46 protein-coding genes and 2 pseudogenes (1 of these 48 running past the window's edge) are annotated in these 57,671 nt (G+C 71.1%); 26 read left to right on the top strand and 22 right to left on the bottom strand.

Annotation, left to right across the window (positions count from 1 at the left end; genetic code table 11):
• The 5 genes and pseudogenes from ABZ386_RS22845 to ABZ386_RS22865 all read left to right on the top strand — a co-directional run.
• Nucleotides 1–1,128 (top strand): annotated as a pseudogene (locus ABZ386_RS22845) (alpha-1,4-glucan--maltose-1-phosphate maltosyltransferase); the annotation flags it as partial.
• The gene (gene treS, locus ABZ386_RS22850) at nt 1,125–2,825 is read left to right on the top strand and encodes a maltose alpha-D-glucosyltransferase (RefSeq protein WP_351342597.1); all 1,701 of its coding nucleotides are present in this window, start codon (nt 1,125–1,127) and stop codon (nt 2,823–2,825) included. The pseudogene ABZ386_RS22845 and the gene treS, both read left to right, overlap by 4 nt.
• A gap of 190 nt (nt 2,826–3,015) precedes the next feature.
• Complete coding sequence (locus ABZ386_RS22855) at nt 3,016–4,458, top strand: maltokinase (protein WP_351342595.1); 1,443 nt, start codon at nt 3,016–3,018, stop codon at nt 4,456–4,458.
• A 32-nt stretch (nt 4,459–4,490) separates the two neighbouring features.
• Nucleotides 4,491–7,325, top strand: a complete 2,835-nt coding sequence (gene glgB / locus ABZ386_RS22860; RefSeq protein WP_358965687.1) for a 1,4-alpha-glucan branching enzyme — start codon at nt 4,491–4,493, stop codon at nt 7,323–7,325.
• 125 nt (nt 7,326–7,450) lie between these two features.
• A complete protein-coding gene (locus tag ABZ386_RS22865; RefSeq protein WP_358965689.1) occupies nt 7,451–7,954 on the top strand; it encodes a hypothetical protein in 504 nt (167 codons plus the stop codon).
• On the opposite strand, the gene ABZ386_RS22870 is transcribed toward ABZ386_RS22865, so the two are convergent.
• The 5 genes and pseudogenes from ABZ386_RS22870 to ABZ386_RS22890 all read right to left on the bottom strand — a co-directional run bounded on the left by ABZ386_RS22870 (nt 7,923) and on the right by ABZ386_RS22890 (nt 13,010).
• The gene (locus ABZ386_RS22870) at nt 7,923–9,308 is read right to left on the bottom strand and encodes a cytochrome (RefSeq protein WP_351342589.1); all 1,386 of its coding nucleotides are present in this window, start codon (nt 9,306–9,308) and stop codon (nt 7,923–7,925) included. The two genes, ABZ386_RS22865 and ABZ386_RS22870, sit on opposite strands and share 32 nt — an antisense overlap.
• Before the next feature lie 63 nt (nt 9,309–9,371).
• Nucleotides 9,372–11,603: an ATP-dependent DNA helicase gene (locus tag ABZ386_RS22875; protein WP_351342587.1), complete on the bottom strand. Its 2,232-nt coding sequence runs from the start codon at nt 11,601–11,603 to the stop codon at nt 9,372–9,374.
• A gap of 171 nt (nt 11,604–11,774) precedes the next feature.
• Nucleotides 11,775–12,089 (bottom strand): thioredoxin family protein, encoded by a 315-nt coding sequence (locus ABZ386_RS22880; RefSeq protein ID WP_355722857.1) that lies wholly within the window; start codon nt 12,087–12,089, stop codon nt 11,775–11,777.
• A pseudogene (locus tag ABZ386_RS22885) lies at nt 12,086–12,537 on the bottom strand (MerR family transcriptional regulator). Before ABZ386_RS22885 ends, ABZ386_RS22880 begins: the two are co-directional and overlap by 4 nt.
• 29 nt (nt 12,538–12,566) lie before the next feature.
• Nucleotides 12,567–13,010, bottom strand: coding sequence for an Lrp/AsnC family transcriptional regulator (locus tag ABZ386_RS22890; RefSeq protein WP_351342583.1), 444 nt, complete (start codon nt 13,008–13,010; stop codon nt 12,567–12,569).
• Between the two features lie 105 nt (nt 13,011–13,115).
• Between ABZ386_RS22890 and ABZ386_RS22895 the strand changes: the two genes are divergently transcribed.
• Both ABZ386_RS22895 and ABZ386_RS22900 read left to right on the top strand, forming a co-directional pair.
• Entirely contained in the window at nt 13,116–14,033 is a 918-nt protein-coding gene (locus tag ABZ386_RS22895; protein WP_358965691.1) for an NAD-dependent epimerase/dehydratase family protein, read from the top strand.
• A gap of 1 nt (nt 14,034) precedes the next feature.
• Nucleotides 14,035–14,934, top strand: coding sequence for an aldo/keto reductase (locus ABZ386_RS22900; RefSeq protein WP_358965693.1), 900 nt, complete (start codon nt 14,035–14,037; stop codon nt 14,932–14,934).
• A gap of 160 nt (nt 14,935–15,094) precedes the next feature.
• Here ABZ386_RS22900 and ABZ386_RS22905 read toward each other — a convergent pair whose 3' ends face one another.
• Nucleotides 15,095–16,765: a DHA2 family efflux MFS transporter permease subunit gene (locus ABZ386_RS22905; protein WP_351342577.1), complete on the bottom strand. Its 1,671-nt coding sequence runs from the start codon at nt 16,763–16,765 to the stop codon at nt 15,095–15,097.
• Nucleotides 16,766–16,874: 109 nt separating this feature from the next.
• Here ABZ386_RS22905 and ABZ386_RS22910 point away from each other — a divergent pair, with 109 nt between their 5' ends.
• Complete coding sequence (locus tag ABZ386_RS22910) at nt 16,875–17,492, top strand: TetR/AcrR family transcriptional regulator (RefSeq protein WP_355723008.1); 618 nt, start codon at nt 16,875–16,877, stop codon at nt 17,490–17,492.
• Between the two features lie 131 nt (nt 17,493–17,623).
• On the opposite strand, the gene ABZ386_RS22915 is transcribed toward ABZ386_RS22910, so the two are convergent.
• Nucleotides 17,624–19,018, bottom strand: coding sequence for a cation:dicarboxylase symporter family transporter (locus tag ABZ386_RS22915; protein ID WP_351342573.1), 1,395 nt, complete (start codon nt 19,016–19,018; stop codon nt 17,624–17,626).
• Nucleotides 19,019–19,195: 177 nt separating this feature from the next.
• Here ABZ386_RS22915 and ABZ386_RS22920 point away from each other — a divergent pair, with 177 nt between their 5' ends.
• The 6 genes from ABZ386_RS22920 to ABZ386_RS22945 all read left to right on the top strand — a co-directional run bounded on the left by ABZ386_RS22920 (nt 19,196) and on the right by ABZ386_RS22945 (nt 25,908).
• On the top strand, nt 19,196–20,968 hold the full coding sequence (locus tag ABZ386_RS22920) for a sensor histidine kinase (RefSeq protein ID WP_355723012.1): 1,773 nt from the start codon (nt 19,196–19,198) through the stop codon (nt 20,966–20,968).
• Nucleotides 20,965–21,663 carry a response regulator gene (locus ABZ386_RS22925; RefSeq protein WP_114255372.1) on the top strand — a complete coding sequence of 233 codons (699 nt, stop codon included), beginning with the start codon at nt 20,965–20,967 and terminating at the stop codon, nt 21,661–21,663. The genes ABZ386_RS22920 and ABZ386_RS22925 overlap by 4 nt, the downstream gene beginning before the upstream one ends.
• A gap of 121 nt (nt 21,664–21,784) precedes the next feature.
• Nucleotides 21,785–23,152, top strand: a complete 1,368-nt coding sequence (locus ABZ386_RS22930; RefSeq protein WP_358965696.1) for an extracellular solute-binding protein — start codon at nt 21,785–21,787, stop codon at nt 23,150–23,152.
• A 7-nt stretch (nt 23,153–23,159) separates the two neighbouring features.
• Nucleotides 23,160–24,080 (top strand): sugar ABC transporter permease, encoded by a 921-nt coding sequence (locus ABZ386_RS22935; RefSeq protein ID WP_355723019.1) that lies wholly within the window; start codon nt 23,160–23,162, stop codon nt 24,078–24,080.
• Nucleotides 24,081–24,086: 6 nt separating this feature from the next.
• Complete coding sequence (locus ABZ386_RS22940; RefSeq protein ID WP_351342564.1) at nt 24,087–24,926, top strand: carbohydrate ABC transporter permease; 840 nt, start codon at nt 24,087–24,089, stop codon at nt 24,924–24,926.
• 61 nt (nt 24,927–24,987) lie between these two features.
• Nucleotides 24,988–25,908, top strand: coding sequence for a zinc-binding dehydrogenase (locus ABZ386_RS22945; protein WP_351342562.1), 921 nt, complete (start codon nt 24,988–24,990; stop codon nt 25,906–25,908).
• A gap of 119 nt (nt 25,909–26,027) precedes the next feature.
• On the opposite strand, the gene ABZ386_RS22950 is transcribed toward ABZ386_RS22945, so the two are convergent.
• Complete coding sequence (locus ABZ386_RS22950; protein WP_356506350.1) at nt 26,028–27,365, bottom strand: enolase C-terminal domain-like protein; 1,338 nt, start codon at nt 27,363–27,365, stop codon at nt 26,028–26,030.
• 26 nt (nt 27,366–27,391) lie between these two features.
• Nucleotides 27,392–28,729: a gluconate:H+ symporter gene (locus ABZ386_RS22955; protein ID WP_351342558.1), complete on the bottom strand. Its 1,338-nt coding sequence runs from the start codon at nt 28,727–28,729 to the stop codon at nt 27,392–27,394.
• A gap of 157 nt (nt 28,730–28,886) precedes the next feature.
• Between ABZ386_RS22955 and ABZ386_RS22960 the strand changes: the two genes are divergently transcribed.
• On the top strand, nt 28,887–29,675 hold the full coding sequence (locus tag ABZ386_RS22960) for an IclR family transcriptional regulator (RefSeq protein WP_351342556.1): 789 nt from the start codon (nt 28,887–28,889) through the stop codon (nt 29,673–29,675).
• Between the two features lie 246 nt (nt 29,676–29,921).
• On the opposite strand, the gene ABZ386_RS22965 is transcribed toward ABZ386_RS22960, so the two are convergent.
• Nucleotides 29,922–30,347 (bottom strand): PPOX class F420-dependent oxidoreductase, encoded by a 426-nt coding sequence (locus tag ABZ386_RS22965; RefSeq protein ID WP_351342622.1) that lies wholly within the window; start codon nt 30,345–30,347, stop codon nt 29,922–29,924.
• 201 nt (nt 30,348–30,548) lie between these two features.
• On the opposite strand from ABZ386_RS22965, the gene ABZ386_RS22970 reads away from it, so the two are divergent.
• Entirely contained in the window at nt 30,549–31,292 is a 744-nt protein-coding gene (locus tag ABZ386_RS22970) for a helix-turn-helix transcriptional regulator (protein WP_358965699.1), read from the top strand.
• On the opposite strand, the gene ABZ386_RS22975 is transcribed toward ABZ386_RS22970, so the two are convergent.
• Entirely contained in the window at nt 31,289–32,314 is a 1,026-nt protein-coding gene (locus ABZ386_RS22975; protein WP_351342552.1) for an ATP-dependent 6-phosphofructokinase, read from the bottom strand. The two genes, ABZ386_RS22970 and ABZ386_RS22975, sit on opposite strands and share 4 nt — an antisense overlap.
• Nucleotides 32,315–32,548: 234 nt before the next feature.
• Here ABZ386_RS22975 and pta point away from each other — a divergent pair, with 234 nt between their 5' ends.
• The 5 genes from pta (at nt 32,549) to ABZ386_RS23000 (ending at nt 41,815) form a co-directional block, all read left to right on the top strand.
• Complete coding sequence (pta, locus tag ABZ386_RS22980; protein ID WP_351342550.1) at nt 32,549–34,645, top strand: phosphate acetyltransferase; 2,097 nt, start codon at nt 32,549–32,551, stop codon at nt 34,643–34,645.
• Nucleotides 34,642–35,859 (top strand): acetate kinase, encoded by a 1,218-nt coding sequence (locus tag ABZ386_RS22985; RefSeq protein WP_351342548.1) that lies wholly within the window; start codon nt 34,642–34,644, stop codon nt 35,857–35,859. Before pta ends, ABZ386_RS22985 begins: the two co-directional genes overlap by 4 nt.
• A 74-nt stretch (nt 35,860–35,933) precedes the next feature.
• Entirely contained in the window at nt 35,934–37,361 is a 1,428-nt protein-coding gene (gene pyk / locus ABZ386_RS22990) for a pyruvate kinase (RefSeq protein WP_351342546.1), read from the top strand.
• Nucleotides 37,362–37,713: 352 nt separating this feature from the next.
• Entirely contained in the window at nt 37,714–41,457 is a 3,744-nt protein-coding gene (locus ABZ386_RS22995) for a hypothetical protein (protein ID WP_358965700.1), read from the top strand.
• Nucleotides 41,447–41,815 carry a hypothetical protein gene (locus ABZ386_RS23000; RefSeq protein WP_351342542.1) on the top strand — a complete coding sequence of 123 codons (369 nt, stop codon included), beginning with the start codon at nt 41,447–41,449 and terminating at the stop codon, nt 41,813–41,815. Before ABZ386_RS22995 ends, ABZ386_RS23000 begins: the two co-directional genes overlap by 11 nt.
• A gap of 96 nt (nt 41,816–41,911) precedes the next feature.
• On the opposite strand, the gene ABZ386_RS23005 is transcribed toward ABZ386_RS23000, so the two are convergent.
• The 4 genes from ABZ386_RS23005 to ABZ386_RS23020 form a co-directional block, all read right to left on the bottom strand.
• Complete coding sequence (locus tag ABZ386_RS23005; RefSeq protein WP_358965701.1) at nt 41,912–43,258, bottom strand: hypothetical protein; 1,347 nt, start codon at nt 43,256–43,258, stop codon at nt 41,912–41,914.
• Nucleotides 43,248–43,808, bottom strand: coding sequence for a DUF6114 domain-containing protein (locus ABZ386_RS23010; RefSeq protein WP_351342538.1), 561 nt, complete (start codon nt 43,806–43,808; stop codon nt 43,248–43,250). Before ABZ386_RS23010 ends, ABZ386_RS23005 begins: the two co-directional genes overlap by 11 nt.
• Before the next feature lie 132 nt (nt 43,809–43,940).
• Nucleotides 43,941–44,600, bottom strand: coding sequence for a DUF6230 family protein (locus tag ABZ386_RS23015; RefSeq protein WP_351342536.1), 660 nt, complete (start codon nt 44,598–44,600; stop codon nt 43,941–43,943).
• A gap of 622 nt (nt 44,601–45,222) precedes the next feature.
• Nucleotides 45,223–46,200 carry a tetratricopeptide repeat protein gene (locus ABZ386_RS23020; RefSeq protein ID WP_351342534.1) on the bottom strand — a complete coding sequence of 326 codons (978 nt, stop codon included), beginning with the start codon at nt 46,198–46,200 and terminating at the stop codon, nt 45,223–45,225.
• A 233-nt stretch (nt 46,201–46,433) separates the two neighbouring features.
• Between ABZ386_RS23020 and ABZ386_RS23025 the strand changes: the two genes are divergently transcribed.
• On the top strand, nt 46,434–47,042 hold the full coding sequence (locus ABZ386_RS23025) for a TetR/AcrR family transcriptional regulator (RefSeq protein WP_351342532.1): 609 nt from the start codon (nt 46,434–46,436) through the stop codon (nt 47,040–47,042).
• A gap of 25 nt (nt 47,043–47,067) precedes the next feature.
• Here the strand turns inward: ABZ386_RS23025 and ABZ386_RS23030 are convergent, their stop codons facing one another.
• The 3 genes from ABZ386_RS23030 to ABZ386_RS23040 all read right to left on the bottom strand — a co-directional run bounded on the left by ABZ386_RS23030 (nt 47,068) and on the right by ABZ386_RS23040 (nt 49,735).
• A complete protein-coding gene (locus ABZ386_RS23030; RefSeq protein ID WP_358965703.1) occupies nt 47,068–48,768 on the bottom strand; it encodes a methylmalonyl-CoA mutase family protein in 1,701 nt (566 codons plus the stop codon).
• A 75-nt stretch (nt 48,769–48,843) separates the two neighbouring features.
• On the bottom strand, nt 48,844–49,182 hold the full coding sequence (locus ABZ386_RS23035) for a DUF3817 domain-containing protein (RefSeq protein ID WP_355713962.1): 339 nt from the start codon (nt 49,180–49,182) through the stop codon (nt 48,844–48,846).
• Between the two features lie 43 nt (nt 49,183–49,225).
• Nucleotides 49,226–49,735 (bottom strand): MarR family transcriptional regulator, encoded by a 510-nt coding sequence (locus ABZ386_RS23040; protein ID WP_114255356.1) that lies wholly within the window; start codon nt 49,733–49,735, stop codon nt 49,226–49,228.
• 181 nt (nt 49,736–49,916) lie between these two features.
• Between ABZ386_RS23040 and ABZ386_RS23045 the strand changes: the two genes are divergently transcribed.
• Nucleotides 49,917–50,912 carry a glycoside hydrolase family 6 protein gene (locus ABZ386_RS23045; RefSeq protein WP_355713965.1) on the top strand — a complete coding sequence of 332 codons (996 nt, stop codon included), beginning with the start codon at nt 49,917–49,919 and terminating at the stop codon, nt 50,910–50,912.
• 30 nt (nt 50,913–50,942) lie between these two features.
• On the opposite strand, the gene ABZ386_RS23050 is transcribed toward ABZ386_RS23045, so the two are convergent.
• From ABZ386_RS23050 to ABZ386_RS23065, 4 genes are all read right to left on the bottom strand, one after another.
• Nucleotides 50,943–52,898, bottom strand: coding sequence for a kelch motif-containing protein (locus tag ABZ386_RS23050; RefSeq protein ID WP_351342523.1), 1,956 nt, complete (start codon nt 52,896–52,898; stop codon nt 50,943–50,945).
• A 3-nt stretch (nt 52,899–52,901) separates the two neighbouring features.
• Entirely contained in the window at nt 52,902–54,734 is a 1,833-nt protein-coding gene (locus ABZ386_RS23055; protein WP_351342521.1) for a cellulose synthase catalytic subunit, read from the bottom strand.
• Between the two features lie 154 nt (nt 54,735–54,888).
• Entirely contained in the window at nt 54,889–55,182 is a 294-nt protein-coding gene (locus ABZ386_RS23060) for an MTH1187 family thiamine-binding protein (protein ID WP_356669045.1), read from the bottom strand.
• Nucleotides 55,179–55,529, bottom strand: a complete 351-nt coding sequence (locus tag ABZ386_RS23065; RefSeq protein WP_114255351.1) for a DUF3817 domain-containing protein — start codon at nt 55,527–55,529, stop codon at nt 55,179–55,181. The genes ABZ386_RS23060 and ABZ386_RS23065 overlap by 4 nt, the downstream gene beginning before the upstream one ends.
• Nucleotides 55,530–55,744: 215 nt before the next feature.
• Between ABZ386_RS23065 and ABZ386_RS23070 the strand changes: the two genes are divergently transcribed.
• The 3 genes in view from ABZ386_RS23070 to ABZ386_RS23080 are tightly spaced (each overlapping or abutting the next) and all read left to right on the top strand, a layout consistent with a single transcriptional unit that may run on beyond the window.
• Nucleotides 55,745–56,377, top strand: a complete 633-nt coding sequence (locus tag ABZ386_RS23070; protein ID WP_031116419.1) for an AIM24 family protein — start codon at nt 55,745–55,747, stop codon at nt 56,375–56,377.
• Nucleotides 56,377–57,027, top strand: coding sequence for an AIM24 family protein (locus ABZ386_RS23075; RefSeq protein ID WP_351342516.1), 651 nt, complete (start codon nt 56,377–56,379; stop codon nt 57,025–57,027). Before ABZ386_RS23070 ends, ABZ386_RS23075 begins: the two co-directional genes overlap by 1 nt.
• Nucleotides 57,024–57,671 carry the 5' portion of an AIM24 family protein gene (locus tag ABZ386_RS23080; RefSeq protein WP_114255349.1) on the top strand. Its footprint extends 153 nt past the window's final position, so 648 of the gene's 801 nt are visible here — the first part of the coding sequence; the start codon lies at nt 57,024–57,026; the stop codon falls past the right edge of the window. Before ABZ386_RS23075 ends, ABZ386_RS23080 begins: the two co-directional genes overlap by 4 nt.

Consider the following 57,671-nt stretch of genomic DNA (forward strand, 5'->3'; position numbering starts at 1 on the left):
GAGGACTTCACCTGGTTCGTTCACCAGGCCCGCGAGCTGGGCATGGAGATCGCCCTGGACTTCGCCCTGCAGTGCTCCCCCGACCACCCCTGGGTGCAAAAGCACCCCGAGTGGTTCCACCACCGCCCCGACGGCACCATCGCCTACGCCGAGAACCCGCCGAAGAAGTACCAGGACATCTACCCCATCGCCTTCGACGCGGACATGGACGGCCTGGTCGCCGAAACGCTGCGGGTGCTGCGGCACTGGATGGATGCCGGGGTGCGGATCTTCCGCGTGGACAACCCGCACACCAAGCCGGTCGTCTTCTGGGAGCGGGTCATCGCGGACATCAACCGCACCGACCCCGATGTGATCTTCCTGGCCGAGGCGTTCACCCGCCCGGCGATGATGCACACCCTGGCCCAGATCGGCTTCCAGCAGTCCTACACGTACTTCACCTGGCGCAACACCAAGGAAGAACTCACCGAGTACCTCACGGAGCTGTCGGGCGAGGCGGCCTCCTACATGCGGCCGAACTTCTTCCCCAACACCCCCGACATCCTGCACGCCTACCTCCAGCACGGCGGCCGGCCCGCCTTCGAGGTCCGTGCCGTCCTCGCCGCCACGCTCTCGCCGACCTGGGGCATCTACTCCGGCTACGAACTGTGCGAGAACACCCCGCTCCGGGAAGGCAGCGAGGAGTACCTCGACTCGGAGAAGTACCAGCTCAGGCCCCGCGACTGGGCGGCCGCCGCACGCGAGGGCCGCACCATCGCCCCGCTGCTGACCCGGCTCAACACCATCCGGCGCGAGAACCCGGCCCTCCAGCAGCTGCGCGACCTCCACTTCCACCACGCGGACAAGGAAGCGGTGATCGCCTATTCGAAGCGGAAGGGTTCGAACACGGTTCTGGTCATTGCCAACCTCGACCCCCACCACACCCAGGAGGCCACGGTCTCGTTGGACATGCCGCAACTCGGCCTGGACTGGCACGAGTCGGTGCTGGTGCGCGACGAGCTCACCGGCGAGACCTATCACTGGGGCAGGGCCAACTACGTGCGCCTCGAACCGGGCCATAGGCCCGCGCATGTCTTCTCGGTTCTGCGACCGTCCACCCCGCAGATCGGAGGGTCACCCACAACATGATCGTCAACGAACCCGTTCCGGACACCTTCGAGGACACACCCGCCAGGGACCGCGACCCGGAGTGGTTCAAGCGCGCCGTCTTCTACGAGGTGCTCGTCCGCTCGTTCCAGGACAGCAACGGCGACGGCGTCGGTGACCTGAAGGGCCTGACCGCCAAGCTCGACTACCTCCAGTGGCTGGGCGTCGACTGCCTGTGGCTGCCGCCCTTCTTCAAGTCGCCGCTGCGCGACGGCGGCTACGACGTCTCCGACTACACCGCCGTACTGCCGGAGTTCGGCGACCTCGCCGACTTCGTGGAGTTCGTCGACGCCGCCCACCAGCGCGGCATGCGCGTGATCATCGACTTCGTCATGAACCACACCAGCGACCAGCACCCGTGGTTCCAGGAATCGCGCAAGGACCCGGACGGGCCCTACGGCGACTACTACGTGTGGGCGGACGACGACAAGCAGTTCCCGGACGCGCGCATCATCTTCGTCGACACCGAGGCCTCCAATTGGACCTTCGACCCGGTCCGCAAGCAGTACTACTGGCATCGCTTCTTCTCCCACCAGCCGGACCTCAACTACGAGAACCCGGCCGTGCAGGAGGAGATGATCTCCGCGCTGAAGTTCTGGCTGGACCTGGGCATCGACGGGTTCCGGCTGGACGCGGTGCCGTACCTGTACCAGGAGGAGGGCACCAACTGCGAGAACCTCCCGGCCACCCACGCCTTCCTGAAGCGGGTGCGCAAGGAGATCGACGCGCAGTACCCGGACACCGTGCTGCTCGCCGAGGCCAACCAGTGGCCCGAGGACGTCGTCGACTACTTCGGCGACTACCCGAGCGGCGGCGACGAGTGCCACATGGCCTTCCACTTCCCGGTCATGCCGCGCATCTTCATGGCCGTCCGGCGGGAATCCCGCTACCCGGTCTCCGAGATCCTGGCCAAGACCCCCGCCATTCCCTCGGGCTGCCAGTGGGGCATCTTCCTGCGCAACCACGACGAGCTCACGCTCGAGATGGTCACCGACGAAGAGCGCGACTACATGTGGGCCGAGTACGCCAAGGACCCGCGGATGCGCGCCAACATCGGCATCCGGCGCCGTCTCGCCCCGCTGCTGGACAACGACCGCAACCAGATCGAGCTGTTCACGGCCCTGCTGCTGTCGCTGCCCGGCTCGCCGATCCTGTACTACGGCGACGAGATCGGCATGGGCGACAACATCTGGCTCGGCGACCGGGACGCCGTCCGGACCCCGATGCAGTGGACCCCGGACCGCAACGCCGGCTTCTCCTCGTCCGACCCGGGCCGGCTGTTCCTGCCCACGATCATGGACCCGGTCTACGGCTACCAGGTCACGAACGTCGAGGCGTCCATGGCCTCGCCGTCGTCGCTGCTGCACTGGACCCGCCGCATGATCGAGATCCGCAAGCAGAACCCGGCCTTCGGGCTCGGCTCCTACACCGAGCTGCCGTCGACGAACCCGGCGGTGCTGGCGTTCCTGCGGGAGTACGAGGACGACCTGGTGCTGTGCGTGAACAACTTCTCGCGTTTCGCGCAGCCCACGGAGCTGGATCTCAGCGCCTTCGAGGGCCGGCACCCGGTGGAGCTGTTCGGCGGGGTCCGGTTCCCGGCCATCGGCGAGCTGCCGTACCTGCTGACGCTGGGGGGCCACGGCTTCTACTGGTTCCGGCTCCGCAAGGACACCGTATGAGGTCTGAAACGGCCCTGTGAGGCCAGATACGCGGGGCAGGCCGCAAACCCCCGTGGCGGGGCGTTTCCCCTGCCCCGCCCGGGGCACGCATCAGTAACACCCCGCCCACCCGCGTGAGCCGGAGGGGCGCCCGCCGGCACCGGCTGAAGGCGCCGAGGCGCACCAAGAATGGGTGAAAGGACGCGACGCCATGTCGGAAGCCGTCACACGCACCGTCACCACCCCGCCCGGCCTTCTCGCATCCCTGGATCCGCTGCTGCGGGAGTGGCTGCCGCGGCAGCGCTGGTTCGCGGGCAAGGGACGACCGGTCACCGGGTTCACGCTGGTCGAGGCCACCGAGCTGCTGCCGCCCTCGGCGAAGCTCGGCCTGTACCACCTGCTCGTCCGCGCCCACCAGCCGCTCGTGCCGTCCCACGGGGCGCCCGGCCACCCCGGCGACTGCTACCAGCTGCTGATAGGCGTGCGCGAGGCGCTGCCGCCTCGGCTGGCGCCCGCGCTCATCGGACACGTGCCGTCGGGCCCGCTCGCCGGCCTGACGGTCTACGACGCCCTGCACGACACCAGGCCCGCCGAGCTGCTCCTGGAGGCGCTGCGCACCCGGGCCCGTATCGGCGCGCTCAGCTTCGACCGGGACCCCGACCAGGACATCCGGTCCGGGCTGGTACCGCGCGTGGTGACCGCGGAACAGTCCAACTCGTCGATCGTCTACGGAGATACGTTCATCCTGAAGCTGTTGCGCCGGATCGTCCCCGGGGTCAATCCGGACCTGGAGCTGCCGCTGGCGCTGGCCCGCGAGGACTGCCCCCGGGTGCCCGCGCCGACGGCCTGGATGGTCGCCGACGTCCCGACCGCCGCGGACCCGGTCCTCTCCGCGGGCCCGGCGGACCACGCCGGCCAGCCGTACGTGCTGGGGGTGCTCCAGCCGTTCGTGCAGGGCGCCTCGGACGGCTGGGAGCTGGCGCTGCGCGAACTGGCCAAGGGCGAGGACTTCGGCGCCGAGGCGCGGGCCCTGGGGCGGGCGACCGCCGAGGTGCACACCGCGCTGGCCCGGGCGTTGCCGACGGTCACGCTCGGTCACGCGCAGCTGCGGCTCATGGTCGACGGCATGACCGAGCGGCTGGAGGCGGCCGTCCACGCGGTGCCCGCGCTGCGGCCGTACGCGAGCGGGCTGCGGTCGGCGTTCACGGCCCTCGCCGACCTGGCCGCCGAGGGCCGCACCTGGACCGCGCAGCGCGTGCACGGCGATCTGCACCTCGGTCAGTGCCTGCGCTCGCCGGCCGGCGAGTGGAAGCTGATCGACTTCGAGGGCGAACCGGCCCGGCCGCTGGCCGAGCGGCGCATGCCGCAGCCCGCGGTGCGGGACGTCGCCGGCATGCTGCGGTCCTTCGACTACGCGGCACGCTCGGCCGATCCGCCCCAGCCGGACTGGGCCGAGACCTGCCGCTCCGCGTACTGTTCCGGCTACGCGGAGGCCTCCGGCCGCGATCCGCGCACCGACCCGGTGCTGCTGCGCGCCTACGAGACGGACAAGGCGATCTACGAGGTGGTGTACGAGGCCCGGCACCGCCCCGACTGGCTGCCGGTGCCCCTGGCCGCCATAGACCGGCTCGCCTCGTCCGGCCACCTGACCTGACCTGACCCACCTTCGCCCAGGAGGCTCCGCCCGTGACCCCCCGCCCTGAGTCCAGCGGTTCGCGTCCCCAGGGGACGGCCGGGGAGAAGATCCCCGAGCAGCCCACGGCCGCCCAGAAGAAGAGCGCCGCGAAGAAGACGGCGGTGCCGAAACAGGCAGCGGCGAAGAAGACGGCCCCCGCGAAGACGACCGCCGCCAAGAAGGCCGCCGCCAAGAAGACGCCGGCCGGGCAGTCACCCGCGTCCAAGGCCACCGCGAAGAAGGCGGCGCCGGCGAAGACGACCGCGAAGAAGGCGGTCGCCAAGAAGACGGCACCCGAGAAGGCGGTCGCGAAGAAGGCGGCACCCGCCAAGGCCGCCGCGAAGAAGACCGCTGCCAAGGAGACCACTGCCAAGAAGGCCGTCACGAAGAAGGCTGCCGCGGCGAAACCCACGACGGCGAAGCCCACGACGGCGAAGCCCACGACCGCGAAGTCCACCGCGGCCAAGTCCACGACCACGACGGCGGCTGCCAAGAAGACCGCTGCCAAGAAGACGACGGCCAAGAAGGCCACGGCCACCAAGGCGCCCGCCAAGAAGGCCGCTGCGAAGAAGGCCGCTGTCAGGAAAGCCCCGGCGAAGAAGGCGGTGGCGGGGAAGGCCGCTGCCGCCCAGGTCGTCCCCCCGGAGATGGAGGTCGCCGTCTCGCCCGCGGTGGACGCGGTGGACCGGGAGCGGCTGCTCGCCGGTACACACCACGACCCGCACTCCGTGCTCGGCGCGCACCCCGTGCCCGGCGGCATCGCCTTCCGGGCGTTCCGGCCGTACGCCCGGTCGGTGACCGTGATCGCCGGGGAGCTGCGGGCGGAGCTGCACGCCGACGGCGAGGGGTTCTTCTCCGGGCTGCTGCCGCTGCCGGAGGTCCCGGAGTACCGGCTGCTCGTCGCGTACGAGGGCACGGTCCTGGAGACCGAGGACGCCTACCGTTTCCTGCCCACGCTGGGCGACCTCGACCTGCACCTGATCGGCGAGGGCCGGCACGAGGAGCTGTGGACGGCGCTGGGCGCGCACCCGATGACCCACCAGGGCGTGACCGGCACCCGCTTCGCGGTGTGGGCGCCGAACGCGCGGGGCGTGCGCGTGGCCGGCACCTTCAACTTCTGGGACGGCACCGGCCACGCCATGCGCTCGCTGGGCTCGTCGGGGGTGTGGGAGCTGTTCCTGCCGGACATCGGCGAGGGTGAGCTGTACAAGTACGAGATCACCCGGCCCGACGGTTCGAAGACGATGCGTGCCGACCCGCTGGCCCGCCGCACGGAGGTGCCGCCCGCGACCTCGTCGGTCATCACGTCCTCGGAGTACGAGTGGGGCGACGCCGACTGGCTGTCCCGCCGTGCCGAGGGCCCGGCGCACGAGGCGCCGTTCTCGGTGTACGAGGTGCACCTGCCGTCCTGGCGCCCGGGGCTGACCTACCGTCAGCTCGCCGAGCAGCTCCCCGGCTATGTGAAGGGCCTGGGCTTCACGCACGTCGAGCTGATGCCGGTCGCGGAGCATCCGTTCGGCGGCTCCTGGGGCTACCAGGTCACCGGCTTCTACGCGCCGACGGCCCGGCTGGGCACGCCGGACGACTTCCGGTACCTGGTCGACAAGCTGCACCAGGCCGGCATCGGCGTGATCATGGACTGGGTGCCGGCGCACTTCCCGCGCGACGACTGGGCGCTGGCCGAGTTCGACGGCCGGCCCCTGTACGAGCACGCGGATCCGCTGCGGGCCGCGCACCCCGACTGGGGCACGCTGGAGTTCGACTACGGGCGCAACGAGGTGCGCAACTTCCTCGTCGCGAACGCCGTGTACTGGTGCGAGGAGTTCCACATCGACGGGCTGCGCGTGGACGCGGTCGCCTCGATGCTCTACCTCGACTACTCGCGCGAGCCGGGCCAGTGGACGCCCAACGAGCACGGCGGCCGGGAGAACCTGGACGCGGTGGCGTTCCTGCAGGAGATGAACGCGACGGTGTACCGCAGGGTGCCCGGAGTGGTCACGATCGCCGAGGAGTCCACCGCCTGGGACGGCGTCACCCGCGCCACCCACCACAAGGGCCCGAGCGGTTTCGGCGGGCTCGGGTTCGGGCTGAAGTGGAACATGGGCTGGATGCACGACTCGCTGCAGTACATGAGCCACGAGCCGGTGTACCGCAAGTACCACCACCACGAGATGACGTTCTCGATGGTGTACGCGTACAGCGAGAACTACGTCCTGCCCATCTCCCACGACGAGGTGGTGCACGGCAAGGGCTCCCTGGTGTCGAAGATGCCGGGCGACTGGTGGCAGCAGCGCGCCGGGGTCCGGGCCTACCTCGGCTTCATGTGGGCCCACCCGGGCAAGCAACTGCTGTTCATGGGGCAGGAGTTCGCGCAGGGCGCCGAGTGGTCCGAGGCGCACGGCCCCGACTGGTGGCTGCTGGACCCGGGCTACGGGGCGGAGGCCGACCACCGGGGCGTGCGTGACCTGGTCCGCGACCTCAACACCGTCTACCGCGCCACCCCGGCGCTGTGGCGGCTCGACACCGACCCGGACGGCTTCGAGTGGATCGTCGGGGACGCCGCCGACGACAACGTGCTCGCGTTTCTGAGGCTGGACCCGGAGGGCAACCCGCTGCTCGCGGTGTCCAACTTCGCGCCGGTCGTGCGCCAGGACTACCGCCTGGGCGTGCCCGAGGACGTGCCCGCCTGGCACGAGGCGGTCAACACCGACGCCGCCCGCTACGGCGGCAGCGACGTCACGCGGGCCGACCCGGTCAAGCCCGAGGCGCAGCCCTGGCACGGCCGTCCGGCGAGCATCCGCCTGACCCTGCCGCCGCTGGCCACGGTGTGGCTGCGTCCGGCGTAGGCGGCCTGTGACAGCGCTGTGACGGGAGGAGTGGCTTCCGTCACAGCCCGTCGGGTCCGGGCCTGGTGGGGTGGCCGCATGCGTGCCACCCCGCTCATCCGCCGGCCCGGAAGGGACTGAGGCCCGTGCTGGTGGGTCTCGGTATCTCGGCGGCCTGCGCCCTCGCCGCGATCATCGCCGCCGCCGGGACCGCCGCGATGGCGTTCCCCGGGCGGCCCGAGCCGTGGCCGGTGCATCTGATGCGCCGGGCGGCGGCGATGGCCGCGTGGGCGGCCGCGGCCGTGTACTCCCTGGGCCTCTTCGCCGTGCTGACGTCGGAGTCGGACTTCAACGACGGGGCGAACTCGGTCCCGGCGCCGGCCTGCCGCGACGGCTTCGACCCGGCCACGGTCCACGGCCTGAGCCACCACCGGTCCTCGTACCTGCCGTTGCGCTTCGACTGTGTCCGCGACGACGGCTCCGTCTACTCCAGCGACCCCGGCTACGCGTGGATGAACGGGGCGACGGCGGTCCTCGCCCTCTCCGCCGCGCTGCTCGCCATCGGCGCGGGCTACGCGGTCGAACTGCGCGCCCGGAAGGCCGCCGCGGTGCGCCCGTTCAGCCCTGGCCGCGGAACATCAGCCTTCTGAGCCCGGCCAGCAGGCCCCTGGTCCGGTGGTCCGGCTCCTCGGTAGGCGGCACGCCGCCGCGGTGCTGGGAGGGGGGCCGGCGCATCTCGTAGCGCACCGGCAACAGGCGCAGGCCCCGCACCACCGGGCCCGTCCGCCAGGGCAACTGGTCGGGCGGGAGGGTGAGTTCCACGGTGGTGAGGTGGTCGAGGATGCGGCCCACCGCCTGCGCCACCAGCGCACCGGCGAGTTCCCGCGCGGCCGCGGGGCACTGGTGCTGGCCTGCGCCCCAGCCCAGGTGGGAGCGGGTGCTGAGGGCCGGGTCGACCAGACGCGAGGTGCCGATCGCGAGGAGGTCCTGGTGGGCGGCGGCGGCCGACGGCGATACCGCGTCCCCGGCCCGGATCCAGTAGTTGCCGAGCGGGGTGTCCCGCGCGGCGAAGCGGAAGCACATGTTGGCGACCGGCGGGTTGGCGAGGGCCGCCCGGTTGACCGTCTCGCCCGGTTGCCCCGCCGCCAGGCTGCGGCGGACGGTGGCGTTGCCGCGGATGACCTCCAGCAGGGTGTTGAGCACCATGTTGCCCGTGATGTCGTTCAGGTAGACCGCGTTCATGAACAGCTCCCGGCCGAGCTGTTCGTCGGACAGCTGCGGGTCGGCCAGCAGCAGGTACGAGGTGAGGTCGTCGCCGGGGCGGGCCCGGCGGTGGGCGGCGAGCCGCGTGAAGGCCGCCAGGGCCCGGGCGGTGGCGGGTTCGGCGCCCGGGCCGCCGTCGAGCATCCGCCACAGGTCCATGACGAGTTCGTCGCCGAGGTCCACCGGACAGCCGAACAGCTTCGTGGTGACCATGAGCAGCAGCGGCCGGGTGTACTGGGCGCCCAGGTCGGCGAAGCCGGCCGAGCCGGACTCGGCGGCCAGCAGCGCGACGAGACCGTCCGCGTACCGGGAGACGGCCGCCCGCAGCTCCCAGCCCTGCGGGCCGCGCGCCTCCTGGAAGGGCCGCAGCGCGGTGTGCAGGGTCTGGCGGGCGGCGCGGTGTTCCTCGTCGTCCATGAACATCGTCTGCCGCACCTCGTACCCGGCCAGCAGCGGCCAGCCGGACGGCAGTTCGCCCTGGGCGCGGGCCCGCCAGTAGCGGATGTCGCGCCGCCAGAGGGACTCGTTGCGCAGCACGTCGAGGACCTCGCGGTAGCCGAGGACGAGCCACACGGGCACGCCCATCAGCCCGACCGGTGCCACCGGGCCGTGGCGGCCGCGCAGCCGCCGGTAGACGGCCGCGGGGTCGGCGTCGAACTCCGAGGTGAGCAGCGGCTCGACGGGCAGCGATCCGATCACCGGGCTGTCGTCCGGCGCGGCCGCGTAGGGCTGGGCTTCCATACGGCAACGCTTACCGCACCGGACGTGCACGGGCAGTGACTACGCCACGAACTGTTACCGCTCCTACACGAAGGCGTCCGCCAGCGCCTTCGGCAGCTCCCCGGTGTGCAGCACGCCGAGCCGCTGGGTGGCCCGGGTCAGGGCCACGTACAGGTCGCTGGTGCCGTACCGGCCGGGCTCGACCACGAGGACGGAGTCGAACTCCAGGCCCTTGGCCTGGCGAGGGTCGAGGAGCACGACCGTCTGGGTGAGGTCGGGTTCGGCGCCCGCCGTGACGCCGTCCAGCCGGGCCGCGATGCCCCGGTGGAGGTCGCGCGGCGCGATCACCGCGAGCCGTCCCTCGGCCGGGGTGAGTTCCCCGACGGCCTTGGCGACGGCGCCGGGCAGGTCGTCGGTGGCCCGGGCCCAGGGGCGTACGCCGGTGGAGCGGACCGAGCTGGGCGGCTCGAACTCCGGGTTCTCGGCGCGGACCACGGCCGCCGCGACGTCCATGATCTCGGCGGGGGTGCGGTAGTTGACGCCCAGGCGGGTGTGCTCCCAGCGGTCCTCGACGTACGGGGCGAGGATGCCCGACCAGGAGCCGACGCCGGCCGCCTCCGCGGTCTGGGCGGGGTCGCCGACCAGGGTCATCGAGCGGGTCGGGCTGCGCCGCATCAGCAGCCGCCACGCCATCGGCGACAGCTCCTGCGCCTCGTCGACGATGATGTGCCCGAACGCCCAGGTGCGGTCGGCGGCGGCGCGCTCGGCGGCGCTGCGGTGGTCGTCCTCCTCGTGCCGTTCGGCGAACCGCTCGGCGTCGATGATGTCGTGCGCGGACAGCACCTCGGAGCTTTCGGGGTCGTCCTCCTCCTTGTCCTCGAACTCGTAGGTCCGGGAGGCGTACGACACGTCGAGCACGCCCTGCGCGTAGGCGATCTGCCGCTCCCGCTCGCGCTCGGCGCGCTCGCGGGCCAGCCGGTCGTCCTCGCCGAGGAGTTCGGCGGCCTCGTCGAGCAGCGGCACGTCCGCGACGGTCCAGCGCCGGGTCACCGGGCGGCGTACGGCGTCGGCGTCCTCGGCGGGCAGGAACTCCTCGGGCGCGGCGAGGAAGTCCGCGACGAGCCGCTGCGGGGTCAGCACCGGCCACAACTGGTCGATGGCGGACCACACTTCGGGGTTCTCGGCGAGGTCGTCGCGGATCTGGGTGATGTCGCTGGGGTCGAGCAGGCTGGAGCCGTCGAAGGGGTCGGTGCCGATCCGCTCGGCGTACAGGTCGGTGAGCGCGTTGAGGATGTGGCCCTCGAAGTGCTCGCGGGCGGCGTTGTGCGGCAGCTTGGCGGCGCGGGTGCGCTCGCGGGCGACGTTGACCAGGCCGTCGTCGAGCATGAGGACCTCGCGGTCGTGCTCGATGGCGATGACCGGGTCGGGCAGCGCCTGCCGGCTGCGGACGACCTCGGCGAGCACGTCGGCCATGCCGGCGCGGCCCTTCACGGCGGCCGCCTCGGGCGTGTCCGTGGCGGTCGCCTTCACGCCCGGGTACAGCTCGCCGACGGTCGCGAGGAGCACGCCGGTCTCGCCGAGGGAGGGCAGCACCTCGCCGATGTAGCCGAGGAACGCCGGGTTGGGCCCGACGATCAGCACCGCCCGCTTGGCGAGCAGTTCGCGGTGCTCGTAGAGCAGGTAGGCGGCGCGGTGCAGGGCGACGGCCGTCTTGCCGGTGCCCGGGCCGCCCTCCACCACCAGGACGCCGCGGTGCGGGGCGCGGATGATGCGGTCCTGGTCTGCCTGGATGGTCTGCACGATGTCGCTCATGCGGCCGGTGCGGGCCGAGTTGAGCGCGGCGAGCAGCACGGCGTCGCCCGAGGGGTCCTCGTGGCCGGTGCGGGTCTCGTCGCCGAGGTCGAGGATCTCGTCGTGCAGGTGGGTGACCCTGCGGCCGTCGGTGGCGATGTGCCGCCGGCGCCTGAGGCCCATCGGGGTGTGGCCGGTGGCCAGGTAGAAGGGCCGGGCGACGTCGGCGCGCCAGTCGATCAGGACGGGCGTGCGCTCGGCGTCGTCGGTGCGCAGGCCGATACGGCCGATGTGGTGGGTGGTGCCGGAGGTGAGGTCGATGCGGCCGAAGCACAGGGAGCCGTCCACCGCGTTCAGCGCGGCGAGCAGCCCGGAGCGCTCGGCCACGAGGATGTCCCGCTCCAGTCTGGCCTGCATGGGGGTGTTGCCCTGCGCGAGCGCGTCCGTGACGGAGGTCTCGGCGTCGCCGCGCAGCGCGTCCACGCGCGCGTACAACCCGTCGATGAATTCCTGTTCCTGTCGCAATTCATCGTCCGGAAATTCGGTGTTTGACAATTCCGCTCCCGCCCGGATATACTGTGCTCACTAAGCTTCTCCGTGGCTCCAATCGACTTGAAGTCACGAACAGACAAATATACGCAAGGAAATCCCCCGGGCGCAATTGCCCGGGGGATTTCCTCGTGTCGGGGCGGCTCTCTACAGCACGTCGGACAGCTCCTCCAGCAGCTTCCGCTTGGCCCGCGCGCCCACCATGGCCTTCACGGGCTCGCCGTCGCGGAACACCATGAACGTCGGCATGGAGAGCACCTTGCAGGCGTTGGTGGTCAGCGGGTTGTGGTCCACGTTCAGTTGCACCACCTTCAGCCGGTCGCCCTCCTCGAAGGCGAGGGCCTTGAGCACCGGCGCCATCTGCCGGCAGGGCGGGCACCAGTCGGCGGTGAACTCCACCAGGACCGGCGGCTCCGCGCCGATCACCTCGGCCTCGAAGTCCGCGTCCGTCACGTCGGTCACCATGGGTGCCTCCCCAGCTCGCAACTCGGCTCCGGACCTCCCGGAGCCTCGGCCTCGGCGGCCAGCTCGGCCCGCGCCAGCTGCCGCGCGACCGTCTCCCGGACGGTGCTCAGCTGGTCGATGAGCAAGTCGAGTTCGTCCAGCTTGCGCCGGTAGACCGCGAGGGACGCCGGGCAGGAGTCGCCCTCGGGGTGCCCGGCACGCAGGCACTCCACGAAGGGCCGCGTCTCCTCCAGGTCGAACCCGAAGTCCTGCAGCGTCCGGATCTGCCGCGGCAGCCGCAGATCGCTCTCGTCGTAGGTCCGGTATCCTCCCCCAAGCTCTCGGCTCCGCTCGAGCAGGGGGGACCCCCATCCGTGCGCCGCGCGGGCAGCAGGCCCCGCGCCTCGTAGTACCGCAGCGTCCGCGTCGTGGTCCCGGCGCGGGCGGCCAGCTCGCCGATTCGCATGCGCACGAACGTAATCCTTGACCCCGACGTCAAGGCAACAGCGGTTTCCGCTCCACCGGTGAGGTCAGCACGATCGAGGTCGTGGTGCGGCCCAGCGCGGAGATCTCCTCCAGGACCTCCTCCAGGTGGACGGTGTCCCGGACGGCGACCTTGAGGAACCAGCAGTCCTCCCCGACCACGTGGTGCACCTCGGTGATCTCGGGGCGCTCGATCAGCTCCAGGGTCCTGGGGTGCTTCAGGGTGTAGCCGCCGTGCGGATCGACCCGTACGAACGCCTGGATGCCGTAGCCGAGCCGGGCCGGCACGACGTGGGCGCCGTAGCCGCTGATGACGCCCGCCGACTCCAGTCGCCGCACCCGCTCGGTGACCGCCGCGGGGCTGAGCCGGACCCGGCGGCCCAGCTCGCTGAGCTTGATCCGGCCGTCGGTCTGGAGCAGTTCGAGGATCTGCCGGTCCAGCGCGTCGAACCCCACCGATGTTTCGTTGGCGGCGGCCCGAAGATGCCGTGGTTCTTTCGGCGTGGCGGCCGTAGCTCCCATGGTTCCCCCTTCAGCACGTGGATGTGCGCCGGGAGAATTATGGTCATGGAAAAGGCCCGGGAAGTACTGGTCATCGGCGGGAACCGCTACGTCGGAAAGCGTCTGATCGCACGGCTGCTCGCCGAGGGGCACCGCGTCACGGTGCTGAACCGGGGGTCCGCCCCGCCGCCCGCCGGGGTGGAGCACCTGGTCGCCGACCGGGACGACGAACGGTCGCTGACCGGCGCGCTCGGCTCCCGCGTCTTCGACGCCGTCGTCGACCAGGTCTGCTACACACCGCGCCAGGCGGCGATCGCCCGCCGCGTCTTCACCGGCCGAACCCGCCGCTATGTGCTGACCTCGACGGTCGAGGTGTACGAGTACGAGGACTCCCCCGTCCTCGTGCGCGAGGAGGCCGTCGACCCGTCCACCGTCACCGTCGACCTGGACCTGCCGTGGGACGACCCCGCGTTCCGGGAGTCCCACTACGGGGAGGGCAAGCGGCAGGCCGAGGCGGTGCTCGCCGCGGGCCCGGGGTTTCCGTCCACCAGCGTGCGGGTCGCCCATGTGCTGGGCGGGGACGACGACTTCACCGGGCGGCTGGCCCACTACGCCGACCGCATGCGCGCCGGCGAGCCGATCGCCGTCCCGGCCGTGAACCGTCCGGCCACCTATGTGTACGTCGAGGAGATCGCCCGCTTCCTGGCCTGGGCGGCGGGCCAGGACTTCACCGGGCCGGTGAACGCCGCCTCCCACGGGACGCTGACCACCGAGGAGTTGTGCGCGGCGGTGGCCGCGCGGGTCCCGGGCGGCAGGGCCGTGTTCCGGCCGGTCGAGGTCGGCGAGGTCTCGCCGTTCTCCTTCCGCCGCTCCTACGGCATGGACAACACCCGGGCCGCCCGGCTCGGCTTCGCCTTCACCGACGCCCGGCAGTGGCTGCCGACGGCCGTCGCCGAGACGCTCGGGAAGGGCGACTGACATGCGGTACCGCATGCTGGGCGGGGTGCGGGTGAGCGCGGTCGGGCTCGGCGCGATGCCGCTGTCCATCGAGGGCCGGCCGGACGAGGAGCGCGCCCTGGCGACCGTGCACGCCGCGCTCGACGCGGGCGTGACCCTCCTGGACACCGCCGACTCCTACCATCTGCCGGGTGCGGAGCCCGGCCACAACGAGCGTCTGGTGGCCCGCGCGCTGGCCGCCTACGGCGGTGACACCTCGGACGTGCTGGTGGCCACGAAGGGCGGCCGGGGCCGTCCGGCCGGCGGCGACTGGACGGTGGACGGCTCCCCCCGCCACCTCAAGGCCGCCGCCGAGGCATCGCTGAAGCGGCTGGGGGTCGAGGCGATCGGCCTGTACCAGCTGCACAAGCCGGACCCTTCCGTGCCGTTCGAGGAGTCGGTCGGCGCGCTGCGCGAGCTGCTCGACGCGGGCACGATCCGGCTGGCCGGGGTGTCCAACACGGACGCGGACCAGATCCGCCGGGCCCGGGCGATCCTCGGCGACCGGCTGGTGTCGGTGCAGAACCGGTACTCCCCCGCCGTCCGGGACAGCGAGCCCGAGTTGCGGCTCTGCGCCGGACTCGGGCTGGCGTTCCTGCCGTGGAGCCCGCTGGGCGGGCTGGCCCGCAGCTCCCTGGACGGGCCCTCGCGCACGGAGGGAGCGGCCCGCTTCGCCGCCTTCCACGAGGTCGCGGCGGAACGCGGCGTCAGCCCCCAACGGGTCGGACTGGCCTGGCTGCTGACCCGGTCCCCGGCCGTCGTCCCGATCCCCGGGGCGAGCCGGCCGGAGACGGCCCGGGACTCGGCCGCCGCGGCGGACCTGCGGCTCAGTGCGGAGGAACGGGCCCGACTGGACAGGGCCGCCGCGCCAGTCCGCGCCTAGGGGGTGTCCGCAAAGTCGCGTCGTTCGCCCGGAGGGCGGGCCCTGCGGCGCCATGGGGGTCCCCCTGCTCGAAGAGCTTGGGGGAGCGTGCCAGGCGTCGCGGGGCAGGCGTGACTTTGCGGACACCCCCTAGAGCCTTCGTGTGCCTTCGCCGGCACCCTTATCGGGTCCCCGCGGACTCCAGTTCCCTGTCCTCGGCGGGCTCGTCCGCGGCCTGCTGCTTGCCGGGCAGCAGCAGCGCCACCACCACCGTGCCGACGCCCAGGACCACCGCGCCGATCAGGCTGGTGTGCGCGACCGCGTCGGAGAAGGACGCCCCCACCGCGTCGGCCATCTGCCTGGCCCCGTCGGCCAGTTGACCGGCCTGCGCCTTGAGCCGCTCCGCCTGCTGCGGGTCACTCGTGTGCGCCGCCTGCTCGGCCAGCTGCCGTGCCTTGTCGCCGATGCCCTGCGCCACGGCGTACCCGGCGCCGACGGAGTCCTGGGCCGTCTCCAGGGACGACGCGGGCAGCTTGCCGCCGGCCGTGGCGTCCGAGAGGTGGCCGGAGTACGACGTCGCCAGCAGCGAGCCGAGAATGGCGATGCCGAGCGAGCCGCCCAGCTCCAGCGAGGTGTCGTTGACCGCACCGCCGACCCCCAGCTCGGACTCCGGGAACGCCCCCATGATCGCGTCCGTGCAGGGCGACAGCGCGAGCCCGATCGCGAGCCCGAGGACGATCAGGGGCGCGACGAAGTCGCCGTACGACGACCCGGAGTCGATCCGGGCGAGCAGCGCCAGGGCGGCCGTACCGCCGACCATCCCGGCCGTCACGGTCCACTTCATGCCGACCCGGGGCGTGAGGTACCCGGTGAGTGCCGCGCCCACGAACACGGCGCCCGCCAGCGGCAGCATCCGCACCCCGGTGTCCAGGGCGTCGTAGCCGAGGACGAACTGCAGGTGCTGGGTGAGGTAGTAGAAGGCGCCGAAGACCGCCAGGAAGAACAGGGCGACGGCGAGGTTGGAGCCCGCGAACCCGCGGTCGGCGAAGCGGCGGACGTCCAGGACCGGGCGCGGGTGGCGCAGCTCCCAGAGCACGAAGGCCACGAGGCCGGCGCCCGCGACGACCGCCGCCGTGACGGCCTTGGCGCCCCAGCCGAAGTGCGGACCCTCGATGATCATGTAGACCAGTGCGCCGATCCACACCACGGACAGCAGGCCGCCGCCGTAGTCGATGCGCCCGTGGTGCCCCGCCCTGGACGGCGGCACGAGGACGAACGCGCCGACGATGGCCAGGGCGGCGACGGGGACGTTGATGAGGAACGTGGAGGACCAGCCGTGGTGCTCCAGCAGCGCCCCGGCGACGAGCGGCCCGGCCGCGATGGCGAGCCCGGCCGTGGCGGTCCACAGGGTGATGGCCTTGGCGCGTTCGGCGCGCGGGAAGGTCGCGGCGAGCAGGGACAGCGTGGCGGGCATGATCATCGCGGCGCCGGCGCCCATCACGGCACGGGCGGCGATGACCGCCGTGGCGCTGTCGGCGAGGTACCCGGAGACCGCGCCGCCCCCGAACACGACGAGACCGAGGACGAGCGCGCCCCGGCGGCTGTACTTGTCGCCGATCGCGCCGAGCAGCAGCATCAGCGCGGCGTACGGGACGGTGTAGCCGTCGATGACCCACTGCAGGTCGGCGCTGGACAGGCCGAGGTCTTCGGTCATGTCGGGCGCGGCGACGGTGAGGGCGGTGTTCGCCATCACGATGATCAGCAGGCTCAGGCAGAGCACGAGGAGCGCCCACCAGCGGCGGGCGTAGGGGCGGTCCATCCTCTCGGCCGGTTCGGTCATGACGAGTCGCATGGCAGGGGGTGCCTTCCTCGCTGATTTGCACATGGGTGTGCATTTACACAACGCTGTGCAATCTACGCCGTTGCACAGCGCTGTGCAAGTCACTGCGAGGAGGGGCACAATGGCGTCCATGACCACGGGCAACATCAGCCGCGCCGACGCCAACCGGCGCCGCATCCTCGACGTCGCCCTCGCGGAGCTGCTGCGGGACCCCGACGCCTCCATGGACCAGATCGCCCGCGCCGCGGGCGTCGTACGGCGGACCGTCTACGGGCACTTCCCGAACCGCGAGGCGCTGATCAGCACGCTCGTCGACGAGGCGGTCGCGGCGCTGGCGGCCGCGCACACGGCGGGCCGCGAGGGAGTGGAGGACCCGGCGGAGGCCGTGGCGCGCTCGGTGCTGGCGGTGTGGGAGATCGCCGACCGCTACCGGCTGCTGGTCGCGCTCGCCCAGCGCACGGTCACCATGCAGGGCATCCGGGAGCGGCTCGCGCCCGTCCGGGAGGAGAGCGTCGGTCTGTTGCGGCGCGGCCTGGACCAGGGCGTCTTCAGTTCACCGCTGCCCGCGCCGGCCCTGGCCTATGTGCACGAGCAGACGCTGATCGCCGTGCTGGAGGCGGTCAACGACGGCTTGCTGGCAGCACGAGAGGCGGGCAGCTGCGCCGCGGTCACGGTACTGACCGCGGCGGGCGTGCCCGCCTCGAAGGCCACCGAACTGGTGGCGAAGCTGAACGATTGATCCTCGCGAGACATCAATCTTCGCGAGAGATTGATCTTCGAGAGAGACTGATCTTCGCGAGACATGGACCGGGCGGCTGGGCGACGGGGGGACACCCAGCCGCCCGGAGTCTCGCGGGGGCGGCGCGGCGCTCAGGCCTTCGCCAGCTCCTTCTCGCCGCCCGGCTCGGGCACCTCGACCTGGTCGTCGGCGGCCGGGCCGCCGTGGCCGTCGTCCAGCAGCGTCTTCTCGTCGAAGGGCAGCTGCCCGGCGAGGACCTGGTTGACCCGGTCCTTGTCGATCTCCTTGGTCCAGGTGCCGATCAGCACGGTCGCCACGGCGTTGCCGGCGAAGTTGGTCAGGGCGCGGGCCTCGCTCATGAAGCGGTCGATGCCGACGATGAGGCCGATGCCGTCCACCAGGGCGGGCTTGTGCGACTGCAGACCACCGGCCAGGGTCGCGAGACCGGCGCCGGTGACACCGGCGGCGCCCTTGGAGGCGACCAGCAGGAAGAGCAGCAGCGGGATCTGCTCGCCGACGGACATCGGGGTGCCCATGGCGTCGGCGATGAACAGGGACGCCATGGTCATGTAGATCATGGTGCCGTCGAGGTTGAAGGAGTAGCCGGTCGGGACGGTGATGCCGACCACCGGCTTGCTGACGCCCAGGTGCTCCATCTTCGCGATGAGCCGCGGCAGCGCGGACTCGGAGGAGGAGGTGGACAGGATCAGCAGGAACTCACGGCCGAGGTACTTGAACAGCGTGAAGATGTTCAGGCCGGAGATCACCCGCAGCAGCGCGCCGAGCACGATGAAGACGAAGAGGAAGCAGGTCACGTAGAAGCCGAGCATCAGCACGGCGAGGCTCTTGAGCGCTTCCAGGCCGGCGGAGCCGGTGACGGCGGCGATGGCGCCGAAGGCACCGATCGGGGCGGCCCACATCACCATGGCGAGGATGCGGAAGACGAGCCGCTGGATGTGCTCGATGCCGCGCAGGATGGGCTGGCCCGCCGAGCCCATGCCCTGCAGCGCGAAGCCGGCGAGCAGCGCGATCAGCAGGGTCTGCAGGACCGACTCGTTGGTGAAGGCGGAGACGATCGTGGTCGGGATGATGCCCAGCAGGAACTCGGTGGTGCCCTTGGCCTCGGCGTCGACCTGCGCGTGGCCCGCGTCCTTGACGGCGTCGGTCACCGCCAGGCCCGTGCCCGGCTCCAGGATGTTGCCGACGACCAGGCCGATGCCCAGCGCGACCAGCGACATCACCGTGAAGTAGCCGAGGGCGATACCGCCGACGGCACCGACCTTGGCGGCCTTCCGCACCGAGCCGATGCCCAGCACGATCGTGCAGAAGATGATCGGGGAGATCATCATCTTGATCAGGTTCACGAAGCCGGTGCCGATGGGCTTCAGCTCGACAGCGAAGTCGGGTGCGGCCAGACCCACCGCGATACCGGCGGCGACCGCGATGATCACCGCGATGTAGAGATAGTGCGTGCGGTCCCGCTTGGCTTTGGGTGCGGCAGGTGCCGTATCGGCTGCGCTGGTCACGGCGGCCCTCCTTGACGACGTCGTCGGCATCACCGGCGTGCGGCTCACGTCCGGGAAGAGGGAGCGGGGGCTCCCGGAGATGCGTATTGGGGAATGCCGTGACTATGTCCTGCTCTGTGAGCGCGGTCACCCTTCCGTTCATTTAGTTCACAATCAGCCACGAGGCAGACTGACGGCATGCGCTTCTCCGTCCCCGGTCCCCGCAGCCTGGCGGGCCAGCTCTTCGCCATGCAGGCCGTCCTGATAGCGGTCGTCGTGGCCGGATACGCGCTGTTCACTTATGTCAGCGACCGCAGCCAGGCCGAGGAGGCCGCGAGGCGCCAGGCCAGGGCGGTGGCGCGGTCCGTCGCCGACTCCCCGTCGGTGCTGGCGGCGACGCGCACCCCCGACCCGACCGCGGAGCTGCAGCCGTACGCGCTGAAGGTCATGCGGGACACCGAGGTCGACTTCATCACGATCATGGATCCGCGGGGCATCCGCTGGACGCATCCCGACCCGGACCAGATCGGCCAGAAGTTCCAGGGGCACACCGCCAAGGCCCTCAGGGGCGAGACCTTCACCGAGACCTACACCGGCACGCTCGGCCCCTCGGTCCGCGCGGTCACCCCGATCCAGGACGGCCGGAAGGTGGTCGGCCTGGTCAGCGCGGGCATCCGGGTCGAGGAGATCACCCAGCGGGTGCAGGACCAGCTGACGGCCCTGCTCGGTGTCGCGGCCGGCGCGCTGGCGCTGGGCGCCGTCGGCACGTACGTCATCAACGCCCGGCTGCGCCGCCACACCCACGGCATGAACGCCGCCGAGCTGAGCCGCATGCACGACTACCACCAGGCCGCCCTGCACGCGGTACGCGAAGGGCTGCTGATGCTGGACGGGCAGTACCGTGTGGCGTTGATCAACGACGGAGGGCGGGAGTTGCTCGGCGTGGCCGGGGACGTGGTGGGCAGGTCGGTGGCGGAGCTGGGACTGCCCGCCCCGCTGACCGGTGCGCTGCTGGCGTCGGAGCCGCGGGTGGACGAGGTGCACCTCACGACCTCCCGGGTCCTGGTGATCAACACCTCGCCGGTGTCGGGTGGCGAGCGGCGCGGTACGGTCGTCACCCTGCGCGATGTGACCGAACTGCAGTCGCTGATGGGCGAGTTGGACTCCGAGCGGGGCTTCACGCAGGCACTGCGCTCGCAGGCGCACGAGGCGGCGAACCGGTTGCACACGGTCGTCTCGCTGATCGAGCTGGGCCGGGCGGAGGAGGCGGTGGAGTTCGCGACGGCCGAGCTGGAGCTGGCGCAGGCGCTGACCGACCAGGTCGTGGCGGCGGTGAGCGAGCCGGTGCTGGCGGCACTGCTGCTGGGCAAGACGGCCCAGGCGAACGAGCGGGGCGTGGAGCTGATGGTGTCGGAGGACAGCCGACTGGACGACGGGCTGCTGCCGGATTCCCTGCCGGCCCGGGACCTGGTGACCATTCTCGGCAACCTGATCGACAACGCCGTGGACGCGGCACAGGGCAGCACGCGGGCGCGGGTGACGGTGGCGGCGTACACGGAGGATGCTGAGGCCGTGGGGGACGCCGAGGCCGCGGAGGGCGCCGCCCCGGAGCTGGTGATGCGGGTCTCCGACACGGGCCCGGGCGTGGACCCGGCGCATGCCGAGGCCGTGTTCCAGCGGGGCTTCTCGACGAAGCCGGCGGGCCCGGGCGGCCGGGGGCTGGGGCTGGCGCTGGTCCGTCAGGCGGTGCACCGGCACGGCGGGACGCTGTCGGTGACGGGGGCCGACGGGGGCGGCGCACAGTTCGAGGTACGGCTGCCGCTGGGCAGGGCGGCCGGCGGCACGTCCGGCGCCCCCGCCCGGGAGGGCTCGGCACCGGCGGACCCGGCCGCCGCGCTCCCGCTGTCGGCGGGACCCGTGTCGCGGACCTCCGGGGGCTCGACGTCCAAGGCCTCAGGAGGCGACGCATGACGAGCGACCCCACGAGAGAGAAGGCCATCCGCGTCCTGGTCGTGGAGGACGACCCGGTCGCCGCCGACGCCCACGTCCTGTACGTCGGCCGGGTCCCCGGCTTCGTCGCCGTGGGCAAGGCGCACACGGGCGCGGAGGCCCGCCGGGCCCTGGAGCGCACCCCCGTCGACCTGCTCCTGCTCGATCTGCACCTGCCCGACGTACACGGCCTGCAACTGGCCCGCTCCCTCCGCGCGGCCGGTCACCACGCCGACGTGATAGCGGTGACGTCGGCCCGCGATCTGGCGGTGGTCCGCGAGGGCGTCTCGCTCGGGGTCGTGCAGTACGTCCTGAAGCCGTTCACCTTCGCGACCCTGCGCGACCGGCTCGTGCGGTACGCGGAGTTCCACGCGGCGGTCGGCGAGGCGAGCGGCCAGGACGAGGTGGACCGGGCGCTCGCGGCCCTGCGCGCCCCCGGCCCGGCCGCCCTGCCCAAGGGCCTGAGCGCGCCCACGCTGGAGCGGGTGACCATCGCCCTGCGCGACAGTGCGGAGGGCCTCACGGCGGCCGGCGTGGCGGAGTCCGTGGGCATCTCCCGCATCACGGCCCGCCGTTACCTGGAGCACCTGGTGGAGGCGGGCCGCGCGGCGCGCCGGCCGCAGTACGGCACGGTGGGGCGGCCGGAGCTCCAGTACCGCTGGGTCACGGGCCAGTGACGGCCCATCAGCCTTCCGACTGAACCGCCGCACACGCATTGACCTGACTAGACCACTCAACTTAGGTTCACGACGCAGCCATCCCGGCCACAACGAAGTGCGCCCGTAGGAGGTCGTGCCCGTGCGCCCCACCGCCGCCCTCACCCCCCTCGTCGCCCTGGTCCTCGCCGCCACGACCCTCACCGCATGCGGTGGGGGCTCCGGCAGCGACCCGGACACCGTGAAGGTCTCCTTCAAGCAGTCCACGGACAACTCCGTCAAGGTGATGGACACCTATCTCGCGGACATCAAGAAGCAGTTCGAGAAGGCCCACCCCGGCAAGAAGGTCGAGCTGGTCCCGATCAAGGCCCCGGACTCGGAGTACTACACCAAGCTCCAGCAGATGCTCCGCTCCCCCAAGACCGCCCCCGACCTGGTCTACGAGGACACGTTCCTCATCAACTCCGACATCACCAGCGGCTACTTGAAGCCCCTCGACCCCTACCTCGCCAAGTGGCCCGACTGGAACCGGTTCATCGACACGGCGAAGGCGGCGGCCAAGGGCGAGGACGGCAGGACGTACGGCGTCCCGGACGGCACGGACACGCGCGGCCTGTGGTTCAGCAAGGACATCTTCGCCAAGGCCGGCCTGCCCGCCGACTGGCAGCCGAAGACCTGGAACGACGTCCTGGACGCCGCCCGCACCATCAAGAAGAAGGTCCCCGGCGTCATCCCCCTCAACGTCTACACGGGCAAGCCCGTCGGCGAGGCGGCCACCATGCAGACCTTCGAGATGCTGCTGTACGGCACGACCGACGGCGGCACGGACCCCCTCTACGACAAGGCGAGCAAGAAGTGGATCGCCGGCGGGCAGGGTTTCGAGGACGCCCTCTCCTTCGTCGAGACGGTCTACAAGGAGAAGCTCGGCCCGGATGTCTCCGACGCCCTCGACCCCAACGTCATGACCCGGGTCCGCGGCGAGTGGCTCCCGCAGGGCGAGCTCGGCATCGCCCTCGACGGCTCCTGGCTCCCGCAGGACTGGCTGCCCGGCAGCGGCCACGAGTGGCCCGAGTGGTCGAAGGAACTGGGCCTGGCGGCCATGCCGACCCAGCACGGCCAGGCGCTTGGCAAGGTGAGCATGTCCGGCGGCTGGACCTGGTCGATCCCGGCCAAGGCGGCCAACCCGGACCTGGCCTTCGACTTCATCAGGACGATGCAGACCAAGGCCAACGCGCAGAAGTGGTACATCGCCAACTCGGGCATCGCGGTCCGCGAGGACGTCGCCGAGGACCCCGCGTACGCCGGGGCCCAGCCCGGCATCAAGTTCTTCACCGACCTGGTGGCGGCGACGCACTACCGCCCCGCCTACCCGGCGTACCCCAAGGTCTCCACGGCCATCCAGGAGGCGATGGAGAGCGTGACCACGGGCGACGCGTCGGTGGAGGAGGCGACGAACGCCTACACGGACGCGTTGAAGGACGCCACGGACAACCAGGTGGTCGAACGGTGAGCGGCCGATGACCGCCACCGCACCCCATCCCCGGCTCACGAAAGCCCCCACGGATCCGCACCGGACACGCGGCCCCCGCCTGCCGGTGCGGCTCCTCCCCCTGGCCCCCGCCGTCGTCCTCCTGCTCCTGTTCCTGGCCGGCCCGATCGCCTACTGCGGGTACATCGCCTTCACGGACCTCCAGCTCACCGGCCAGGCCCGGGAGTCGTTCGTCGGCCTCGACAACTTCACCCGGGCCTTCGGGGACGAGGAGTTCCTCAACGCCGTATGGCTGACGCTGGTGTTCACGGTCCTGTCGTCACTGATCGGCCAGAACACCCTCGGCCTGGCGCTGGCCGCGCTGATGCAGCGCGCGTCGAAGCCGGTCCGCACCCTCACCGGCGGCATCGTCGTCACGGCGTGGGTGCTGCCGGAGGTGGTGGCGGGCTTCCTGCTCTACGCCTTCTTCCGCCGTGAGGGGACCCTGAACGCCATCCTGGACTGGCTGCACCTGCCCGCCCAGAACTGGCTGTTCACGCTGCCCATCCTGGCGGTGTCGTTCGCCAACGTCTGGCGCGGTACGGCGTTCTCGATGCTGGTCTACTCGGCGGCGCTCAACGAGATCCCCAAGGAGATCACCGAGGCGGCGGAGGTCGACGGGGCGGGCGGCTGGCGCCGCATGTGGCACATCACCCTGCCCATGATCCGCCGCTCCATCGGCACGAACCTGATGCTCAACACGCTCCAGACCCTCTCGGTCTTCGGCCTGATCTGGGTGATGACGCGGGGCGGCCCCGGCGGCAGGAGCCAGACGCTGCCCCTCTTCATGTACGAACAGGCCTTCCAGAACAGCCTGATCGGCTACGGCACGGCGGTGGCCCTGCTCCTGCTGCTGGTCGGCTCCCTCTTCTCCCTCGTCTACCTGCGCCTGCTGCGGACGGAGGTCTGACCCGCCATGGCCCTCACCCTCGCCTCCCGCCGCACGACCCGCCGCCTCGCCGCGGACGCGGGCCTGCTGGTGGTCGCCGCCGCGTTCGTCCTGCCCCTGGCCTGGGTCGTCCTGTCGGCCCTCGACCCGGCGGCGAACCTGCGGGTGAAGACCCCCGACGGTCTCACCCTGGACAACTTCGACGCGATCCTCACCCCCGAGATCACCTTCACGCCGCTCCTGAACAGCCTGATCCTGTGCGGCGGCGCGACGCTGCTGACGGTGGTCTGCGCGGCCCTGGCGGCCTACCCGCTCTCGCGTTTCCGCTCCCGTTTCAACCGCCCGTTCCTGCTGACGATCCTCTTCGCCACCAGCCTGCCCATCACGGCGATCATGGTCCCGGTCTACGCGCTCTTCGTGCGGGTGGACCTGATCGACACCGTGCAGGGCACGATCTTCTTCTTCACCGCGTCCCAACTGCCGTTCGCCATCTGGCTGATGAAGAACTTCATGGACGGCGTGCCGAAGGAGCTGGAGGAGGCGGCCTGGACGGACGGGGCGTCGTCCCTCCAGTCCCTTCTCCGTATCGTGCTCCCCCTGATGGGCCCGGGCGTGGCCGTCGTGACGGTCTTCTCCTTCGTCATGATGTGGGGCAACTTCTTCGTCCCGTTCATGCTCCTGCTCACACCCGACCAGATGCCGGCGTCGGTCAGCATCAACGACTTCTTCGGCAACCGGGGGATGGTGGCGTACGGGCAACTGGCCGCGTTCTCCCTCGTGTACTCCACGCCGGTGATCCTCCTGTACGTCCTGATCGCGCGGCGGCTGGGAGGGGGCTTCGCACTGGGCGGGGCGGTCAAGGGCTGAGCGGCGCCGGGAAGCAACGGATCATGGCGGCTGTTGCACGCCGTGAACCGAAGGGGGAGACATGTCAGTTCGCGCCCTGGTCGTCGATCCGTCCGCACCGGCCGCCGTCCGTCTCGGCGAGGTCGCCGACCCGGTGCCCGGGCCGGATCAGGTCCTGGTGGAGGTCTCCCACGCCTCGTTGAACTACGGCGACCTCAACGACGCCCGCTCCGGGCGGGTCCCGGTGGGTGCGGTGCTCGGTTCGGACGCGGCCGGGGTGGTCGTCCGGGCCGCGGCCGACGGAAACGGGCCCGGGGTGGGCACGCGGGTGGTGGCCCTGACCGCGGGGGCGTTCGCCGAGCGCGTCGCGATCGGCGCGGGCGCGCTCGCCGAGGTGCCCGCGGGCCTGGAGATGGCGAAGGCGGCGGCCCTGCCGGTCGCGGGCGTGGCGGCACTGCGCTCGCTGCGGGCCGCCGGGCTCGGACCGGGGCGCAGGGTGCTGGTCACCGGGGCGTCCGGCGGGGTCGGCCGGTACGCCGTCCAGTTGGCGGCGCGGGCCGGTGCCCGGGTGATCGCGTCGGTGGGCTCGGCCGCTCGCGCGGAAGGGCTGGCCGAGGCCGGCGCCGACGAGGTGCTGATCGGGCTGGAGGGGCTGCGGGAGCCGGTGGACATCGTCATCGACAGCGTCGGCGGCCCTCAACTGGTCGCCGCCTGGGGCCTGCTGGCGCCCGGCGGCCACGTCCAGAGCGTCGGCTGGACGTCCGGGGAACCGGCGGTCTTCCCGCCGTACGCGACCGTCGGCCCGGCCAAGTCGCTGTCCTCCTTCGTCATCGAGGGCGAGGTGGGCGCGGACCTGGCCGTGCTCGCCGGGCTGGCGGCCGAGGGGGCCCTCACCGTCGAGACGGGCTGGCAGGGAGCGTGGACGCGGTTCGACGAGGCGGCCGAGGCGCTGCGCGGGCGCCGGGTCCGCGGCAAGGCGGTGCTGGAGGTGTCGTCCCGGTAGCGGCGGGTCCGGGGACGCACCGCGACGAGGTCGTCATCGACGACCGCGTTCGCCCTGTCGGTCCCCGCGACGGCCCCGCCGTCCCCCGGCCCGTCGTCCGCCCTCGGCGTCCCGGGCGGCTACCGCACCAGGCACGGCCGCTTGGCGTCGAACGACCACTCCGGGACGAGGTACCGCATCGCCACGGCGTCGTCCCGCGCCCCGAGCGCCTTCTCCCGGTAGAGGTCGTGCGCCGCAAGCAGCCGGTCCATGTCGAGTTCGACGCCCAGCCCCGGCCCGTCCGGGACCGCGATCTCCCCGTCCACGATCCGCGGCGGGTCCACCGTCAGCCGCTCCAGCCCCTCCTGCCAGATCCAGTGCGTGTCCAGCGCGTTGTACTCGCCCGGCGCCGCCGCCCCGCAGTGCGTCACCATCGCCAGCGAGATGTCGAAGTGGTTGTTGGAGTGGCACCCCCACGTCAGCCCCGTCGCGTGGCACAACTGCGCCACCCGCACCGACCCCTGCATCGTCCAGAAGTGCGGATCGGCCAGCGGGATGGACACCGACTGCAGCGCCAGCGCGTGCGCCAGCTGACGCCAGTCCGTCGCGATCATGTTGGTCGCGGTCGGCAGCCCCGTCGCCCGGCGGAACTCCGCGAGGATCTCCCGCCCCGAGTAACCCCCCTCCGCGCCGCAGGGGTCCTCGGCGTACGCCAGCGTCCCCACCAGCGGCCGGCACAGCTCGACCGCCTCGCGCAGCGACCACGCCCCGTTCGGGTCCAGGGTGATCCGGGCCTCGGGGAACCGCCGCTTGAGCGCCCGCACGGCCGCGACCTCCTCCGTCCCCTCCAGCACGCCCCCCTTGAGCTTGAAGTCCCGGAACCCGTACAGCTCGTACGCGGCCTCGGCCTGCCGCACGATCGCCTCCGGCGACAGCGCCTCCTCGTGCCGCACCCGGTACCACTCCACCGGGGAGCCGGGCTCACGCACGTACTCCAGGTCGGTCCGGTCCGGGTCGCCCACGTAGAACAGGTAACCCAGCACCCGTACGGACTCCCGCTGCTGCCCGTCCCCCAGCAGCGCCGCCACGGGCACGTCGAGGTGCTGCCCGAGCAGGTCCAGCAGGGCCGATTCGACGGCCGTGACCGTGTGGACGGTGGTCCGCAGGTCGAAGGTCTGCGCGCCCCGCCCGCCCGCGTCGCGATCGGCGAACCGCTCCCCGATCTCCCGCAGCACCCGCTTGTAGTCCCCCACCTTCGCCCCGACCACCAGCGACTCGGCGTCCCGCAGCGTCCGGGTGATCTTCTCCCCGCCGGGCACCTCCCCCAGCCCGGTCCGCCCCTCGGAGTCGGTGAGGACGACGACGTTGCGGGTGAAGTACGGCCCGTGCGCCCCGGAGAGGTTCAGCTCCATGCTGTCCCGCCCCGCGACCGGGTAGACGGCGAACGCCGTGACGACCGGCTGCTGTCCGATGCTCATCAGTTGCCCCTTCTCGAAGGAATGGTTCACACACCCAGGACGTCGAGGACCCACTCGCCCACCAGCACCCCGCCCAGCCCGAGCACGGCCAGCACGGTCGTGTAGGACGTCCGGACCTTGATCGCCTCGACGACGGAGAGGTTGAAGTACTCCTTGAACAGCCAGAACCCGGGGTCGTTCACATGCGAGAACGCGATGGAGCCGCAGGCGACGGCCAGCACCATCACCTCCGGGTGCACCCCGCTGCCCGCGAGCAGCGGCAGCGCCACCCCGGACGCCGTCACGACGGCCACCGTCGCCGAGCCGAGCGCGATGCGCAGGATGACGGCGACCAGCCAGGCGAGGACGATCGGCGAGATGGACCAGCCGTCGGTGGCGTCCTTGATGTAGTCGGAGATCCCGCCCTCGACGAGGACGTTCTTGAAGGCCCCGCCCGCGCCGATCACCAGCAGGATCATGGCCATCGCCTGGGCCGCCGAGGTGCAGGAGGCGCCGACGTCGCTCAAGCTGCGCCCGATCCGCGGCCCGAACGCCCAGATGGCCAGGCACAGGGTCAGCAGCAGGGCGATGGGCGCCGAGCCGGCGAACGCGACGACGTTCAGCAGCGGGCTCTCCTCGGACGCGGCCATGTCGGTCACCGCGGCGGCCACGATCAGCACCACGGGGAACAGCGCCACGCACAGCGACCAGCCGAGAGCCGGCATCTCCTCCTCGGTGAACTCCCGCTCGCTGACGAGCCCCTTGGGGATGGACGGCGTCAGCCGCGCGACGAACGGCAGGCGGGGCCAGGTCAGGGCGATGAGCGCCCCCGCGGGCACGGCGATGAACAGGCCGTAGAACAGGGTCAGTCCGACGGAGGCGTGGAAGGTCGCGGCGACGGCGGTGGGCCCGGGGTGCGGCGGGAGGAAGCTGTGCATGGTGGACAGCGCGATGGACATCGGCAGCCCGACCCAGAGCAGCTTCGCCCCGGTCACCCTGACCAGCGTGAACGCGATCGGCACGATGATGATGAACGCGACCTCGTAGAACATGGTCACGCCGATCAGCATGGCCGTGACCACCATGGCCACCTGCACCCACCGCGGGCCGAAGGCGTCGAGGAGCCGGCCGGCTATCCGCTGCGCGGCACCCGAGTCCCCCATCACCCGGCCGACCATGGCGCCGAGGCCGATGGTCAGCATGGTGTCGCCGATCTGGTCCCCGATGCCTTCGGAGAGGACGTCCGGGATGGTGGCCACCGGGATGCCCTGGACGAGTGCGACACCGACCGCCACCAGCAGCAGGGCCGCGAAGCCGTTCAGTCTCAGCCTGGTCATGAGGAGCAGCAGGATCAGAACGCTGATCCCGACGACGAGCAGAGGCAAGGCAGTTCCCCTTTGAACCGGTGCGCCGGCGAGCGCGCGACGACTCTCATCCCTGTATGCAGACGGCGTCCACGTATGAAGATGGAGGCTAAGTGGGTGAACGGCAGGGGTCAATGGCCGGGCGATCACGAATTGCCGGGGCACCTACGATGAGCGCATGGAGGGGAACAGCAGGGGCGTCCGCGGCGTGAAGTCGGCGGCCCGGACCGTCGCACTGCTGGAACTGCTCGCCGAGCGCGGGGAAGAGCCCTCACGCCTCGACCAGCTCGCGGCGGAGCTTCAGGTGCCGCGCAGCAGCATGTACCAGTTGCTGCGGACGCTCGTCGACGCCGGCTGGGTCCGCACGGACGCCACCGGCTCCCTCTACGGCATCGGGATCCGCGCGCTGCTCACGGGCACCGGCTACCTGGACGGGGACCGGCGCGTCCGGCTGGTCCGCCCGTACCTCGACGAGGCGTCGGACGCGCTGGGCGAGACCATCCACCTGGCGCGGCTCGACGGCCGGGACGTCGTCTACCTCGCCACCCGCGAGTCCCACGAGTACCTGCGCACCCTCAGCCGGGTCGGCCGCCGCGTCCCGGCCCATGCGGGGGCGCTCGGCAAGGCCCTGCTCGCCGAGCGCCCCGACGACGAACTGCCCTTCGGCGTCGAGCCGTTGCCCGCCCTCACGGAGAACACGCACACCGACCGCGCCGCACTCCTCGCCGACCTGGCCGGGGTCCGCGAGCGCGGCTACTCCATCGACCGCGAGGAGACAGTGCCCGGCATCGCCGGCTTCGGCTTCGCCCTGCGCTACGGCACCCCGGCCGTCGACGCCATCAGCTGCTCGGTACCGGTGGCCCGCCTGACCCGGGACCACGAGGAGCACATCGTCGCCGTGATGCGGGACATCAGGACCCGAATCGAGTCCCGCCCACCCCCCTCGGGCACACCCGACTGGCGTTAGGACCCGCGGACGGGACCCCAGCCGGACGGGGGCTGCCCGCCGGGACCCCAGCCGGGCAGGGCCGACCCGACCGGGCGTGGGCAGCTCGCCCGCGCCTGCGGACGGGAGCTGCCCACCGGGCGGGACCCCAGCCGGACGGGGGCTGCCCGCCGGAACCCCAGCCGGGCAGGGCCGACCCGACCGGGCGTGGGCTGCTCGCCGGGCGGGGCTGCCCAGCGGGCGGGGCCGCCCCGCCCGAAGAGACCCTCAGCCGGTCGCCCCCTCCGGCAGTACGCCCGCGCGGAACGGCTCCACGCCCTCCAGCCTGCGCACCCGCGTCGGTTCGATCAGCAGCATCACCCGGCGCTCGCCGGGCAGCAGCCACGGGTAGCGGTCCTCGCCGAGGTACTTGCGTGCCAGCCGGTCCATCGCCCGTTCCGCCTCCTCGCCCTCCACGAAGCGGACGACCTTCCCCCGGATCTCCGCCCGGTCGTACGGGTTGGCGGGGTCGTGGTGCGACAGCGAAACGTACGGATTGCGCCGCAGATTCTCCTCCTTCACCCGCCCGATGGAGGTGTTGACCATGACGTACTCCCCTTCGAGGTCCGCCCACATGGGCGAGACCTGAGGCGCCCCGTCCGCCCCCACCGTCGCCAGGTGCCAGAAGTTCGGCGCGAGAAGCCGCTCGCGCATATGCTCGTTGAGCTTGCCGTTCACGTGAGTCACTGCCTTTCCGGGCCCACGACCGGCGGACCCGGCGCCATCCTCGCCCCGCCCCCGCCCCGGCCGACAGACGATCTTCGGCCCCGGTCGAACCCACCGGTAGCCGTAGGTTCCTACAATCCGTGATCCTGGCCGAACAGACCGTAGTCGCCGCAGTCCCACGCCCCTAGCTTGTGGCGCGTGCGCCGACCTTCACCCCGCCCGAGCGATCCCTCCCCCACGACCACGCCTCCGCCCTTCAACGCCCCCGCGGCCCGCCGCCTGCGCGCGGCCCTCGGCATGGCCCCCGAGCACGTCGCCCACGGCATGCGCGTCTCGTACGGGCACCCCCACGTCTCCCCGGACCACGTCATCGCCTGGGAGCGCGGGATCACGGCCCCGACCGACTCCGAACTCACCGCCCTCGCGGGCGTGCTGTGGTGCTCGCCCGCGGAACTCATCGGCAGACCGCGCACCCTGCGCGAGCACCGCATCGCCCGCTGCCTCGCCCCGGAGGACGTCGCCCGGGCCGTGGGGCACGACGTCCACAGCTACCTGCGCATGGAGGAGACCGACAGCTGGCGCGGCACCGACCGCCAGTCCGCCGCCCTCGCCGACCTGCTCGGCCTCCGCCTGCCCGACTTCGTCGCCGTCACGGGCCGGAACGCCAAGCTCGGCGAACTGCTGCGCAGCGCGGTCACCACCCGCTGGCAGGCCTACGTACGACCGGTCGCGAAGGTCGTCCCGCTGGACCGGCCGTTCCTGGAGGGCGCCCTCCAGGCGCTGCACGAGGACTACCAGGGGCACATGGCCGCCACCCTGAGCTGGGGCGGCGGCAGCAGCGACGCGGGCGACGCCGGCCAGGAGTTCCTCGACCGGATCGTGGAGCACTTCTGGGCGAAACTCCAGGACGACACCGACCGGGAGGGCGTCTAGAAGACCGACTCGGCCTCGTCCATCCGGTCCTTCGGCACCGTCTTCAGCTCGGTCACGGCCTCCGCGAGCGGCACCATCACGATGTCCGTCCCGCGCAGCGCGGTCATCCTGCCGAACTCCCCCTGGTGCGCGGCCTCCACCGCGTGCCAGCCGAACCGCGTGGCGAGCACCCGGTCGTACGCGGTCGGTGAGCCGCCGCGCTGGACGTGGCCGAGAATGACCGGCTTGGCCTCCTTGCCGAGCCGCCGCTCCAGCTCGTGCGCGAGGGCGGTGCCGATGCCCTGGAAGCGTTCGTGGCCGAACTTGTCGATCGCGCCCTTGCCGTAGTCCATGGTGCCGTCGGCGGGGTGGGCGCCCTCGGCGACGCAGACCACCGCGAACTTCTTGCCGCGGGAGAAGCGCTCCTCGACCATCTTCACGAGATCGGCCGGGTCGAACGGGCGCTCCGGCAGGCAGATCCCGTGCGCACCGGCGGCCATGCCGGACTCCAGCGCGATCCACCCGGCGTGCCGGCCCATGACCTCCACGACCATCACCCGCTGGTGGGACTCGGCGGTGGTCTTCAGACGGTCCATCGCCTCGGTGGCGACCCCGACCGCCGTGTCGAAGCCGAAGGTGCGGTCGGTCGACGAGATGTCGTTGTCGATCGTCTTCGGGACGCCGACCACCGGCAGACCGGCGTCGGACAGCATGCGGGCGGCCGTCAGCGTGCCCTCGCCGCCGATCGGGATCAGCGCGTCGATGCCGAACTCGTGGATCATGTCGGAGGCGTTCTCGCAGGCCTCGCGGAGCCGGTCGCGCTCCAGCCGGGACGACCCGAGGATGGTGCCGCCGCGGGCCAGGATGCCGCTGACCGCGTTCAGGTCGAGGTTGCGGTAGCGGCCGTCGAGCAGGCCCGCGTAACCGTCTTCGAAGCCGATGACCTCGTCGCCGTAGTTGTCGACCGCCCGGTGCACGACCGACCGGATCACGGCGTTCAGGCCGGGGCAGTCGCCGCCTGCGGTGAGAACTCCGATACGCATCGTGCTGTGTCTCCTGCTCGCTGTGGATACCGGTGAGCCTCTGCCGATTGTTTCACGGCCCACAGCCCGGTGCCGCACCCGAGGCTGACGGGCGCCTTATCTACCGGCGGAGGTATTGTCAAGAGGGTTCTGCTCACCTCGGTGGGCGATTTTTGTGCCCGTGGCTGGATAGCCGTTGGCTTGATGTGTACCGCTTGATGTGTACCCCCATTCGAGACGAAACGGAGAGCGCGCGTGACCCGCAGCGTGTACGTGACCGGCATAGACCGCGGCGACGGCCGCCAGGTCGTCGAACTGGGGGTCATGGAGCTCCTCACCCGGCAGGTCGACCGGGTGGGTGTCTTCCGCCCCCTGGTCCACGACGGGCCCGACCGCCTCTTCGAGCTGCTGCGCGCCCGCTACCGGCTCGCCCAGGACCCGGCGACCGTCTACGGCATGGACTACCACGAGGCGTCCGCCCTCCAGGCCGAGGCCGGCACCGACGAGCTGGTGTCCACGCTCGTCGACCGCTTCCACCGGGTCGCCCGCGACTACGACGTCGTCCTCGTCCTCGGCACCGACTTCGCCGACACCCAGCTCCCGGACGAGCTGTCGCTCAACGCCCGGCTGGCGAACGAGTTCGGCGCCTCCGTGATCCCGGTCGTCGGCGGCCGCAAGCAGACCGTCGAGTCCGTGCTCGCCGAGACCCGCAACGCCTACCGCGCCTACGACACCCTCGGCTGCGACGTCCTGGCCATGGTCGCCAACCGGGTCGCCCGCGAGGACCGCGACGAGATCGCCGGCCAGCTCGACTCCCGGCTCCCGGTGCCCTGTTACGTCCTGCCCGACGAGCCGGCCCTGTCCGCGCCGACCGTCTCGCAGATCAGCCACGCCCTCGGCGCCAAGGTGGTCCTCGGCGACGACTCCGGCCTCGCCCGGGACGTGCTCGGTTTCGTCTTCGGCGGCGCCATGCTGCCGAACTTCCTCGGCGCCCTGACCCCGGGCTGCCTCGTCGTCACCCCGGGCGACCGCGCCGACCTGGTCGTGGGCGCGCTCGCCGCGCACAGCGCCGGCACCCCGCCGATAGCCGGGGTGCTGCTCACCCTGGACGAGGTGCCCGGGGACGACATCCTCACCCTGGCCGACCGCCTCGCGCCCGGCACCCCGGTGCTGTCGGTGGCCGGCACCAGCTTCCCCACCGCCGAGCAGCTGTTCTCCCTGGAGGGCAAGCTCAACGCGGCCACCCCGCGCAAGGCGGAGCGCGCCCTCGGCCTGTTCGAGCGGTACGCCGACACCGCCGACCTCGCGCGCCGCGTCTCGGCGCCGAGCAGCGACCGCGTCACGCCGATGATGTTCGAGCACAAGCTGCTGGAGCAGGCCCGCTCCGACCTGCGCCGCGTGGTGCTGCCCGAGGGCACCGAGGAGCGCGTGCTGCACGCCGCCGAGGTGCTGCTGCGCCGGGGCGTGTGCGAGCTGACCCTGCTCGGCCCGGTCGACCAGATCCGCAAGAAGGCCGCCGACCTCGGCATCGACCTCGGCGAGTCCCAGCTGATCGACCCGGCCGACTCCGAGCTGCGCGACGCCTTCGCCGAGCAGTACGCGGCCCTGCGCGCCCACCGGGGCGTCACGGTGGAGCTGGCGTACGACGTCGTCTCGGACGTGAACTACTTCGGCACGCTGATGGTCCAGGAGGGCCTCGCCGACGGCATGGTGTCCGGCTCGGTGCACTCCACGGCCGCGACCATCCGCCCGGCCTTCGAGATCATCAAGACCAAGCCGGACGCGGACATCGTCTCGTCGGTGTTCTTCATGTGCCTGGCCGACAAGGTCCTCGTCTACGGCGACTGCGCGGTCAACCCGGACCCGAACGCCGAGCAGCTCGCCGACATCGCCATCCAGTCGGCGACCACGGCCGAGCAGTTCGGTGTGGAGCCGCGGATCGCGATGCTGTCGTACTCGACCGGCACCTCCGGCTCGGGCGCCGACGTCGACAAGGTCCGCGAGGCCACCGAGCTGGTCCGCTCCCGACGGCCCGACCTGAAGATCGAGGGCCCGATCCAGTACGACGCCGCCGTGGAGCCGTCGGTCGCGGCGACCAAGCTGCCCGGCTCCGAGGTCGCGGGACAGGCGAGCGTGCTGATCTTCCCCGACCTGAACACCGGCAACAACACCTACAAGGCCGTGCAGCGCTCGGCCGGCGCGATCGCCGTCGGACCGGTGCTGCAGGGCCTGCGCAAGCCGGTCAACGACCTGTCCCGGGGCGCCCTCGTCCAGGACATCGTCAACACCGTCGCCATCACGGCGATCCAGGCCCAGACCCCGTCCCCGAGCGAGAAGGCGACCGCCCAGTGAGCAGCCCGACCCGTGTCCTCGTCCTCAACTCCGGTTCCTCGTCGGTGAAGTACCAGCTGCTCGACATGCGCGACAGCAGCCGGCTGGCGGTCGGCCTGGTCGAGCGCATCGGCGAGCGGACCTCCCGGCTGAAGCACACCCCGGCCGGCGGCGAGAGCCGGGAGCGCGGCGGGGCGATCGCCGACCACGACGCCGCACTGAAGGCCGTGGCCGAGGAACTCGCCAAGGACGGCCTCGGCCTGGACTCCCCCGAGCTGGCCGCGATCGGGCACCGGGTGGTGCACGGGGGCCGGTCCTTCACCGAGCCGACCGTCGTCGACGACGCCGTGCTCGCCGAGATCGAGCGGCTCATCCCGGTCGCCCCGCTGCACAACCCGGCCAACCTCACCGGCCTGCGCACGGCCCGGGCGCTGCGGCCGGACCTGCCGCAGGTCGCCGTCTTCGACACCGCCTTCCACACGACGATGCCGGAGTCGGCCGCGCGCTACGCGATCGACGTCGAGACGGCCGACGCGCACCGCATCCGCCGCTACGGCTTCCACGGCACCTCCCACGCGTACGTCTCCCGGGCCACGGCCGAGCTGCTGGGCAAGGACCCGTCCGAGGTGAACGTGATCGTGCTGCACCTGGGCAACGGGGCGTCCGCCTCGGCCGTGCGGGGCGGCCGCTGCGTGGACACCTCCATGGGGCTGACGCCTTTGGAGGGGCTCGTGATGGGTACGCGCTCCGGAGACATGGACCCGGCCGTCATCTTCCATTTGATGCGTGTTGGTGGAATGTCCGCCGACGAGATCGACACTCTTCTCAACAAGAAGAGCGGTCTGATCGGTCTGTGCGGCGACAACGACATGAGGGAGATCCGCCGCCGTGTCGACGAGGGCGACGAGCGGGCGGAGCTGGCGTTCGACATCTACATTCACCGCCTGAAGAAGTACATCGGCGCCTATTACGCCGTACTCGGGCGGGTGGACGCGGTCGCCTTCACCGCCGGCGTCGGCGAGAACGCGGCACCCGTGCGGGAGGCCGCCCTGGCAGGGCTGGAGGGGCTGGGCCTCGCGGTGGACGGCGAGCGCAACGCCGTACGCGGCGACGGGGCGCGGCTGATCTCGCCCGAGGGCGCCCGGGTCGCGGTGGCGGTGGTCCCTACTGACGAGGAATTGGAGATCGCGACACAGACCTACGCGCTGGTAAATGGTTCGGGGAATCACACCTGAGCGGCATCCCGCCCTTTTGTATTTTCCGCCAGACGGAATATTCCGCTGGGAAACAAACCGATAGGATCGCCCCCATGCGCCGTTCGAAAATCGTCTGTACTCTCGGCCCCGCGGTCGACTCCCACGAGCAGCTTGTCGCGTTGATCGAAGCCGGCATGAACGTGGCCCGCTTCAACTTCAGCCACGGCACGCACGCCGAGCACCAGGGCCGGTACGACCGGGTCCGGGCCGCCGCCAAGGAGACCGGCCGGGCCATCGGTGTCCTCGCCGACCTGCAGGGCCCGAAGATCCGCCTGGAGACCTTCGCCGAAGGTCCTGTGGAGCTGGTCCGCGGTGACGAGTTCACCATCACCACCGAGGACGTCCCGGGCGACAAGACGATCTGCGGGACGACCTACAAGGGCCTGCCCGGCGACGTCAACAAGGGCGACCAGGTCCTCATCAACGACGGCAACGTCGAGCTGAAGGTCACCGAGGTCGAGGGCCCCCGGGTGAAGACGATCGTCATCGAGGGCGGCGTCATCTCCGACCACAAGGGCATCAACCTGCCCGGCGCGGCCGTCAACGTGCCCGCGCTGAGCGAGAAGGACGTCGAGGACCTCCGCTTCGCGCTGCGCATGGGCTGCGACCTGGTCGCGCTGTCCTTCGTCCGCGACGCCAAGGACGTCCAGGACGTGCACCGCATCATGGACGAGGAGGGCCGCCGCGTCCCGGTCATCGCCAAGGTGGAGAAGCCGCAGGCGGTGCAGAACATGGAGGACGTCGTGATGGCGTTCGACGGCGTGATGGTCGCCCGCGGTGACCTCGCCGTCGAGTACCCGCTCGAGAAGGTCCCCATGGTGCAGAAGCGCCTGATCGAGCTGTGCCGGCGCAACGCCAAGCCGGTGATCGTGGCGACCCAGATGATGGAGTCGATGATCACCAACTCCCGTCCGACCCGCGCCGAGGCCTCCGACGTGGCCAACGCGATCCTGGACGGCGCCGACGCGGTCATGCTGTCCGCCGAGTCGAGCGTGGGCGCGTACCCGATCGAGACCGTCAAGACGATGTCGAAGATCGTCACCGCGGCCGAGCAGGAGCTGATGTCCAAGGGGCTCCAGCCGCTCGTCCCGGGCAAGAAGCCGCGCACGCAGGGCGGTTCGGTGGCCCGCGCCGCCTGCGAGATCGCCGACTTCCTCGGCGGCCGGGTCCTGGTGGCCTTCACCCAGTCCGGTGACACGGCCCGCCGGCTGTGCCGCTACCGCGCCTCCCAGCCGATCGTCGCCTTCACCACCGACGAGGGCACCCGCAACCAGATGGCGCTGAGCTGGGGCGTGGAGCCGTACGTGGTGCCCTTCGTCAACAGCACCGACGAGATGGTCGACCTGGTCGACCAGGAGCTGGTGAAGCTGAACCGCTTCAACGAGGGCGACATCGCGGTCATCACCGCCGGCTCGCCCCCCGGCGTCCCCGGCACCACCAACATGGTGCGCGTGCATCACCTGGGCGGCGCCAAGCGCTGACCCGCCAGGGCAACTCGGTACGCGACTGAGGGCGTCTCCTGTGTGACGGGGGGCGCCCTCAGTCGCGTTCGCCACCAGGTTGTCCCCTACCGAAAATCGATCAACTGTGCAAATCTTGTGAGGCTCCCGGGGAGAGAGTGCAGGGGGAGTGCGCCTGACCAGCGCACACATCTCTTTCGACGAGTGTCACCCATCACGAACCGCCACGGCTGCCGCGCAGCCATGTCCGCCTGCTCTCTTCCTGGCCTCTCCATTCGACCAGCAGACAGGCGACAGCATGCGAAGAGCCCTGCGCTCAAGGGGGTTAGCCGGCACCGCACTGGTGGCGGCCTCCGCCGTTCTGACGGGACTGGTGTACGCAACACCGGCCCGGGCCGACGATCCACCGACCGATGACCCGGACGCCGGCAAGTTCCGGATCAGCCTCGGGGTGGACGCCCGGATGAACCGGTGCGTGGCCGGGACGGCACTGCACATCGGCGGCCCGGCGCTCAAGGCCGCGGCTGCAAAAGCCCTCAACGGCACTGACACCCAACTCGCCACCGCCCTGGAAGGGCACCAGCTGGGCCTCGGCACACTCGGCGACGCCCGTTCCAAGGACAACGACGGCGTCATCGACTACCTGGACCAGTCTCACAAGCGCAAACAGCGCTGGGAGGCGGCCAACAAGATCTACGCGGAGACGGGCTGGAGCTCGGGCACCGAATACCACGCTCCGCAGTTCGACAAGGAAGTCGTCGCCTTCACCCTCGGTCCGCAGCGGGACCTGTACGGCAAGCTCGGGCAGGACGGCCGCAGCGTGCCCACCAAGGCCTCGGTGGACCGGGCCAAGAAGATCGCCGAGGACATCAAGGGCCAGGACGACTGGAACGACTTCGCGATCGGCACGATGTTCGGGGACACCGACGTCCGCGGCCCCTACAACTCGACCACCTCCAGCGACGTCGCCTCCTTCCTGCGCCACGGCGGCTTCGTCACCAAGCCGCTGGAGGAGGGCTCCGCCGAGTACCGCATGGAGGTCGAAGCCCTCAAGGTCGCCTGGGGCGGCTGTGACAGCTTCAACCCCGTCGACGCCCGGCGGGTCCTCTCCCCCGTGGTCCTGACGGCCCACCAGGAGTGGGAACAGGAGTACGCCGCCCAGGCCAAGCCGCGGGCCACGATCATGGCCGCAGAGGCGACCGCTTCGGCCGAGGCCCGCAAGGCCACCGAGGCGATGATCGAGTCCATCGGGCAGGCGTGGCTGGCCGACCAGATCCTCCTCTGGCAGAAGTACTGGGCCGGTCAGCCGAAGGACAACATCCACCGGCCCAAGGCAGCGGTCTTCACCCAGGCCAAGACAGACCTCGCCAACGCCCAGAAGCGGGCCGCCGACCAACTGGCCCTGGCCAACAAGGCGGTGGCCGCCGCCAAGACGGCCTCGGAGCAGGCCGGCACCGCGCAGAACAACGCGTACGCCATTGCCGACGCCGCCAAGACGCCGCGTGGCCGAGGGCTGCTGTACGCGCAGCAGTCGGTGCAGGTCACCAAGGCCTCGTACGCCGCGGCCCAGGCGGCCGCGAAGGCCACCCAGACCGCGGTGAACGCCACCAAGGCCACGGTGGCCGACAGCAAGGCGCTGTTCGCGCTCTCCCAGACCCAGGCCCACGCCATCAACACCGAGTTCCGGCGCATCGCCGCGCAGGAGGCGGCGGCCCAGGCGAAGGCGGCGGCCGTGTCCGCGGACGCGCTGGCCAAGGAGGCCGCCGCCAACGCCACGAAGGCGAAGAACGCCCAGGCGACGGCGGAGGCCGCCGAGAAGACCGCGAAGGAAGGAGCCGCGAAGGCGGCCGCGGAGCGGGCCCGGGCCGAGAAGGAACGCGACAACGCCAAGCGCGAGCGGGCCAACGCGGCGGCCGAACGGACCAAGGCGAAGGACGCCGAGCAGCGGGCGCAGGCGCACCGGGATGCCGCCGGCCGGGCGCGAAGCTCGGCGGAGACGGCGGGCGGTACCGCCGCAGCCAGACTCGAGGAGGCCGAGGAGGCCGAGGCGCAGGCGTACCGGGCCCGCGACCGAGCGCAGGAGGCCGAACGGAAGCGGGACGCGGCGAAGTCCAGGGCGGCTGCCATGGAGGCCGCCGCGGAGGCCGCCAAGGGTTCCGCTGCCGCGGGTGAGGCCCGGCAAGCGGCGACGGAGGCCCGTACCGCTGCCAACGAGGCGACGAACGAGGCCGGCGACGCCCGTGCCGCCGCCAACGAGGCGAGCGACGCCGCCGTGCGGGCCCGGGCCGCCGCCACGCGCGCCGACGCTGCCGCTTCGCGGTCCCGTGCCGCGGCCGACAACGCGTGGGCCGCGTACGAGACCACGCGGGCCGCAGCTGCTACGGCCCATGCGGCGGCAGCCGAGGCGATCGACGCTGCCGCGGCAGCCCAGAAGAACGCCGACGACGCCGACGCCGAGGCCAAGAAGGCCGCCGCCGCGGCGGTCACGGCACGCAAGGAGGCCACGGCCGCCCGCGCCGAGGCCGCCAAGACGGCAGCCTGGGCCGCCACCGCGGCCGGCCACGCCTTCGCCGCGAGTGAGGCGGCCACCGCCGCCCGCGACTCGGCCACCGAAGTGATCAAGCCTGCCAACCAGGCCATCGCCATCGGCACCCCGTACAAGGAGACCGATGTGGCGGCCGCGTTCGCGGTCCTGGTCGGTCAGACGTCCAAGCCGATCGCGGAGCGTCAGGCAGCCGCCGCCAAGGCAAAGGCCGACGAGGCGGCCAGGGCCGCCAAGGAGGCCAAGGCCCTGGCCGAAAAGGCGAAGGGCGACGCCAAGCTGGCCGCCGAGGCCGCCGCCGCGGCGGCCGGTGACGCGGCGAAGGCCGCGGCGTCGGTGGCCGCCGCCCGGGCGTCCGCGGCCGAGGCCGCCACAGCCGCGGAGGCGGCGAAGAAGGCCGACGCGAACGCGCAGAAGTACGACGAGCAGGCCGGTACGGACGCCGTCTACGCCGGGATGGCCGCGAACGAGGCGGAGTCCGAGGCCGCCGCGGCGGATCGGGAGGCCGACGACGCGGAGAAGGACGCGGCCGGCGCCCGCTCCGCGGCGACCGCAGCGGAGAAGGACGCCGCCAGCGCCCGCAGTACCGCCACCCAGGCGGAGCAGGACGCCACCGCAGCCGAGACGGCGGCCAAGAACGCCGACGGTGCCGCCAAGGAGGCGGACCAGGCAGCCGACCGCGCGGAGGAGGAATACCGGAAGGAACTCGAGGAGCAGCGCCGCTCCATGGCCGAGTCGTCCCCCGACACCGGTCCGGGCCTCAGCGCCGATGACGAAACGCTGCTGCGCGAGTACTGCGGCCAGTCCTGTGTGGACGACTACCGGTCCGCGAAGGCGCTGGCATCCATGGACGTCATCGACTGGGTCAGGGAGAACGGCGGCGAGATCCTGCTCGAGACGTTCGGGGTCAACAACGTTCGGCGTTGCCTCGGACAGGGTGACGTCGAAAGCTGCCTGTGGTCGCTCGTCGACGTCGTCGGTTACGCAGCCGTGATCGGTAAGTTGCCGGCCATCGGCGGGGCGGTCGTGCGGGTCGCCAGCGGCATTTTCCGCTTCCTGGACGATGCGGCGCAGGCCAAGCACACCCTGGACCGGCTGCGCAAGCTGCTGAGCACCCTCCGCAAGGGCAGCGCTCCGGCGAAGTGCCTGCTCAGCTTCGCCGAGGACGTGGCGAGCTCGGCGCCCGACAGGGCGGCCGGCGGTCGTGCGGCCTCCGCTCCGTCCGCATCGGCGCTTTCGACGCGGGCAGGCGCGGCCGCGGCGGCCAAGGTCTGCGTGAAGTCCGCCATCGGCAAGGACTCGGTGCTGACGAAGCTGGCGCAGAAGACGGGCAAGGACCAGACAGCGCAGAAAGACCTCGACCACCTCTTCGCGGAACTGGCCAAGGGGAACATGACGCCCGGAACCTTCAACAAGATGCTGGACGGCGCGGAGGGCGTACGGTACGCCCGCGGACGCAACGGCGGCCGGCTCTTCTTCCGGGTGGTGGAGGACGGTGTCGAGATCGTCGGCAAGTCCAACAAGCAGTGGGAGCAGCGGGTCATCGACCGATTGAAGAAGCTCTATGGAAAGTAGCCCCTACCGGACCGTGCGGACGCCCCGGCTGAGCATTCGCTTCACCCTGGGCGCCGAGGACGACCCGCATACCGTGGAAGACGCCGACGCGGTGATCACCGCCCCGAACGGCAACCGGTGGACCGCGACGCTGATGACCCCGGCTCGAATCGCGACCGTGATGGAGCGCTGGTCAGGAACGGGCGAATGCCTCGGCGGGCAGTACTTCCAGGTCCGTGATCTCGTCATCGTCCGCGAAGGCGGCCTCGACTCCATGGTGAGCGCACTGGAGGACATCTTCCGCGACTACGGCACGGACACGGATGTGCTTCCGCGGCTGCCTCACGACGACGAGGACGAGGAGGACCTGACGGAGTAGCTCCTCAGGGTGACCTTCACAGGACTGTGCCCCGCCGGGATGACACCCGGCGGGGCACAGTCTGTTGCGGCTCCCGGAGAGGCCTCGGAGGCGGCGTCAGCCGGTGACGTACTGATGCAGCCCCGGCACCGTCAGCGTGCCGCCGAACTGGCCGGCCTGCTGGACCTTCACGTTGGTGAAGTAGATCAGCGGGATGTTCAGCGGCGGCGGGTGCTCCGGGTCGAACGTGATCGGGATCAGCCCGAGCAGGTTGCCCGAGATGCTCTCCGTGTACATCACCGTGTCGCCGTCGCGGATCGTGGACGTCGAGCCCTTGGCCGCCTGCACGTGGTAGGTCTTGCCGGACTGCTTGTCCTTGACGATCTGGTGGAGGTCACCGATGTCGGTGCCGCCGGAGATGACGTACTTCAGCACCTTCTTGACGGTGCCGTTGGCGGTGCGCACCTCGACGATGCCCTTGTAGTCGGCGCCCTTCAGTGTCAGCGAGCTGGCGTTGAGGATCCACGGGTCGTCGGGCAGCGGCACCTTGTTGTCGACGCCGCCCTCGGCGTCGGTGGCGGCCGGGCAGTCCTCGGGGTTCGTGGTGGAACTCGGGGACGGGGTGGGCGAGGCCGTGGCCTCCTTGGCCTTCTCCGCCGCCTCCCGCACCGCCTTCTCGGCCGCCTCGGTGGTGTCCTCCACCGTCTTGCCGGTGTCCTCGACCGTCTTGGACGCCTTGTCGGTGGTGCCCTTGGCCGTGTCCTCGACCGTACCGGCGACCTTCTCGGTCGTGTCCTTCACGGTGCCGGAGGCGTTCCCGACAGCCTTCTCGGTGCCCTCGGAGGCCGATGCGGACGGGCTCGGGCTCGCGCCGTCCTTGTTCCCGCCGTCGAAGATGCCGCCGATGGCGTCGCCGATGTCCTCCAGCAGGTTGCCGCCGCTCTCGGACGGCGAGGGGGACGGCGTGGCCGCCGCGTCGTCGCCGCTCTCGGCGGGCGCCGTCGCGGACGGGGTCGGCTTCGGCTCGTCCTTGTCGCCGGAACCTGAATCCGGCGCAGTGGAACCGTCGTCGCCCGAACCGCCCGGAGTGGCCGAGGGGGACGGCGTGGGAGCCGTGTCGCCCTTGTCGTCCGTCGCGCCCTCGGTGGCCGAGGGGGACGGCGTGGGCGAGGCGGAGGCGTCGCCCTTGGCGCCCTCCAGGGCCGCCACGCAGTCCTTGTACTCGTCGGCCGTCAGGCTCTTCGCCGTCGGCGTCGCCGGGCTGTTGCTGTCGGCGATGGCGAGCGTCGACGTGAAGCCCATGCCCATGAGGACCGCCGTCGGCATCGCCGCCATGGCTATGGCCTTGCCGGCCGGCATGTGGAACCTGGTGAACAGCGGCTTCCTGGGTGCCGCGTGGCGCGGCCCGGTTCTCACACGCGACTTGTCCACCTCAGTCCCGTGAGTCACCTCGTCAGCCGGCACTGTGCCTCCCGTTCGTCCCGTTGGCCGGGTTCGTTCCTGACAGATCGTTCGGCTCGCCCGCCACAGGCTTGAGGACCGCGGTGTCAGGGTCCGCGGCGCCCGCAGGGGTGCTCCCCCCGCCCGGCACGTCCCTCTGCGCCGTCTGCGCATCGGGGTCCTTGCCGGGCGCCCACGCCACAGCCATCGCACCGCCGACGAGGGCGAACAGGAAACCGACGACGAAGCCGCCGAAGTTGGACACCGGAATGGACACCAGACCCAGCAGGATCGCAGCGACACCCGCGAAGGTCCGGATGTGCTTCTGGAACCAGAGGCTGATGCCCAGCACGACGAGCAGCACACCGATGATCAGAGAACCTGCGCCCGCAGTCGTGGACATGGCCAGGGTCAGATGGCCGAGCTGGAGGTGCGCGTACGGGAAGTACATGATCGGAAAGCCGCCGATCATGATGAACAGGCCGGCCCAGAACGGCCTCGTGCCCCGCCAGGCGCGGAACTGCAGCCTCCGGCGGGTGAACTGACCGGGCGCGGCAGAGATCTCGGCGCTCATGGAAAACAGCTCCCTGGTGCGGCGTTGCTGTGGTGAGGGTGGTACTGCGTTGAAGGTGTGGGGGGCGGGCGAGGGTGCGGCCGGAAGCCTGACGGGCGGGGCGCCGTCGGCTCCCCGCCCGTCACGGAGTGCTCAGTAGCACTCGATGCCGGCGCCCTTGCCCTTGTGCAGCGACATGTGCAGACCGCTCAACTTGAAGGTTCCGGCCGTGGTCGCCCACGCCGTCTGCTTCACGTTGCGCAGCGTCGCCGACTCCGCCTGCTGGCCGAAGCCGTTCGGGTTGGCCTTTTCCTCGCCACCCTTCATGCCGGGGCCGGGGCCGTTCTTCATGTCACCGGCCGCTACACCGATGTCGATGTTGTGGAACTCGGCGTCCGCCGCGAGGTCCTCGACATCGATGTACAGGTTCTTGGCGTAGACCTGCTTCTTCCGGTCGCTGCTGTCACCTGCCTCCAGCCTCAGGGTGACGTCCCCGAGGAACGGGACGCTCGGGGTGACAACGGACTGGCACATCTTCTCGATGTAGGCCGAACTGAACGCCGAGACGGCCACCGCGTGAGCCGTCTTCTCGCCGGAGAGGGTGGTCCCCGGGTCGACGGCCCCGTACTGCGAGAAGCCCGTACCGTTGAGCTCCTTCGCCGTGACCTTGAACGACTGCCCCGACACACTGAACGACGCGGCGAGAGCGCCCTGCGCGAGGGCGACACCTATCGCAGCCGTGGCGGCGACGCTGGGCACCATGACCACAGCGAACCGCTTCCATCTGGTCCCGCCACGCACCTGGGACTCCATATTTCCTCCTTCTCGGACGTACATCTCCTGTCCTGGCTCGCCCCGAGTCGCGGCTCAGCCGGGCAGGGATGGGAGAAGTGCTACGTCCTCGGGAAGGAGAGCGCCTGCGCTCGGCGGCGCAAGTCGCGCCCGAATCACCGGCGATCACCCCCGAGCGACAACCACTGGTCGCGCCTGACACGCATCACGCACAACCCTGCTGGACAGGCTTCGCCGAGTGGGCGAAGACCCCCCTGTCCAAGAGCCGGCGCCACTGCCGCCGGCTCTGCTCGGTGGGGACCCAGGACGTCCCGCGACCCAACCGGCTGCCGGGGTACGGGAATGGACCGAGCGTGGCCGATCGTGGTGCATTCTCGCCGCCCGCACAAGGGGGATCGTTACTGGCTAGTAACGGCGGGATAACCGAACAACGACCCACCGGTCTCGGTCGGCGACACAGGGTGGCCCCGACCGGCGGTACAAAGCTGTTGATCGCTGGACAGAATCCGACAGATCAACGCCCGCGACTTACTCGCAGTAACAGCGGCCGCGATTACCAAGTTTTGGTAAAGCGCGGCCGCGGTGACGCTCCGGGGGTGAATTTTTCACGCGGGCATCACAGGCCCGCGTGTTTAACGACTGGTCAGAACAGGGCCCGAGCCAGGGCCCTGCGCGCCGCGATCACCCGCGGATCCTCGGGCCCGACGACCTCGAACAGCTCCAGCAGCCGCATCCTGACGGTGTCGCGGTCGTCACCCACCGTGCGCTGCACGGTCTCGATGAGCCGGCCGAAGGCGTCCTCCACATGGCCGCCCACCAGATCCAGATCGGCGGCGGCGATCTGCGCCTGCACGTCGGCCGGCTTCTCCGCCGCCTCCTTGCGCACCTGCTGCGGGTCGACGCCCTGCACCCGCTGGAGCAACTCGGCCTGGGCGAGGCCCAGTTTGGCCTCCTCGTTGCCCGGGTCCTCGTTCAGCACGTTCTTGTAGGCCTGGACGGCACCGCTCAGGTCGCCCGAGTCGAGCGCCTGCACGGCGGCCTCCAGCAGCCCGTCGTGCGGACCGGCCGGCCGCTCGGGGGCCGCCTGGGCGCCGCCGCCCGGCTCGGCGTCGGGGTCGACGGCGAGGCCGGTCAGGCCGAAGCGCTGCTCGGCGACCTGCACCAGCTGGTCCAGGGTCTGCCGGATCTGCGCCTCGCCCGCGGCCCCCTGGAAGAGCGGCAGCGCCTGCCCGGCGACGACCGCGAAGACCGCGGGGATCCCCTGGATGCCGAACTGCTGCATCAGCATCTGGTTGGCGTCGACGTCGATCTTGGCGAGCAGGAAGCGGCCGTTGTACTCGACGGCCAGCCGCTCCAGGACCGGGCTCAGCTGCTTGCAGGGCTGACACCACTCGGCCCAGAAGTCGATGACGACGGGTACCTCGGCGGACCGCTGGAGGACGTCCCTCTCGAACCCCGCCTCATCGACGTCGATGACGAGATCGGCCGGGGAGATCGCCCCCGTGCCGCCCTCCCGGGCGGCTTGGGCGCGCGCCTGCTCCGCCTTCGCCTTGGCCTCCTGGGCCGCCTTCACCGCGGCGAGGTCGACGACTCCGCTCATGGACATGTTCCGTGGCTGCATGCGTCTATCCTCCCCCGTACTGCGCGCGCGTGTGAAAAACGGTGTGAAAGCCAGGCCGGTCGGGTGCCTTTCGGCGCCGGGTCCCCACCCGCGCCGCGTGGACGAAGCCCGTGTACGTCCGGCACGGGCTTTCGCTACGAGTCGTAGCGTAATGCCACGCGGTACCGCCGGGACACCACCTTCCGGTGATCTCCCTCACGGCCACACAGGAACCACAGGTCTATGGTCGAGGGATGCAGACCCGCAGCCCAGCCGGCCGCGCCGGGCGCCCGCGCAGCGCCGCGGCGGACGCCGCGATCCTGGCCGCGACGCGGGAGGCCCTCGTGGAGCTGGGCTGGTCGAAGCTCACCCTGGGAGACGTCGCGACCCGCGCCGGGGTTGCGAAGACGACGCTCTACCGTCGCTGGGCGGGCAAGAACGAACTGGTCGTCGACGCGGTGGCGGAACTCTTCGACGAACTGCGCCTCCCGGACAGCGGCAGCCTCGCCGCCGACATCGAGGGCGTGGTCCTGCAGTTCGCCGCGATCCTGGCCCTGCCCGAGGCGAAGAGCGGCCTGATGGCCGTCGTGGCGGAGGCCACCCGTGACGAGGCGCTGCGCGAACGCATCCGCGCCTCGGTCGTCGACCGCCAGAAGCGCCTGGTCCTGGAGGGCCGCGCCAGGGCCCAGGCCCGGGGCGAACTCCCCCCGGAACCGGACCCCGAGGCGGCCTCCCGCACGGTGGACCTGATCTTCGACATGGTGGCGGGTGCGGTGGTCCACCGCACCCTGGTCAGCGCGGAACCGGCGGACGAGGAATGGGTCCGCGGCTTCACGCGAGTGCTGCTGCACGGACTCACGTAGCCGCGGGCGGCGACGCGCCGGGCGCTCAGAAACCGGCGGGTTCGGTGTACACCCCCCACTCGTCCCGCAGCACCCCGCAGATCTCGCCGAGCGTGGCCTCCGCGCGTACCGCCTCCAGCATCGGCTCGATCATGTTCGCGTCCGAGCGGGCCGCGGCGATCATGTCGTCGAGCGCGGCCCGCACCCGGGCGTCGTCGCGCGCCGCCTTCCGCTCGCCGAGCACCCGCACCTGCTCCCGCTCCACCTCATGGCTGACCCGCAGGATCTCCAGGTCACCGGTGACCGACCCGGTGTGGACGTTCACGCCGACGACCTTCTTGTCGCCCTTCTCCAGCGCCTGCTGGTACCGGAACGCCGACTCGGCGATCTCCCCGGTGAACCAGCCGTCCTCGATGCCGCGCAGGATCCCGGAGGTGATCGGGCCGATGGGGTGCCGGCCGTCGGGGTGCGCCCGCAGCCCCCGCTCCCTGATCTGCTCGAAGATCTTCTCCGCGTCCGCCTCGATGCGGTCGGTCAGCTGCTCGACGTACCAGGAACCGCCCAGCGGGTCGGCCACGTTGGCGACGCCGGTCTCCTCCAGCAGCACCTGTTGCGTGCGCAGGGCGATCTCCGCGGCCTGCTCGCTGGGCAGCGCGAGGGTCTCGTCGAGGGCGTTGGTGTGCAGCGAGTTCGTCCCGCCGAGCACGGCCGCGAGGGCCTCGACGGCGGTCCGTACGACGTTGTTGTACGGCTGCTGCGCGGTGAGCGAGACGCCGGCCGTCTGGGTGTGGAAGCGCAGCCACTGGGCCTTCTCGGACGTCGCCCCGTAGACGTCGCGCATCCAGCGGGCCCAGATGCGCCGGGCCGCGCGGAACTTGGCGATCTCCTCGAAGAAGTCGACGTGCGCGTCGAAGAAGAAGGACAGGCCGGGGGCGAAGACGTCTATGTCCAGCCCGCGCGACAGCCCCAGCTCCACGTAGCCGAAACCGTCGGCCAGCGTGTACGCCAGCTCCTGCGCGGCCGTCGCCCCGGCCTCGCGGATGTGGTAGCCGGAGACGGACAGCGGCTTGTACGCGGGGATGCCGGCCGCGCAGTGCTCCATCAGGTCGCCGATGAGCCGCAGGTGCGGCTCGGGCTGGAAGAGCCACTCCTTCTGGGCGATGTACTCCTTGAAGATGTCCGTCTGGAGCGTGCCGTTCAGGACGGACGGGTCGACGCCCTGCCGTTCGGCGGCGACCAGGTACATGCAGAAGACGGGGACGGCCGGGCCGCTGATGGTCATCGACGTCGTGACGTCACCCAGCGGGATGTCCTTGAACAGCACCTCCATGTCGGCGGCCGAGTCGATGGCGACCCCGCAGTGCCCGACCTCGCCCAGCGAGCGCGGGTCGTCGGAGTCGCGGCCCATGAGGGTCGGCATGTCGAAGGCGACCGAGAGCCCGCCCCCGCCGTTGCGGAGGATCATCTTGTAGCGCTCGTTGGTCTGCTCGGCGTTGCCGAACCCGGCGAACTGCCGGATGGTCCACGTCCGCCCTCGGTAGCCGGTCGCGTACAGGCCGCGGGTGAAGGGGTACTCCCCGGGCCAGCCGATCCGCTCGAACCCGTCGTACCTGTCCCCGGGCCGCGGCCCGTACACCGGCTCCACGGCGTCGCCGGAGAGCGTCGTGAAGTCGGCCTCGCGCTTGCGCGCGGCGTCGTACCGGGCCTGCCAGCGGCGGCGGCCCTCCTCGATGGCGTCAGCGTCCATACCCTCGAATTTACTTGGACGTCCTAGTAAATGTCGATGGCTGACCGCCGCACGTTCGTCCGTACGGCGGTCCGGTTACGCCTTGACGGTCGCGGGCGAGTCCTCCGCGACCCTGGCCTCCAGCTCGCGGCTGATCCTGCGCTCCACGAAGAACGCGGCCGTCGGGATGGTCCCGGCGAGCAGCACCCAGATCTGCTTGCCCACCTTCCACTTCGCCTTGGAGCCCAGGTCGAAGGCGAAGATCAGGTAGACCACGTACAGCCAGCCGTGCGCGATGCTGACGACGCGCGTGAAGTCGGCGGCGCCGTTCAGGTCGAGCACGTACTTGCCGATCATGCCGAGGGTCAGCAGGACCAGCAGGACGCCGGTGACATAGGCCATCACGCGATAGCGCGTCAGCACGCTCTTTTTCATGCCGTCGAGCGTAACGACCCGTTCCGGGAGATCTTGCCCGGGGTCACTGCTCCTCGAAGTCGCCCGCCGCGATCCGCAGCGGCCGCAGCATCGCGAAGATCTCCGCGCACTCCTCCGCGTCGTACACCCCGAGCCCGAAGTCCATCGCCATCAGGTCGCGGGTGGCCGCCTCGACCACCTCGCGGCCCTTGCCGGTGATGCTGGCGAGGGTGCCGCGCCCGTCGTTGGGGTTCGGCCGCTTGGCCACCAGGCCCGACCTGACCAGGCGGTCCACGGTGTTCGTCACGGACGTGGGATGCACCATGAGCCGCTCGCCGATCTTGGACATCGGCAGCTCGCCGGACTTGGAGAAGGTGAGCAGCACCAGCGCCTCGTAGCGCGCGAACGTCAGGCCGTAGGGCTTGACCACCGCGTCGACCTCGGCGAGCAGGATCTGCTGGGCGCGCATGATCGAGGTGATCGCGGCCATGGACGGTACGTTTCCCCAGCGCTGCTTCCAGCGTTCGTCGGCGCGCGCGATCGGATCGAAGGAGAGACTGAGCGGCTTCGGCACGAACCCGACCTTACCGGCCGGTCACATGGTGGTCAGCCCTGTCTCGCCCTTCGGGCCGAGCGCCGGTGCTCCGGCGCCGGGGACGCGGCCGCCTCATGTCCTTTCCCTGCCGATTCGTTTCGGTGTGTAACGATTGTTGCCGGATTCATCACTGAACGTCACCTTCCTCTCAGGGAGCGGCATGACCCGGCTGATCCACGCCCTCGCGGCACTCGCGGTGCTCGGTCTCGCTGCGGGCTGCTCGTCCGGCGCCGACCCGGCGCCCGACCCCGGCGCCGACACCACGAAGGCCGCCTACGCGGCCGGCACCTCCCCCTTCTGGGTCGACCCGCAGAGCCCCGCCGCCCGGCAGGCGCAGCTCTGGCAGCGGCAGGGCCGGGGGCAGGACGCCCAGCTGATCCGGCGGATCGCCGACCAGCCGGTCGCCCTGTGGCCGGCGGGCGAGACCGACCCGTCCCCGGCGGTGAGGGCGGCGGCCTCGGCCGCGAGCCGGGAGGGGAAGACGGCGGTCTTCGTCGCCTACAACATCCCGCACCGGGACTGCGGCCAGCACTCCGCGGGCGGGGCGGCGGACGCGGGCGCCTACCGGGACTGGATCGGGAAGTTCGCCGCCGCCCTGGGCGAGGCCGAGGCCCTGGTCGTCCTGGAGCCCGACGCGGTCGCGCACGTCGTGGACGGCTGCACACCCGGCGAGTACCACGCCGAGCGCGAGCAGCTGCTCGGCGAGGCGATCGCCCGGCTGAAGCAGCAGCCGAACACCAAGGTGTATCTGGACGCGGGCAACGCGGACTGGATCCGGGAGTCGCAGAAGCTGGTCGAGCCGCTGAAGCGGGCCGGGATCGAACAGGCCGACGGCTTCGCGCTCAACGTCTCCAACTTCCAGACGAACGAGGTGACCACGGAGTACGGCGTCCGGCTCGCCGAGGCCCTCGGCGGCAAGCACTTCGTCGTCGACACCAGCCGCAACGGCAACGGTCCCCTGCCCGGCGTCTGGTGCAACCCGCCGGGCAGGGCGCTCGGCACCCCGCCCACGACCGCCACCGGCCGGCCCGTCGTCGACGCCTACCTGTGGATCAAGCGGCCCGGCGAGTCGGACGGCACCTGCGAGGGCGGCCCGGCCGCCGGGCGCTGGTGGCCGGAGTACGCCCTGGAGCTGGCGCGCAACGCCAAGGGCTGACCCGGCTCCCGCTCACTGAACCCCGTTCGCTCACTCCACGTGGATCCACTTGGCCTTGGACGGCGTGCCCTCGGCGTCCGTCACGAACAGCATGTACCAGCCGGGCGGCACGAGCGCCGGGTCGCGCGGCACGTCGAACGTCACCGCGTCGCCCTTCCTGGTGATGTCCAGCTCGATGGAGCGCTGCTCGACGTCCGTGGTGTGCGTGACCGCGCTGGGCCGCATCAGCCGGGCCTTCGCCACCCGCTCCGGGTGGTCCGTGCGGAAGGTGACGCGGTGGTCGTCGTCCAGGGTCCGCGGACCGCCCTTCAGCACGGGCCGGTGCTGCGGGTTCTTGTGCAGCGCGGGCGGGGTGAAGACCTCCATGCGCTGCTCGAAGTGGCCCAGCTTGGTGTTCTGCTGGTCGTCGAAGAGCGGGTCGGAGCCGAAGGTGGCGATCCGGCCGTCCGGCAGCAGCAGCGCCTCGGAGTGGTAGTTGCGGCCCACCCGCGGCGCGGCGGCCTCCCGGAAGGCGTTGGTCTTCGGGTCGTAGAACTGCGCCTTGAGGATGTTGCTGGCGCTGCGCCCGCGGTAGTCCCGGGAGCCGTTGGACGTGAACACGGTGTCGTCCGGCATGATCACGCTGTTCAGGTAGCGGGTGCCCTGGGGCAGGTCGGGCCCGTCCTCGAAGGCCGGGTTGTCCTTCTTCAGGTCCACGACGGCCGTGCGCGGGGTGGACTTCTTCGACTCGCCGACGCCCCCTCCGCCCAGGATCATCACCTTCTGCTCCTGCGCCGGGGGCAGCAGCACCGAGGCCGAGGTCTCCGTCTGGTCGAGGTCCTTCAGCCCCGGCACCTTGCGGAAGGTGTTCGACTCCAGGTCCCACAGTCCCGGCTCACGCCCCTGGTCGGCGGGCCCGTAGCCGGCGTTGGAGGCGGAGTAGAACAGCTTGCCGCCCTTGGTGAGGAACAGCGCGGGGTACGTCGGGAAATACCGCTTGGGCCCGGGTGACCACTTCTTGGTCTCCGGGTCGTAGATCTCGTTGTCCCCGGGGTCGATCATGCCGACGTCGTCGAGGCCGGACACCGCGAGGACCCGGCCGTCGTCCAGGCCGACCAGCGTGGGGTACCAGCGGGCCTTGTCCATCGGGTCGACGGGGACGTACTTCTCGGCCTTCGGGTCGAACTCGTAGGCGGCGCGGATGCCCTGGAAGTCCTGCTTGTCGAGGGTGATCTTCTCGGAGAGGCCGTAGGTGTTGTCGGCGTCCTCGCCCTTCAGTCCGACGATCTCGTACTGCGCCTGCTTCTGGGTGACCGACAGCGGGCCCTTCTCCACCGCCTCCACGAAGACCCGGGCCTCGCTGGCCGTGACCTTGGTGCGCCAGGGCTGCATGACGCCGCGGCTGTTGTACGAGACCTTGAAGCTGCGCTTGGCCTTGGGGACGGTGACGTCGAACTTGGTGACGTACTCGACGCCGGCCGGGGAGCGGAAGCGGGTGCCCTTCTTCAGGTGCACGGCCTTGTCGGGGCTCTCGTTCTTCACGCGCATGCCGCCGCCGGCCCGGGTCACCTCGCCGTCGAGGAGTTCGTAGCGGGCGGTGCCGCCGGCCACGAGCAGACGGCCGTCGGGGAGCTGCGCGTGCCCGGCGCAGAAGAAGTCCTCCGGGGTGGGGACCTTCTTGAAGGTGTTCTTCTCCGGGTCCCACAGGACGGTGTCGAACTCGCCCTTGTCGAACTTGCGCTGCTCGTTGCCCGACCCGGCGACGATCAGCACCTTGCCGGTGTGCAGCAGGGCGGCGTGGATGGCGTTGGTGCGGTACTCCTCGGGGATGTCGACCTGGTCCCAGGAGCCGTAGCGCGCCTTGTACTCGGGCTGGGCGATCTCGTACTCGTGGTACTGCTCGGAGACGAAGTCCAGCGCGGCCGGGGCGTTGAGGCTCGCCAGGACCGCGATGCCGCCGATGCCCAGGACGGTCTTCTTGGTCTTCTGCGAGGGCTGGTAGGCCATGGCCTAGTTGCCTCCTGTCGAGGTGCCGGAGACCGGGGCCGCCGGGGACGCGGTGGCGAGGGCCGGGGCGGCGGTGGCGGTCGGGGCGGGCTCCTTGCTTTCGGGCACGCGCGCGTGCGCCGGGGTGGGCGTGGGCGCCGGTGCGGGCTCCGGCCGGCGCTCCCGGTACTCCTTGAGGAGCGTGGCGGCCCACACCGCGGCCGGGGCCAGGGATATGGCCATGGCGAGGACGGCCCAGGTGCGCATCGCGGCGTGCGTGTGGTCCAGGGCGGCCGAGGCGGCCAGGGACGTGGCCAGCAGGGCCGCCCAGAAGAGGTGGATGCGGAAGGTGGCGGGCCGGTCGGGGCTGGCGTCGCCGCCCTTGGGCGTGACGACGAACCGGCTGGGGCGGCGCAACAGGGCCTCGCCCAGGGACTTGAGGTAGATCGGCGCGGACAGGGCCGACATCGCCATGCCGGCCAAGCCGCCGGAGCCCTCCGGCTCGTGGGGGCTGACGTTGTGGCGGCGGTTCCACAGGTACAGGCCGATCTGGAGGGCGGCGGCGTCGCTGTAGAGCATCATCCAGACCGAGGCGGAGACCTGGGTGCCGGAGGCGCCGAACCAGAGGAAGAGGAAGCAGCTGAGGATGCCGAGCAGCCAGTTGACGGCCGTCATCGGGTAGTAGACGAGCATCAGCGTGTAGGAGAGCAGGCGGCCAGGGGGCATGCTGAAGGGCGCCTTCCAGTACTGCTTGAGGAGCGTCTCGTAGGTGCCGCGCGACCAGCGCATCTGCTGGGTGAAGAAGTCGGTCCAGGAGGCGGGGCCCTCGCCCACGGCGAGCACGTCCGGGGTGTAGACGGAGCACCAGTGGCGGTGCGTGGCCGGGTTGCGGTGCCGGTGGATCTCGAAGCCGGTGGCCATGTCCTCGGTGATGGAGTCGTACAGGCCGCCGATCTGCTTGACGGCGGAGATCCGGACGACGTTGTTGGTGCCGACGAACATGGGGGCGCGGTACCGGTTGCCGGCGCGCTGGATCAGGGCGTGGAAGAGGAACTGCTGGGACTCGGCGGCCTTGGTGACGGGGTTGTGGTAGTTGCCGTACACCTGGGGGCCGACGACGAAGGCCACGTCCGGGTCCCTGAAGTACCCCAGCATCCGCTCCAGGAAGTCGGGGTGCGGGACGTGGTCGGTGTCGACGGAGGCGAAGAAGTCGTAGGCGTCGCCGTGCATGGCGATCCAGGCGTTGTAGTTCCCGTGCTTGGTACGGGCCTTGTGGACGCCCTTGGAGCGGTTCCACTCGGGGACGCCGAGCCGGGTGAAGTGCCGGACGCCGAGTTCCGCGCACAGGGCCTTGGCGTCGGGGTCGTCGCCCTCGTCGAGGAGCCAGACGTCGAGGGGGCCGGTGTGGTGGATGCGGGTGGCGCCCTCCAGGGTCGCGCGGACCATGGCGAGGGGTTCCTTGCCGGGGACGTACGTGGTGAGGAAGGCGACGCGGGTGCCGGGTTCCGGGACGACGGGGACGGGGTCGCGGGCGACCATCGTGGCGTGGGCGACGGAGGCGACGTTGACGAGCATGAAGAGTTCGATGAGCCCGATCGCCATCAGCATGGTGACGTCGAGGCCGATGAGCCAGCGTTCGGCGCCCTCGCGCTCCACCCAGTGGGTGGGCCAGACGAGGTAGACCAGCAGGGCACCGGTGAGCAGCGGGGCGAGGCTCATCAGGAGGACGGCTCGTATTCGGCGGGGCTCGCGCGAGAGGAGCGAGGCGTACTGCACGCGGTACGCCTCGCCGGACGGCTCCGTGAGCGGCCCGGCGAGTCGGCTGTGGGAGTCGTAGTCGTAGCCCTCCGGCCGCACAGCGCCCTCCAGATGGTTGGGACCCGATACCCATACGAAAGTGGACCTTTGGGACGGTGTCGAACTGGGGGCGTCCAGGCGGGTGGGGCCCGGGAACGACGAGAACCCCGGCCCGCACGGGCCGGGGTTCTGTCATCACTGCTGCCTTCGGGGGCTACTCCGCGAGGTGCCGCTCCACCGTCTCCACCTTCGACGTGAGGCCGTCCGTCACGCCGGGCCGGATGTCCGCCTTCAGGACGAGGGAGACCCGGGGCGCCCGCCGCTCGACGGCCTCGACCGCGCGCCGGACGACGCCCATGACCTCGTCCCACTCGCCCTCGACGGACGTGAACATCGCGTCGGTGCGGTTCGGCAGGCCCGACTCGCGGACCACCCGCACGGCATCGGCGACGTACTCGCCCACGTCCTCGCCGACCCCCAGCGGCGTCACGGAAAAGGCGACGATCACGCCTTCACCGCCCCTTCCTTCTCCTGGCGCGCCCGGGACGCGATCACGGCATCCTCGGCCTCACGCCGCAGCTTGCGCTCGGCGAAGAACCCGCCGGCGGGCAGCACCGAGAGCACGAAGTACAGGGCGGCGGTCTTCACCGGCCACTTCGCCCGGTTCCACGCGTCGGCCCAGAAGATCACGTACAGGATGAAGAGGACCCCGTGCACCATGCCCATGACCGGCACGGCGTTGAAGTCCGTGGTCCGCTTCAGCACCGAGCAGACCAGCAGGAGGAGGAAGGAGATCGCCTCGGGGGCCGAGACCAGGCGGAGGCGGCGGATGGCGGTGGCGGTCTTGAGGTCCACAGGTCACCTTCGGTGAGAGACGGTCTTGCCGGGGCCTGACGCGGATGCACGAGGCGCACCGCGGCGGTGTCGCTTTGTGAACGCACGCACAAGCGTCCCGCCCATTGTGACAAACCACCTCGGGGCCCGGCCCCTAGGGGTGCGGTCAGGGTTGCTCTCCACCCAGGGGCCCTGTCCGTGGCGCCCGGCCTGCGGCTAACGTCGCGTACGTGGCGATGTTCCGACTTCAGAGCAGCAAGGTGCTCGCCGTCGACATGACCGGAGACGCCGTGAAGGCGAAGAACGGCTCGATGGTCGCGTACGACGGCGAGATGGCCTTCAAGAAGCTCAGCGGCGGCGGCGAGGGCATCCGGGGCATGGTGACCCGGCGGCTGACCGGTGAGCAGATGACGTTGATGGAGGTGAAGGGCCGCGGAACCTGCTGGTTCGCCGACCGCGCCTCCGAGATCAACCTGGTCAGCGTCCAGGGCGACAAGCTCTACGTGGAGTCGAGCAACCTGCTCGCGACCGACGGCGGCTTGCGCACGGGGACGGAGTTCACGGGTCTGCGCGGGGCCTCGCAGGGCAACGGCCTCTTCACGACGACGGTCGAGGGCCACGGCCAGGCCGCGATCATGTCCGACGGCCCGGCCGTGGTGCTGCGCGTCAGCCCGCAGTACCCGCTGACCGTGGACCCGGGCGCGTACGTGGCGCACCAGGGGAACCTGCGGCAGTCCTTCCAGTCCGGTGTGACGTTCCGCACGCTGCTCGGCGAGGGCGGCGGCGAGGCCTTCCAGATGCGGTTCGAGGGGGACGGCCTGGTGTACGTGCAGCCGAGCGAGCGGAACACGATCGCGGGAGACGTGTGATGGCCTTCCGGGAGATCAACGCGAAGATGATCGAGGCGACGGTCGCGCCGGGACAGCGGCTGTTCAGCCAGCGCGGCGCGATGCTCGCCTACCAGGGCGAGGTGTCGTTCACGCCCAACTCGATGGGCGGCCAGGGCGGCATCATGTCGATGATCGGCCGCCGGGTCGCCGACGAGGACACGCCGCTGATGACGGTCGAGGGCAGCGGCACGGTCCTGTTCGGGCACGGGGGCCACCACGTCCAGGTCATCCAGCTCACCGGCGACACCCTGTACGTCGAGGCGGACCGCCTGCTCGCCTTCGAGGGCACGCTCCAGCAGGGCACGATGTTCCTTGGCTCGCAGGGCGGCGTCATGGGCATGGTCCGGGGCCAGGTCAGCGGCCAGGGACTGTTCACGACCACGCTCAAGGGACACGGGGCCGTCGCGGTCATGGCCCACGGCGGGGTGATCGAGATCCCGATCACCCCCCAGCGGCCGGTCCATGTGGACCCGCAGGCCTACGTCGCCCACCACGGCGACGTCCGCAACAAGCTGTCCACCGCCCTGGGCTGGCGGGACATGGTGGGCCGCGGCTCGGGCGAGGCCTTCCAGCTGGAACTCAGCGGCAGCGGTGCGGTGTACGTCCAGGCGTCGGAGGAGAAGCTGTGAGCACCTACGGAACCCCGGGCGCCGGCCCCGCGGTCTTCGACCCGGCGACGCTGCCGCCCGACGACAACGTCAATCCCTACACCTTCTGCGTGGAGCTCAAGGGGAGCCAGTGGTTCCTGCAGAAGGGGAAGATGATCGCCTACTACGGCTCGATCGACTTCAACGGCGTCGGACACGGCCGACTGGACCGTCTCGTCCGTACGTCCTTCCATTCGCCTCTGCACGCGAGCGACTGGGTCGTGGCGGAGGGCTCGGGCAAGATGCTCCTCGCCGACCGGGCCTTCGACGTGAACTCGTACGACCTCGAGGACGGCAATCTGACCATTCGCTCCGGCAACCTGCTCGCTTTTCAGCCAACTCTCGCACTGAAGCAATCAATCGTGCCGGGTTTTCTGACCCTCATCGGAACCGGAAAGTTCGTGGCCGCCTCGAACGGCCCGGTGGTGTTCATGGAACCCCCGATCCGGGTCGACCCCCAGGCCCTGGTCGGCTGGGCCGACTGCCCCTCCCCCTGCCACCACTACGACCACGGGTACATGACCGGCGTAATGGGCGGTCTACGTGCGCTGACGGGCCTCGGCGGAGCCTCCGGCGAGGAGCACCAGTTCGAGTTCGTCGGCGCCGGCACGGTGCTGCTCCAGTCG

The organism is Streptomyces sp. NPDC006140, assembly GCF_040628815.1.
In the GTDB taxonomy this organism is placed as follows: domain Bacteria; phylum Actinomycetota; class Actinomycetes; order Streptomycetales; family Streptomycetaceae; genus Streptomyces.

What these genes read in the sequence shown, in the direction of transcription:
- ABZ386_RS22900 (WP_358965693.1), top strand. Translation starts at nt 14,035, where the DNA reads ATGCGGTACCGCATGCTGGGCGGGGTGCGGGTGAGCGCGGTCGGGCTC.
- ABZ386_RS22940 (WP_351342564.1), top strand. Translation starts at nt 24,087, where the DNA reads ATGGCCCTCACCCTCGCCTCCCGCCGCACGACCCGCCGCCTCGCCGCG.
- ABZ386_RS23010 (WP_351342538.1), bottom strand. Translation starts at nt 43,808, where the DNA reads ATGAGCGCCGAGATCTCTGCCGCGCCCGGTCAGTTCACCCGCCGGAGG.
- ABZ386_RS23020 (WP_351342534.1), bottom strand. Translation starts at nt 46,200, where the DNA reads ATGCAGCCACGGAACATGTCCATGAGCGGAGTCGTCGACCTCGCCGCG.
- ABZ386_RS23025 (WP_351342532.1), top strand. Translation starts at nt 46,434, where the DNA reads ATGCAGACCCGCAGCCCAGCCGGCCGCGCCGGGCGCCCGCGCAGCGCC.
- ABZ386_RS22960 (WP_351342556.1), top strand. Translation starts at nt 28,887, where the DNA reads ATGGAGGGGAACAGCAGGGGCGTCCGCGGCGTGAAGTCGGCGGCCCGG.
- ABZ386_RS22895 (WP_358965691.1), top strand. Translation starts at nt 13,116, where the DNA reads ATGGTCATGGAAAAGGCCCGGGAAGTACTGGTCATCGGCGGGAACCGC.
- ABZ386_RS22925 (WP_114255372.1), top strand. Translation starts at nt 20,965, where the DNA reads ATGACGAGCGACCCCACGAGAGAGAAGGCCATCCGCGTCCTGGTCGTG.
- ABZ386_RS22920 (WP_355723012.1), top strand. Translation starts at nt 19,196, where the DNA reads ATGCGCTTCTCCGTCCCCGGTCCCCGCAGCCTGGCGGGCCAGCTCTTC.
- pyk (WP_351342546.1), top strand. Translation starts at nt 35,934, where the DNA reads ATGCGCCGTTCGAAAATCGTCTGTACTCTCGGCCCCGCGGTCGACTCC.
- ABZ386_RS23075 (WP_351342516.1), top strand. Translation starts at nt 56,377, where the DNA reads ATGGCCTTCCGGGAGATCAACGCGAAGATGATCGAGGCGACGGTCGCG.
- ABZ386_RS22910 (WP_355723008.1), top strand. Translation starts at nt 16,875, where the DNA reads ATGGCGTCCATGACCACGGGCAACATCAGCCGCGCCGACGCCAACCGG.
- ABZ386_RS22975 (WP_351342552.1), bottom strand. Translation starts at nt 32,314, where the DNA reads ATGCGTATCGGAGTTCTCACCGCAGGCGGCGACTGCCCCGGCCTGAAC.
- ABZ386_RS22905 (WP_351342577.1), bottom strand. Translation starts at nt 16,765, where the DNA reads ATGCGACTCGTCATGACCGAACCGGCCGAGAGGATGGACCGCCCCTAC.
- ABZ386_RS23050 (WP_351342523.1), bottom strand. Translation starts at nt 52,898, where the DNA reads ATGGCCTACCAGCCCTCGCAGAAGACCAAGAAGACCGTCCTGGGCATC.
- ABZ386_RS22855 (WP_351342595.1), top strand. Translation starts at nt 3,016, where the DNA reads ATGTCGGAAGCCGTCACACGCACCGTCACCACCCCGCCCGGCCTTCTC.
- ABZ386_RS23030 (WP_358965703.1), bottom strand. Translation starts at nt 48,768, where the DNA reads ATGGACGCTGACGCCATCGAGGAGGGCCGCCGCCGCTGGCAGGCCCGG.
- ABZ386_RS22965 (WP_351342622.1), bottom strand. Translation starts at nt 30,347, where the DNA reads ATGCGCGAGCGGCTTCTCGCGCCGAACTTCTGGCACCTGGCGACGGTG.
- ABZ386_RS22950 (WP_356506350.1), bottom strand. Translation starts at nt 27,365, where the DNA reads ATGAGCATCGGACAGCAGCCGGTCGTCACGGCGTTCGCCGTCTACCCG.
- ABZ386_RS23000 (WP_351342542.1), top strand. Translation starts at nt 41,447, where the DNA reads ATGGAAAGTAGCCCCTACCGGACCGTGCGGACGCCCCGGCTGAGCATT.
- treS (WP_351342597.1), top strand. Translation starts at nt 1,125, where the DNA reads ATGATCGTCAACGAACCCGTTCCGGACACCTTCGAGGACACACCCGCC.
- ABZ386_RS22935 (WP_355723019.1), top strand. Translation starts at nt 23,160, where the DNA reads ATGACCGCCACCGCACCCCATCCCCGGCTCACGAAAGCCCCCACGGAT.
- ABZ386_RS22870 (WP_351342589.1), bottom strand. Translation starts at nt 9,308, where the DNA reads ATGGAAGCCCAGCCCTACGCGGCCGCGCCGGACGACAGCCCGGTGATC.
- ABZ386_RS22945 (WP_351342562.1), top strand. Translation starts at nt 24,988, where the DNA reads ATGTCAGTTCGCGCCCTGGTCGTCGATCCGTCCGCACCGGCCGCCGTC.
- ABZ386_RS23070 (WP_031116419.1), top strand. Translation starts at nt 55,745, where the DNA reads ATGTTCCGACTTCAGAGCAGCAAGGTGCTCGCCGTCGACATGACCGGA.
- ABZ386_RS23045 (WP_355713965.1), top strand. Translation starts at nt 49,917, where the DNA reads ATGACCCGGCTGATCCACGCCCTCGCGGCACTCGCGGTGCTCGGTCTC.
- ABZ386_RS23015 (WP_351342536.1), bottom strand. Translation starts at nt 44,600, where the DNA reads ATGGAGTCCCAGGTGCGTGGCGGGACCAGATGGAAGCGGTTCGCTGTG.
- ABZ386_RS23035 (WP_355713962.1), bottom strand. Translation starts at nt 49,182, where the DNA reads ATGAAAAAGAGCGTGCTGACGCGCTATCGCGTGATGGCCTATGTCACC.